This is a genomic window from Parasphingorhabdus sp. (assembly GCF_036964675.1).
Lineage (GTDB): Bacteria > Pseudomonadota > Alphaproteobacteria > Sphingomonadales > Sphingomonadaceae > Parasphingorhabdus.
The window spans coordinates 5,910-56,181 of record NZ_JBALTF010000001.1; the positions used below are offsets into that span (position 1 = coordinate 5,910).

Annotated in this window: 47 protein-coding genes and 1 pseudogene; 20 read left to right on the top strand and 28 right to left on the bottom strand. The window is 56.5% G+C overall.

Annotated features, from left to right (window positions below; genetic code table 11):
- Together rnc and era are read left to right on the top strand one after the other, a co-directional pair.
- Positions 1-594 (top strand): ribonuclease III (rnc, locus tag V7665_RS00030; protein WP_335662490.1); only part of this gene is annotated, 594 nt, incomplete at its 5' end.
- Positions 591-1,484, top strand: a complete 894-nt coding sequence (gene era, locus V7665_RS00035; RefSeq protein ID WP_335662491.1) for a GTPase Era — start codon at positions 591-593, stop codon at positions 1,482-1,484. The genes rnc and era, both read left to right, overlap by 4 nt.
- A 240-nt stretch (positions 1,485-1,724) precedes the next feature.
- Here era and V7665_RS00040 read toward each other — a convergent pair whose 3' ends face one another.
- A complete protein-coding gene (locus V7665_RS00040) occupies positions 1,725-3,605 on the bottom strand; it encodes a potassium transporter Kup (RefSeq protein WP_335662492.1) in 1,881 nt (626 codons plus the stop codon).
- A 443-nt stretch (positions 3,606-4,048) separates the two neighbouring features.
- Here V7665_RS00040 and V7665_RS00045 point away from each other — a divergent pair, with 443 nt between their 5' ends.
- Both V7665_RS00045 and V7665_RS00050 read left to right on the top strand, forming a co-directional pair.
- On the top strand, positions 4,049-4,297 hold the full coding sequence (locus tag V7665_RS00045) for a YdcH family protein (protein WP_335662493.1): 249 nt from the start codon (positions 4,049-4,051) through the stop codon (positions 4,295-4,297).
- A 224-nt stretch (positions 4,298-4,521) separates the two neighbouring features.
- Positions 4,522-5,019 (top strand): DUF3833 family protein, encoded by a 498-nt coding sequence (locus V7665_RS00050; RefSeq protein WP_335662494.1) that lies wholly within the window; start codon positions 4,522-4,524, stop codon positions 5,017-5,019.
- 148 nt (positions 5,020-5,167) lie between these two features.
- Here the strand turns inward: V7665_RS00050 and topA are convergent, their stop codons facing one another.
- The 3 genes and pseudogenes from topA to plsY all read right to left on the bottom strand — a co-directional run bounded on the left by topA (position 5,168) and on the right by plsY (position 9,620).
- Entirely contained in the window at positions 5,168-7,765 is a 2,598-nt protein-coding gene (gene topA, locus V7665_RS00055) for a type I DNA topoisomerase (protein ID WP_335662495.1), read from the bottom strand.
- A 123-nt stretch (positions 7,766-7,888) separates the two neighbouring features.
- Positions 7,889-9,007 (bottom strand): annotated as a pseudogene (dprA, locus tag V7665_RS00060) (DNA-processing protein DprA).
- A gap of 19 nt (positions 9,008-9,026) precedes the next feature.
- Positions 9,027-9,620 carry a glycerol-3-phosphate 1-O-acyltransferase PlsY gene (plsY, locus tag V7665_RS00065; protein ID WP_335662496.1) on the bottom strand — a complete coding sequence of 198 codons (594 nt, stop codon included), beginning with the start codon at positions 9,618-9,620 and terminating at the stop codon, positions 9,027-9,029.
- Between the two features lie 153 nt (positions 9,621-9,773).
- On the opposite strand from plsY, the gene murI reads away from it, so the two are divergent.
- Both murI and hemA read left to right on the top strand, forming a co-directional pair.
- Positions 9,774-10,586, top strand: coding sequence for a glutamate racemase (gene murI / locus V7665_RS00070; RefSeq protein ID WP_335662497.1), 813 nt, complete (start codon positions 9,774-9,776; stop codon positions 10,584-10,586).
- A 116-nt stretch (positions 10,587-10,702) separates the two neighbouring features.
- The gene (gene hemA, locus V7665_RS00075) at positions 10,703-11,923 is read left to right on the top strand and encodes a 5-aminolevulinate synthase (protein ID WP_335662498.1); all 1,221 of its coding nucleotides are present in this window, start codon (positions 10,703-10,705) and stop codon (positions 11,921-11,923) included.
- Here hemA and V7665_RS00080 read toward each other — a convergent pair.
- Entirely contained in the window at positions 11,920-12,903 is a 984-nt protein-coding gene (locus tag V7665_RS00080) for a threonine ammonia-lyase (RefSeq protein WP_335662499.1), read from the bottom strand. The genes hemA and V7665_RS00080 overlap by 4 nt on opposite strands.
- A 53-nt stretch (positions 12,904-12,956) precedes the next feature.
- On the opposite strand from V7665_RS00080, the gene V7665_RS00085 reads away from it, so the two are divergent.
- From V7665_RS00085 to V7665_RS00105, 5 genes are all read left to right on the top strand, one after another.
- Positions 12,957-14,174, top strand: coding sequence for a saccharopine dehydrogenase family protein (locus V7665_RS00085; RefSeq protein WP_335662500.1), 1,218 nt, complete (start codon positions 12,957-12,959; stop codon positions 14,172-14,174).
- 1 nt (position 14,175) lies between these two features.
- Positions 14,176-15,345, top strand: a complete 1,170-nt coding sequence (locus tag V7665_RS00090; protein WP_335662501.1) for a carboxynorspermidine decarboxylase — start codon at positions 14,176-14,178, stop codon at positions 15,343-15,345.
- Between the two features lie 147 nt (positions 15,346-15,492).
- The gene (locus V7665_RS00095) at positions 15,493-16,692 is read left to right on the top strand and encodes a type III PLP-dependent enzyme (RefSeq protein WP_335662502.1); all 1,200 of its coding nucleotides are present in this window, start codon (positions 15,493-15,495) and stop codon (positions 16,690-16,692) included.
- Positions 16,693-16,768: 76 nt separating this feature from the next.
- Entirely contained in the window at positions 16,769-17,200 is a 432-nt protein-coding gene (locus V7665_RS00100; protein WP_335662503.1) for an MAPEG family protein, read from the top strand.
- Between the two features lie 45 nt (positions 17,201-17,245).
- The gene (locus tag V7665_RS00105) at positions 17,246-17,677 is read left to right on the top strand and encodes an MAPEG family protein (RefSeq protein WP_335662504.1); all 432 of its coding nucleotides are present in this window, start codon (positions 17,246-17,248) and stop codon (positions 17,675-17,677) included.
- 44 nt (positions 17,678-17,721) lie between these two features.
- Here V7665_RS00105 and V7665_RS00110 read toward each other — a convergent pair whose 3' ends face one another.
- Genes V7665_RS00110 through V7665_RS00145 form a run of 8 tightly spaced genes read right to left on the bottom strand, consistent with a single transcriptional unit; the run spans position 17,722 to position 27,427 of the window.
- A complete protein-coding gene (locus tag V7665_RS00110) occupies positions 17,722-18,930 on the bottom strand; it encodes a class I SAM-dependent RNA methyltransferase (protein WP_335662505.1) in 1,209 nt (402 codons plus the stop codon).
- A complete protein-coding gene (locus V7665_RS00115) occupies positions 18,927-20,330 on the bottom strand; it encodes an NAD(P)H-hydrate dehydratase (RefSeq protein WP_335662506.1) in 1,404 nt (467 codons plus the stop codon). Before V7665_RS00115 ends, V7665_RS00110 begins: the two co-directional genes overlap by 4 nt.
- Positions 20,331-20,338: 8 nt before the next feature.
- Positions 20,339-20,776 (bottom strand): hypothetical protein, encoded by a 438-nt coding sequence (locus tag V7665_RS00120; RefSeq protein WP_335662507.1) that lies wholly within the window; start codon positions 20,774-20,776, stop codon positions 20,339-20,341.
- On the bottom strand, positions 20,763-22,484 hold the full coding sequence (gene ilvD, locus V7665_RS00125; RefSeq protein ID WP_335662508.1) for a dihydroxy-acid dehydratase: 1,722 nt from the start codon (positions 22,482-22,484) through the stop codon (positions 20,763-20,765). Before ilvD ends, V7665_RS00120 begins: the two co-directional genes overlap by 14 nt.
- A gap of 51 nt (positions 22,485-22,535) precedes the next feature.
- Positions 22,536-23,264, bottom strand: a complete 729-nt coding sequence (locus tag V7665_RS00130) for an N-formylglutamate amidohydrolase (RefSeq protein ID WP_335662509.1) — start codon at positions 23,262-23,264, stop codon at positions 22,536-22,538.
- Positions 23,261-24,115, bottom strand: a complete 855-nt coding sequence (locus tag V7665_RS00135; RefSeq protein ID WP_335662510.1) for a 4-(cytidine 5'-diphospho)-2-C-methyl-D-erythritol kinase — start codon at positions 24,113-24,115, stop codon at positions 23,261-23,263. The genes V7665_RS00130 and V7665_RS00135 overlap by 4 nt, the downstream gene beginning before the upstream one ends.
- Complete coding sequence (locus V7665_RS00140) at positions 24,115-25,803, bottom strand: tetratricopeptide repeat protein (RefSeq protein ID WP_335662511.1); 1,689 nt, start codon at positions 25,801-25,803, stop codon at positions 24,115-24,117. The genes V7665_RS00135 and V7665_RS00140 overlap by 1 nt, the downstream gene beginning before the upstream one ends.
- Positions 25,772-27,427 (bottom strand): electron transfer flavoprotein-ubiquinone oxidoreductase, encoded by a 1,656-nt coding sequence (locus V7665_RS00145; protein WP_335662512.1) that lies wholly within the window; start codon positions 27,425-27,427, stop codon positions 25,772-25,774. Before V7665_RS00145 ends, V7665_RS00140 begins: the two co-directional genes overlap by 32 nt.
- Positions 27,428-27,555: 128 nt before the next feature.
- Here V7665_RS00145 and V7665_RS00150 point away from each other — a divergent pair, with 128 nt between their 5' ends.
- Positions 27,556-28,329, top strand: coding sequence for a uracil-DNA glycosylase family protein (locus tag V7665_RS00150; protein ID WP_335662513.1), 774 nt, complete (start codon positions 27,556-27,558; stop codon positions 28,327-28,329).
- The gene (locus V7665_RS00155; RefSeq protein ID WP_335662514.1) at positions 28,329-30,071 is read left to right on the top strand and encodes a lytic transglycosylase domain-containing protein; all 1,743 of its coding nucleotides are present in this window, start codon (positions 28,329-28,331) and stop codon (positions 30,069-30,071) included. The genes V7665_RS00150 and V7665_RS00155 overlap by 1 nt, the downstream gene beginning before the upstream one ends.
- 80 nt (positions 30,072-30,151) lie before the next feature.
- On the opposite strand, the gene ahcY is transcribed toward V7665_RS00155, so the two are convergent.
- Both ahcY and V7665_RS00165 read right to left on the bottom strand, forming a co-directional pair.
- Positions 30,152-31,564 (bottom strand): adenosylhomocysteinase, encoded by a 1,413-nt coding sequence (gene ahcY, locus V7665_RS00160; RefSeq protein ID WP_335662515.1) that lies wholly within the window; start codon positions 31,562-31,564, stop codon positions 30,152-30,154.
- Positions 31,565-31,721: 157 nt separating this feature from the next.
- Positions 31,722-32,282 (bottom strand): YqgE/AlgH family protein, encoded by a 561-nt coding sequence (locus V7665_RS00165; RefSeq protein WP_335662516.1) that lies wholly within the window; start codon positions 32,280-32,282, stop codon positions 31,722-31,724.
- A 155-nt stretch (positions 32,283-32,437) separates the two neighbouring features.
- On the opposite strand from V7665_RS00165, the gene V7665_RS00170 reads away from it, so the two are divergent.
- The gene (locus V7665_RS00170; protein ID WP_335662517.1) at positions 32,438-32,914 is read left to right on the top strand and encodes a peroxiredoxin; all 477 of its coding nucleotides are present in this window, start codon (positions 32,438-32,440) and stop codon (positions 32,912-32,914) included.
- Between the two features lie 58 nt (positions 32,915-32,972).
- Here the strand turns inward: V7665_RS00170 and V7665_RS00175 are convergent, their stop codons facing one another.
- The 4 genes from V7665_RS00175 to V7665_RS00190 form a co-directional block, all read right to left on the bottom strand.
- Complete coding sequence (locus V7665_RS00175) at positions 32,973-34,775, bottom strand: M2 family metallopeptidase (protein ID WP_442955141.1); 1,803 nt, start codon at positions 34,773-34,775, stop codon at positions 32,973-32,975.
- A gap of 93 nt (positions 34,776-34,868) precedes the next feature.
- A complete protein-coding gene (locus tag V7665_RS00180; protein ID WP_335662519.1) occupies positions 34,869-35,396 on the bottom strand; it encodes a hypothetical protein in 528 nt (175 codons plus the stop codon).
- A gap of 8 nt (positions 35,397-35,404) precedes the next feature.
- Positions 35,405-36,169, bottom strand: coding sequence for an alpha/beta fold hydrolase (locus tag V7665_RS00185; RefSeq protein ID WP_335662520.1), 765 nt, complete (start codon positions 36,167-36,169; stop codon positions 35,405-35,407).
- 173 nt (positions 36,170-36,342) lie between these two features.
- Positions 36,343-36,990 carry a 2-hydroxychromene-2-carboxylate isomerase gene (locus tag V7665_RS00190; RefSeq protein WP_335662521.1) on the bottom strand — a complete coding sequence of 216 codons (648 nt, stop codon included), beginning with the start codon at positions 36,988-36,990 and terminating at the stop codon, positions 36,343-36,345.
- A gap of 81 nt (positions 36,991-37,071) precedes the next feature.
- Between V7665_RS00190 and V7665_RS00195 the strand changes: the two genes are divergently transcribed.
- The 3 genes from V7665_RS00195 to V7665_RS00205 are packed head-to-tail and all read left to right on the top strand — an operon-like array spanning position 37,072 to position 40,192.
- Positions 37,072-37,524 carry a MarR family winged helix-turn-helix transcriptional regulator gene (locus tag V7665_RS00195; RefSeq protein WP_335662522.1) on the top strand — a complete coding sequence of 151 codons (453 nt, stop codon included), beginning with the start codon at positions 37,072-37,074 and terminating at the stop codon, positions 37,522-37,524.
- Positions 37,524-38,639: an HlyD family secretion protein gene (locus V7665_RS00200; RefSeq protein ID WP_335662523.1), complete on the top strand. Its 1,116-nt coding sequence runs from the start codon at positions 37,524-37,526 to the stop codon at positions 38,637-38,639. The genes V7665_RS00195 and V7665_RS00200 overlap by 1 nt, the downstream gene beginning before the upstream one ends.
- Positions 38,639-40,192, top strand: coding sequence for a DHA2 family efflux MFS transporter permease subunit (locus tag V7665_RS00205; RefSeq protein WP_335662524.1), 1,554 nt, complete (start codon positions 38,639-38,641; stop codon positions 40,190-40,192). Before V7665_RS00200 ends, V7665_RS00205 begins: the two co-directional genes overlap by 1 nt.
- Here the strand turns inward: V7665_RS00205 and V7665_RS00210 are convergent, their stop codons facing one another.
- From V7665_RS00210 to ffh, 9 genes are all read right to left on the bottom strand, one after another.
- Entirely contained in the window at positions 40,193-41,218 is a 1,026-nt protein-coding gene (locus V7665_RS00210) for an aspartate-semialdehyde dehydrogenase (RefSeq protein WP_335662525.1), read from the bottom strand. It lies immediately after the preceding gene.
- Between the two features lie 84 nt (positions 41,219-41,302).
- Positions 41,303-41,692 (bottom strand): 50S ribosomal protein L19, encoded by a 390-nt coding sequence (gene rplS / locus V7665_RS00215; protein WP_335662526.1) that lies wholly within the window; start codon positions 41,690-41,692, stop codon positions 41,303-41,305.
- A gap of 3 nt (positions 41,693-41,695) precedes the next feature.
- Positions 41,696-42,661, bottom strand: coding sequence for a tRNA (guanosine(37)-N1)-methyltransferase TrmD (gene trmD / locus V7665_RS00220; RefSeq protein WP_335662527.1), 966 nt, complete (start codon positions 42,659-42,661; stop codon positions 41,696-41,698).
- Positions 42,658-42,972 carry a hypothetical protein gene (locus tag V7665_RS00225; protein ID WP_335662528.1) on the bottom strand — a complete coding sequence of 105 codons (315 nt, stop codon included), beginning with the start codon at positions 42,970-42,972 and terminating at the stop codon, positions 42,658-42,660. Before V7665_RS00225 ends, trmD begins: the two co-directional genes overlap by 4 nt.
- 13 nt (positions 42,973-42,985) lie before the next feature.
- On the bottom strand, positions 42,986-43,366 hold the full coding sequence (locus V7665_RS00230) for a type II toxin-antitoxin system VapC family toxin (protein ID WP_335662529.1): 381 nt from the start codon (positions 43,364-43,366) through the stop codon (positions 42,986-42,988).
- Positions 43,363-43,716, bottom strand: a complete 354-nt coding sequence (locus V7665_RS00235; protein ID WP_335662530.1) for an AbrB/MazE/SpoVT family DNA-binding domain-containing protein — start codon at positions 43,714-43,716, stop codon at positions 43,363-43,365. The genes V7665_RS00230 and V7665_RS00235 overlap by 4 nt, the downstream gene beginning before the upstream one ends.
- 53 nt (positions 43,717-43,769) lie before the next feature.
- Entirely contained in the window at positions 43,770-44,258 is a 489-nt protein-coding gene (gene rimM / locus V7665_RS00240; RefSeq protein WP_335662531.1) for a ribosome maturation factor RimM, read from the bottom strand.
- 124 nt (positions 44,259-44,382) lie between these two features.
- Positions 44,383-44,883 carry a 30S ribosomal protein S16 gene (gene rpsP / locus V7665_RS00245; protein ID WP_335662532.1) on the bottom strand — a complete coding sequence of 167 codons (501 nt, stop codon included), beginning with the start codon at positions 44,881-44,883 and terminating at the stop codon, positions 44,383-44,385.
- A gap of 43 nt (positions 44,884-44,926) precedes the next feature.
- Positions 44,927-46,390: a signal recognition particle protein gene (ffh, locus tag V7665_RS00250; protein WP_335662533.1), complete on the bottom strand. Its 1,464-nt coding sequence runs from the start codon at positions 46,388-46,390 to the stop codon at positions 44,927-44,929.
- A 256-nt stretch (positions 46,391-46,646) separates the two neighbouring features.
- On the opposite strand from ffh, the gene V7665_RS00255 reads away from it, so the two are divergent.
- The 3 genes from V7665_RS00255 to mtaB all read left to right on the top strand — a co-directional run.
- On the top strand, positions 46,647-48,320 hold the full coding sequence (locus V7665_RS00255; protein WP_335662534.1) for a putative bifunctional diguanylate cyclase/phosphodiesterase: 1,674 nt from the start codon (positions 46,647-46,649) through the stop codon (positions 48,318-48,320).
- A 71-nt stretch (positions 48,321-48,391) separates the two neighbouring features.
- The gene (gene dapF, locus V7665_RS00260) at positions 48,392-49,198 is read left to right on the top strand and encodes a diaminopimelate epimerase (RefSeq protein ID WP_335662535.1); all 807 of its coding nucleotides are present in this window, start codon (positions 48,392-48,394) and stop codon (positions 49,196-49,198) included.
- A partial coding sequence (mtaB, locus tag V7665_RS00265) for a tRNA (N(6)-L-threonylcarbamoyladenosine(37)-C(2))-methylthiotransferase MtaB (RefSeq protein ID WP_335662536.1) occupies positions 49,195-50,272 on the top strand: 1,078 nt, incomplete at its 3' end. The genes dapF and mtaB, both read left to right, overlap by 4 nt.

Here is a 50,272-nt window from a genome sequence, read left to right on the forward strand (position 1 = left end):
CGAGCCGCAACCCATGGCAGCCATGGGGAAAAAGACTATCAGCGCCTGGAGTTTCTGGGTGACCGGGTTTTGGGGCTGGTGATCGCCGATCATCTCTATCACCAATTCCCGCTGGAACCCGAGGGACAATTGTCGCAGCGGCTCAACGGACTGGTGTCCGGTTCGGTATGCGGTGAAGTCGCCAAACATATCGGCGTTGGCGATCATATCCTGCTGGGGAAGCAAGCGCGTGACGATGGTGCGCGGCACAGTGTCAAGGTTTTGGGTGACGTCATGGAATCGCTGATCGGTGCGGTCTATCTCGACCATGGCATGGAGGCTGCCCGAAGCTTCATACTCCATCATTGGGAGAGCCGCTTTGCCGCAACCGTTGCCGATATCCGGCATCCGAAATCGGCACTGCAGGAGTGGGCCGCAGCCAATAATCGCAAAATTCCGGCATATGAACTGGTTGATAAAAGCGGCCCCCATCACGATTTGAAGTTCACCGTTCGGGTGCGTGTCAGCAATATTGGTGAGGTCGAGGCTACGGCTTCCGCCATTCAGGCAGCCGAGACCGAAGCCGCAAAGAAATTTTTGGAAAAATTCACATGACTAAAAAATGCGGCGTCGTAGCATTGATCGGCGCGCCCAATGCCGGCAAATCAACCCTGATCAATGCGCTGGTCGGACAAAAAGTCGCGATCACCAGTTCCAAACCGCAAACCACAAGAACGCGGCTATTGGGCATTGCGATTGAAGAAGATACGCAGCTTTTGCTGGTGGATACGCCAGGCATATTCGAACCGCACCGCCGTCTCGACCGGGCAATGGTTTCCGCCGCCTGGGAAGGCGCCGAAGATGCCGATATCATCGTGATGCTGGTCGATTCACGAGCGGGGCTTGGGTCCAAGGTTACCTCGATCGTGGAACGGATCAAGCATCGGTCGGAGAAGACGATTCTGGTGATGAACAAGGTCGATATTGCGGCCAAAGACAAAATGCTCGGCCATGTCGTCAAACTGCATGAACTGGCCGATTTCGACGAGACATTTTTTGTCAGCGCCAAAACCGGTGACGGACTGGAAGAGCTGAGATCCTATCTGGTCAACGCGATGCCCGAAGGCCCCTGGCATTTTCCCGCCGATCAGGTCTCGGATGCCAGCGAGCGCATTCTCGCCGCGGAAATTACCCGCGAGCAGGTTTTCCGGCAATTGCATGCGGAACTGCCTTACGCGACCGCAATAGCGATGGAACAATATAAGGAGCGGCCCGATGGCTCGCTGGAGATTCACCAGCAGATCCTGGTCGAGAAGGCCAGCCAGAAAGCCATTATTCTTGGCAAGGGTGGTCACCAGATCAAGGAAATCGGTGCCAAAGCCCGCGCCGAGCTATCCGGAATCTTGGGCAAACCGGTCCATCTTTATCTCCACGTCAAAGTGAGCGCGAACTGGGATGAAGACAGAAGCCTCTATCAGGACATGGGACTGGACTGGGTTAAATAGACAGCAAGAGCTGGTCTATCGCCGTCTTGTCCTTTTAGCCGATTCCGGCTGATGTAGGATGGTGGCAAAAAAGTCGTCGTCATAGATGTGCATGCCTGAGATGAACCGCTGCCAACGCTGAGCGCCTTTGCCCAGACGAACCTCAAAATAGCGAGCATCGGTAACCGGTACAGTGCGGATTGCCGTTTCCCGCCGCAGCCGATGTCCATGTCATTCTGATCGCGGACTGCGTAAATCCCTCTAGATCTCGATCTGTGATCCCAGCTCCACCACCCGATTGGGGGGAATGCCATAGAATAAAGTGGCTCTGCCGGCGTTGCGATTGAGAAAGGAAAAGATCGAATTGCTGATAGCGCGGATCAGGTTGCCGGATCGCTTGAAGGTGATGGTTTCCCGACCGAGGAAATAGCTGGCTTTGTCAAAATCGAGATCAAGACCCTTTATTTTGCAGCGTTTCAGGCGTTGGGGGACATTGACTCGCTCGTTAAACCCATAGTTGAAGGTCACCCGGTAGAAATCCGGGCCGAGCGTTTCAAGAATGATCTGGTCTTTTCTCGCTATTTTGGCGGTCGGTCGGATTTCCACGTGCAACAAGACCACATGTTGATGCAGCGATCGGTTGTGCTTGATATGATGCAGTAGCGATGTTGGCACACCTTTGGACAAGGAGGTCATGAATATCGCCGTGCCGGGCGCACGAATGATCGAACTGGACGGCAAGCGCTTGACGAATTGAGATGCTTCCATCTCGCCATGCTTGACTTGCTCTCGCAATTTTTTCCTGCCCTGTGTCCATATCGTCATCAAGGTGAAAATGAAGACGGCAACTATGGTGGGGAACCAGCCGCCGTCAAAGAATTTCAATATATTCGCACCAAAATAGGCGAAGTCGAGCGGGATGAATATGATCGCCAGGCCAACAAGCAATGCCTTGTTCCAGCCCCATCTGCCGAGAACGAACAATGTCAGGAAGGTCGTAATAACCATATCCATCGCAATCGCGAGACCATAAGCGGAGGCGAGGTTGCCGGATGAACGGAAGAGCAAAACGAGGCCGATTGTGGCGAACAACAGCATCCAGTTCACGAATGGGATATAGATCTGACCAAATTCCTCACCATCGGTCTGAACCACCGCCATGCGCGGCAATTGGCCCAATTGCATCGCCTGGCGAGTGAGCGAGAAGACGCCTGAAATGACCGCCTGCGAGGCAATGACCGTCGCAATGGTTGCGAGAATGATCAGCGGGATCAACGCCCATTCTGGCGCGAGGTGGAAAAAGGGCTGGGCAATTTCCTGATTGTCGGAAAGCACCAGCGCGCCCTGCCCGAAATAGTTGAGCAACAAGGCGGGGAGAACAAGCGCAAACCAGGCCAGTTTGATCGGCTTTACGCCGAAATGCCCCATATCGGCATATAGGGTCTCGCCGCCGGTCACCACCAGAAAGACAGTTCCCATCACAAGGAAAGCCGTAGTTGGTTCGGACAACATAAACTGGATGGCCCAGCTGGGGCTGAGGGCGACCAGGATTCCGGGCTCCATCCAGATACCCCGCATGCCAAGCAGCGCCAGCACGGTAAACCAGACAACCAAGATGGGGCCAAAAACGCGGCCGATTTTCGCGGTTCCGAAGCGCTGGATCGAGAAGAGCCCAATCAATATCCCGATGGTCATCGGGATGACAAAGGGCGTGAAGGCGGCGGTCACCAGCTCGAGCCCCTCCAGGGCACTGAGCACGGAAATAGCGGGCGTTATAGCACCATCGCCATAGAGCAATGCCGCACCAAACAGACCCGCTACGACCAGAATATGCCGGAAACGCGAGGTTCCTGATACTTTCGTCTGCAACAGCGAAACCAGCGCGATGATACCGCCTTCGCCTTCATTGTCCGCGCGCATCACGACGAGCAGATATTTGATCGAAATGACAATGATCAGCGACCATGTGATCATCGATAATACGCCGAAAATATGGGCTTGCGTTACATCCAGATGCGCCAGGCCGAGAAAGCTCTCGCGGAAGGCGTAAAGAGGGCTGGTGCCAATATCCCCGAACACAATTCCCAGCGCAGCCAATGTCGTCGGCAGCAGCTTTTCAGGCGATTTTGTATCAGTCGTCATTTCGGGATTTCTCTATTTGAATATCGATTATTATTTCGATGGTTTACCGTTATCCGAACTCTTAAGTTTTTGCAGCGATTATATTTGTTCCGGTCGAGACCATTGCCAAAAATGCCAGGAAATCCGGACATGGCACCGCCTGGCACCTGAAGCATTGTCAGAAAGCCTGTCCTGATCACCCTCTGCCAAGGCAGGCCTGGGCCACAGCAGATTGATCAAAAAGCCTATTCCGGCAATCAATGGAGATGGGTGATGGCGGTCATTTTAGCCTGCCATCTCGTGTTTCGGGTGCGGCCGAAACTAGCAGTAAGTAGATTTCCTGATAGGCGGGAGCTGCGTTTACCAATATTTGCTGTGTTAAGGTTTGATTGGGCGGTTCGACAGATCAAGCCTTACTCAGCACATGTTTGCAGCAATAGTTCAATCAGAACGAAGGAATATCAATGAGCCACGTATTACACGACCTTCATGCCGAATTTCCGGATGACGGCGACACTCTCCATGAACTGAAAGTCTCAAACCGGCATTTCCAAACAGTTTCGGATCGCTATCATGACGTAAACAAGGAAATTCACCGCATTGAAGCGGAAGTGGAAGCCGCTTCCGACGAGCGGAGTGAGAGGCTCAAAAAACAGCGCCTGCTTATTCTGGACGAGGTCGCTGCCATGATTTCCAAAGCCAAGGCGGCTTGAATGCAATATGGCGCTGGTCGCATTGGAACATGCTGCCTGCGCCCGTTGAACAATGTCGGTCTGCAAGATTTTCGGACAGGCACGATGCCAATCATTGGCCATCGGCAGCAATGACGGTTGGCTTCGCCTGCAGATTCTGGTTCGTCAATAAACTCATTTTTGCGCCCAAAATCAGGCGCTCATCTGGTGCGGGTGCAGCCGGTCGCCGGCTTCAATTCATTGCCATGTGCCTGCTGATTCAGGCGCTGCCTGGCTGCGTCTCCATGCCTGGTCAGCAACCGGCGATTGTGTCATCGCCGGTTTTTGATCCGCTGATATTTTTTGCCGGCCGGACCGAAGGTCGCGGAAATTTGAAAAAAATCCTGTCCTCTCCGACACCAGTGACCGTTCATGGCCACGGTCTTGTCGACGAAGAGGGCATCCTCACTCTGGATCAGGAGGTGCTGGAAGGTGACAAGCCTCCCCGCAAACGCAGCTGGCGCATTCACCGCATCGGCAGCAATATATATCGCGGATCTTTGACCGATGCCAAGGGTCCGGTATCAATCACGGTGGACGGTAACCGGATGCATATAAGCTTCACCATGGATGGCGGCTTTCCGGTTGATCAATATATTTTTCTAGGCGCGGATGGACAGTCGGCATCGAACATCATGGCGGTCAGGAAACTGGGCATGAGAGTGGCCGTGCTGGAGGAAGAGATTGTGAAAATCTCCGAATAGCCCGGTCAAGCCTTGCTTGCAGAGGCCAAAACAGGCCCGGTCTATCCGCTAAGCAATGGCACAGGAAACCCTTGAGCAACCCAGGCTCTGCTCCGAGTTTCCACCACAATAATCTACTGCGCCCTCGCCACGTGGACCAATCGGCCCCTTATTCGGTTTTGGCCTTTGCCGGTGCTTTCTTGGCCGCAGGTTTCTTTTTCGCCGCTGGCTTTTTCTTTGCAGCAGGCTTTTTCTTGGCGGCAGGTTTTTTCTTTGGCGCCGCTTTCTTGGCCCGTTTCTTGGCGGGGCCTTTGGCAGCGCGGTCATCGATGAGTTGCGCCGCTTCTTCCAAGGTCAGCTGGTCCTTGTCCAGTGTCTTCGGCAAGGATGCATTGGTCGTGCCGTCGGTCACATAAGGACCATAGCGGCCATCCATCAGCTTGATCTCGATCTCGGTGCGCGGATGATTGCCCATGATCTTGAGCGGCTCCATCTTGCCGCGACCCCGACCGCCGCCACCGCTTTTCGCGGCATCCGCCAGTTTGGCAACCGCAGCGTTCATGCCGATTTCGAAAACTTCCTGCGTATTTTCGAGCCGGGCCGAACTACCATTGTGACTCAGATAGGGACCATAGCGGCCAATTTGTGCCATCACGGGTTCGCTGGTCTCCGGGTGGAGGCCAACTTCGCGGGGAAGGGACAATAGCTTCACGGCCCATTCGAGCCCGAAATCTTCCGCCGGAATATCCTTGGGGATAGAAGATCGCTTGGCTTCCTTGCCCTCGCCTTTTTCGACATAGGGTCCGAAACGGCCCACTTTTTTGGTGATTTTTTCATCGCTGTCTGGATCGACACCCAGTTCCTGCGGTCCTTCATCCTCGTCCGCATTAGCACCACCGCCCTGCGCGAAACGCCGGGTGAATTTGCAATCGGGATAGTTGGAGCAGGCGACGAAGGCGCCAAAGCGTCCGCCGCGCAACGCGAGCTTGCCTTCGTTACAGCGAGGGCAAAGCCGGGGATCTGTCCCATCTTCCTTTTCCGGGAACAGGTAATCCCCAAGGAATATGTCGAGCTCTGCCGTCACTTCTGATGGCATTTTTTCCATCACTTCAACGGTCTTCGGTTTGAAATCATGCCAGAAGGCTTCGAGAATGGCCTGCCATTGGGCGCGGCCGCCGCTGACTTCGTCCAGTTCGTCTTCGAGAGCGGACGTATAATCATAGGCAACGTAACGATCAAAGAACCGTTCGAGAAATCCGGTCAGCAGCCGCCCGCTTTCCTCAGCAAAGAAGCGGTTTTTCTCGATCCGGACATAGGCCCGGTCTTTGAGCGTCTTGATGATCGAGGCATAGGTCGATGGGCGTCCGATGCCCAATTCTTCCATTTTCTTGACCAGACTGGCTTCGCTGTAGCGCGGCGGTGGCTGGGTGAAATGCTGTATCGCGTCGACGGCTTTCTTGGCCGGACTGTCGCCTTTGGACATCGCCGGCAGCAACCCGCCGTCCTCATCCTTGTCGTCGTCCCGACCTTCTTCGTAAAGCGCCAGAAATCCGGGGAATTTCACGACCTGTCCATTCGCTCTGAGACCGGTTTTTCCGGTACCGTCAAGCATTTCGACGGTCGTGCGTTCGAGCCGGGCGGAAGCCATCTGGCTGGCCATCGCCCGCTTCAGGACAAGGTCATAGAGTTTTGCATGGTCACCGCTACCGGCGGTTTTCTTGGTGAAACTAGTCGGGCGGATCGCTTCATGCGCTTCCTGCGCATTTTTGGCCTTGGATTTGTAGATCCGTGGGCTGTCCGGAACATAGCTCGCATCGTAGCGATCCGAGATCGCCTTGCGTGCCTCCGAAATAGCGCTGCCGTCCATCTGCACGCCGTCGGTCCGCATATAGGTGATCGCGCCATCTTCATAAAGCTGCTGGGCAATCCGCATGGTGTGACTGGCGGAATAGCCGAGCTTGCGCGCCGCTTCCTGCTGCAGGGTCGATGTCGTAAATGGGGGCGGCGGATTGCGGGTAAGCGGTTTTGTTTCGATCGATTCAATCGTGAACAGGCCGTTTTCGACAGCGGTCTTGGCCAGCATGGCCTGGCTTTCATTGGTCAGATCCATCTTGCCGAGCTTCTTGCCGTCATGGATCGTCAGTCGGGCTTCAAAAGCCTGGCCGCCCTGCTCCATTTGTGCGGTGACCGACCAATATTCCTGCGGCTTGAACGCTTCGATTTCCCGTTCCCGCTCGACGATCAGCCGGAGCGAGACCGATTGCACACGGCCCGCAGATTTCGCGCCCGGAAGCTTGCGCCACAGAACCGGCGACAAGGTAAAGCCTACCAGATAGTCGAGCGCCCGGCGTGCACGATAGGCATCGATCAAATCCTCATCCAGCGCCCGTGGGTGGGCCATGGCTTCGGTCACGGCAGCCTTGGTAATCGCATTGAACGTCACCCGGTCGACCTTGTCCGGCAGCGCTTTTTTATTGCGCAACACTTCCTGAACATGCCAGCTAATCGCTTCCCCTTCGCGGTCAGGGTCGGTCGCGAGGATCAGACGCGTGGCCTTTTTCGATTCGGCGGTAATCTCTTTGAGCTGCTTGGCCTTGTCGGGATAGTTCTGCCAGGTCATGGCAAAGCCATCGTCCGGATCGACCGAACCGTCCTTGGGCGGAAGGTCGCGAATATGGCCGTAGGACGCCAATACCTTGAAATCCGATCCCAGATATTTTTCAATGGTTTTGGCTTTGGCGGGTGACTCGACGATAACTAGCTGCATATGTTCCGATTTTCTTTGTTCTCACGTATACGCGCGAGGCTGTGACAAGGATTGGGTCTAGGTCAAGGCCCTGATTGTAGTTTTTTGTCAATGGTGATCAAAAATTAGCCGGTCGACGAAACCTCAGTTCAACAGGCTCACCCGGGCACCGGCATGGCGGGTCAGCCGTCCGGCAAGTTCCAGCTCGAGCAACGCCAATTGCACCGCAGGCGGAGGTAGGCCCGATTGTCTGACGAGCTCATCGACGGTCACCGGAGTCACGCTGAGCAGGTCTATGACGGGCGCGCGTTCTTAACCGTCGGTATCCGTGTACCCGGTTTCGCAAATGAGCGCGCTTTCCCGATCGGCCCTTAATTAATGAGCACGATTCGCAGATTCTGCACGATCATCGAAATGGCGAATCAATTCCAATATATCGTCAACTGACTGGACCAGGGTTGCCCCATCTCGGATAAGCATGTTGCAGCCCCTCGATCTTGGATCGAGCGGAGAGCCAGGGACAGCCATGACCTGCCTGCCGGCTTCCGCTGCCAATCTTGCCGTGATCAGCGATCCGGAACGCGGTGCAGCCTCGATCACCACTGTGCCTCTGGCCAGTCCGGCGATGATCCGGTTGCGATAGGGAAAATGCCGGGCACGCGGTTCTGTTCCGGGAGGTTGCTCTGCCAGCAGCAATCCGTGCTCGGCTATCGCTCGCTGCATATCTTCGTTTTCCGGGGGATAGAAGACATCCAATCCGCCGGCAATGACGGCAATGGTCGCCGTTCCGAGCGAACCTTGATGGGCCGCGGTATCGATACCTTTCGCCAGCCCCGACACAATGGAGACACCCGCCTCCGCCAGACCGTTGGCCAGATTATGGGCAAAGCGACAGGCTGCTGCAGAGGCGTTTCGGGCGCCGACGATCGCGACCGTCGGCCGTTCCAGCAGCTCCAGCCTGCCTTGCCAGAGCAAAAGCGGGGGTGAATTGCCGAGTTGAGCGAGCAGGGCTGGATAGGCGGGATCGCCCAGAAACAGCAATCCGGCACCGAGATTCCGGATTGCGTTCATTTCGGAGTCGATTTGCTTCAAGTCGGCAATCCGTGGTGATCGTCCGCCACCCCGCGCTGCCAGATCGGGAATAGCCTCCAGCGCGCGCGCTGCAGAACCATATCTCTTGATCAATTGCCGGTAGGTGACAGGGCCGATATTCTCTGATCGGATAAGCCGAAGCCGGTCATACGCTTCCTGGCTTTCTCCCATTCACTTCGAGCCTTTTTGTTCAAGCCTTTTTGGATGCCCCGATCTTCGGCTCTTCGCCTGCGATCAGCCGTTCGATATTGGAGCGGTGTTTCCACAGAACCAGCAGAGCCAGACCGATGAACATGGGCATCATGGCATATTCTCCCAAGGCGAAGGCCGCGATCGGCACTGATATGGCGGCAAGCATCCCTCCTACTGACGAATAGCGCCAAAGCGCAAGCGAACCGAGCCAGGTGACCGCAAATATCAACCCAGCGACGGGAATCAGGGCGGAAACGACCCCCAGCAAAGTCGCAACGCCCTTGCCACCGTTAAATCTGAGCCAGACGGGGTAGAGATGGCCAAGAAAGGCTCCGAGTCCGGCCAGAACAGCCAGTCCGTCGGAAATCTGCAAGGCGATAAAAACCGCAGCATAGCCCTTGCCGATATCGAGCAACAGGGTCAGGGCCGCGATTGGCTTGTTGCCGGTGCGCAAAACATTGGTTGCGCCAATATTGCCAGAACCGGTTTTGCGCAGATCGCCGCCGCCGGAGAGTCGTGTCAGGACAAGTCCAAAAGGGACCGAGCCGAGCAAATAGCCGAGCAACAACGCCAATATTGGTTCTGACCACATAGACTGCACTGAAAATACCCCTTGTTCGATCCGCGCTATATTCACAGTCGATGATGAGCAAGTATCTCGTCCCAAAAAACGGCCAAGGTCAAACGCCTGTCAGACGAACCGAAGCAGTTGCCGTTGCCATGCTATTCTGGCTATGGGAAAAACATGACCGAAGCGCAGATTGACGAATGCCCTCCCTTGTTATTTTTCGATACCGGCGTCGGCGGGCTTTCGGTTTTGGGCGAAGTGATAAAATTGCTACCGCGTGCGCCGATTGTCTATGCCGCAGATTATGCAGGCCTGCCTTATGGCATGAAGTCCGAAGCAGAATTGGCAGCGCGGGTTCCGGCGCTGCTCGGCCGTCTGGTCGAGCGCTACCGGCCTGCTCTGGCAACCATTGCCTGCAACACCGCCTCGACAATTGCGCTCGATCACGTCCGGTCGGCTTTGGATATCCCGGTCGTCGGCACAGTGCCCGCGATCAAGCCGGCCAGCGAGCTTACCAAGAGCGGGGTGATCGGGCTGCTGGGCACGCGGGCAACCATCCGGCAGCCCTATGTCGACCGACTCGCCGCTGATTTTGCCTCCGACAAGCTCTTGCTGCGTCATGCCGCACCCGAACTTGTCTATGCCGCAGAGGCCAAGCTGCGCGGTGAAAAACTGGATCCAAATATTATCCAGGACGCAATGTCCGGGTTGCTCAATCAGGCCGGAGGAGACCGAATAGATACGGTCATTCTCGCCTGCACCCATTTCCCGCTGTTGCGCGACGAACTGGCCGAAGCAGCGCAAAGGCCGATTCAATTTATCGATGGCGCAAAGGGCATTGCCCGCCGGATCGCTTATCTGACCAAGGACATGACCTGGCCCGCCGAAAGCCGGGAAGGGATATTTGTGACAACCGGTGACCTCGCAGATATCGCGCCCTACCGATCCGCCTTCGCAAAATATGGCATAAGCCGGTTTGAGAAACTGTAAGTCTATGGGAACAAATCTTATTGCGAGTGGTTAGCGCTGGAAATTCTGGGAAAAGGCCGCTAAGGGCCATTTCAACAAGACCGCAAGAACAGATTTGACGCAGGATTTGGTGCATAGTGGACTACGATAAAATTTTTTCGCAAGCGATTGACCGGCTTCATGCCGAAGGACGCTATCGGGTATTCATCGACATATTGCGCAACAAGGGTTCGTTTCCCAACGCCCGTTGTTTCGCGCATCATAACGGGCCGCAGCCGGTTACTGTCTGGTGCTCGAACGACTATCTGGCGATGGGGCAGCATCCCGATGTGATCGCCGCGATGGAAGAGGCACTGCACGATGTCGGTGCCGGATCTGGCGGAACGCGCAATATTGGCGGCAACACGCATTATCACATACAATTGGAGCGGGAACTGGCCGACTGGCACGGAAAATCCGGCGCCTTGCTGTTCACATCCGGCTATGTGTCAAACGAAGCAACGCTGTCGACTCTGACCAAGATCCTGCCGGGATGCATTATCTTTTCCGACGAACTGAACCATGCATCGATGATTGCCGGGATCAAGAACAGCGGCTGTGAAAAGCGGGTTTTCCGGCATAATGATCTGGAACATCTGGAAGAATTGCTGGCCGCCGAAGATCCGGAAGTGCCCAAGCTGATCGCCTTTGAAAGCATCTATTCGATGGATGGCGATATCGCACCTCTGCACGCGATCTGCGATCTGGCGGACAAATATAACGCGCTCACCTATTGTGATGAAGTGCACGCTGTCGGCATGTACGGAACACGCGGTGGCGGCATTTCCGAGCGCGATGCGGCCGCACACAGATTGACGATCGTTGAGGGGACATTGGCCAAAGCCGTCGGTGTCATGGGTGGCTATATTGCCGCGGACCAGAAAATCATCGACGTGATCCGGTCTTATGCTCCCGGTTTCATCTTCACCACCAGCCTGTCGCCGGTGCTTGTTGCCGGTGCACTGGCCAGCATTCGTCATCTGAAACAGTCGACCGCCGAGCGTGATGGTCAGCAGGCTGCGGCGCAGACGCTCAAGGACCTGTTTGCAAATGCGGGCCTGCCGGTGATGGACTCATCGACCCATATCGTACCGCTGCTGGTCGGCGATCCGATCAAAGCCAAGAAGGTCAGTGATATATTGCTCGCCGAATATGGCGTCTATGTGCAGCCGATCAACTATCCGACCGTGCCGCGCGGCACCGAACGGCTGCGGTTCACGCCCGGCCCCGCGCATAGCGAAGCGATGATGGTCGACTTGACCAAGGCGCTGGTGGAAATCTGGAGCCGGATGGACATGGAACGGGCGATTGCCGCCTAGTCGCCGGTGATGATTTTCGCATATAGCTGATTGTCGACATTGCCGCCGGACAGGGTGATCGCCGTGTGATCCGTGAGCGGCAGCTTACCTGCCAGAATGGCTGCCAGAGCAACCGCGCCGCCAGGCTCTACAACCAGACGCAATTTTTCGAACGCAACCCGCATGGCATGATGGACCTCGGCGGGTGACACGGACAGGCCCTGTGCGTTGCGACCCTTCAATATATCAAATGTGATCGGAGCAACCCGGAGCGTTTGCAGCGCGTCGCATTCGGTCGCGGGCGGATCCTTTTCCACTGGCACGATCGTGCCACCTTCGAGCGACCGTTTCATGTCGTCCCAGCCTTCCGGCTCGACCACCATGATGCGCGCCTCGGGATTGGCCAGGGCGGAACCGCTGGCCAGACCACCACCACCGCAGCAGACAACAAGCTGGTCGGGTTCCGATCCGGTCAGGGCCAGCATCTGCTCACGAATTTCTAAGCCACAACTGCCCTGCCCTTCGACGATCCACGGGTCATCGAAGCTGGGCACCACTACTGCGCCGGTTTTGCGGGCAATATCATCGGCCAATTGCTCACGAGAACCGCTCATCCGGTCGTAGGTGATGATTTCAGCGCCCAATGCCCTCGTGTTCGCCAGTTTCGCCCTGGGGGCGTCTTCCGGCATGATGATCGTCGCTGGCACGCCCAGACTGCGCGCGGCCCAGGCGACGCCCTGCGCGTGATTGCCGCTGGAAAAGGCGACGACGCCGCGCGTGCGCTGATCGTCGGTCAGATCGGTCAAACGGTGCCAGCCACCGCGAATCTTGAACGCGCCAATCGGTTGCAGGCATTCCGCCTTGCACCAGATGGTTGCGCCGTCGACTTCGAGCGGTAACAGCGGCGTGGCGGGCAGGATCGCCGCGATTTTCTTCGCCGCTCGCTCTACCCCCGCCAGGGTTGGTTGCCGCTCAGGGTTCATCAGGTATTGCTCTGTCATACTCTCTCCCTATATGCGGGGCTATTATTTCTCCAGCATTTAGAGTGGAAATCATGGGCAAAATATTGGTGATCGGCGCCGGCGGCGTCAGTTCGGTGGCAGTGCATAAAATGGCACAGCTGATAGCGGCGGGTAGCGGGCCCTTTACCGAGATCCTGTTGGCTAGTCGCACCTTGCCGAAATGCGAAGCGATTGCCGAATCGGTCAAGCAGCGCACCGGTTTGGACATCAGGACAGCGCAGATTGATGCCGATGATGTTCCGGCATTGACCGCGCTGATCGAGCGGGAAAAGCCCGCTTTGGTGGTCAATCTCGCGCTGCCCTATCAGGACCTGCCGATCATGGATGCCTGCCTAGCGACCAAGACCGACTATCTCGACACCGCCAATTACGAACCGCGCGACGAAGCGAAGTTCGAATATAAGTGGCAGTGGGATTATCAGGACCGGTTCAAGGATGCGGGCATCATGGCGCTGCTGGGTTCCGGCTTTGATCCCGGGGTGACCAGCATATTCACCTGCTGGCTCAAGAAGCATCATTTTGACCGGATCGACACGCTCGATATTCTTGATTGCAATGGCGGCGACCACGGCCAGCATTTCGCCACCAATTTCAATCCCGAGATCAATATTCGCGAAGTGACGGCCACTTCGCGGCATTGGGAAAATGGCGACTGGGTCGAAGGACCGCCGCTGACGCATAAACAGGAATTTGATTTCGAGGCGGTCGGCCCGAAGAACATGTATCTGATGTATCATGAGGAAATTGAGTCGCTGAAGACGCATCTGCCGGAAATCCAGCGGATTCGTTTCTGGATGACCTTTGGCGACGCCTATCTGACCCATCTCGAAGTGCTGCAGAATGTCGGCATGACCCGGATTGATCCGGTGATGTATGAAGGGCGCGAGATCATTCCGCTGCAATTCCTGAAAGCTGTATTGCCGGAACCGGCCAGCCTCGGCGAGACGACCAAGGGCAATACCAATATTGGCGTGATCGCGACGGGTGTGAAGGACGGTGTGCAGAAGACGCTCTACGTCAAGAATATCTGCAGCCATGAAGCCGCCTATGAAGAGACCGGCAACCAGGGTGTCAGCTATACCACTGGCGTGCCGGCGATGATTGGCGCGGCGATGATGCTGTCCGGCAAATGGCAGGGCAAGGGCGTGTTCAACATGGAGCAATTCGATCCCGATCCGTTCATGGAGATGCTGAACCAGCATGGATTGCCATGGACAGTGGAAGAATTGGAAGCACCTTTGGCGTTCTGAGATGGAGACCAAGGCAGGTGATCCCGGCGCTTTTGCGCATTTTGATTTGGCGCGCGTGCCCTCGCCTGCCTTTGTCGTCGATGAGGTTGCAGTGCGCCGGAATCTGGCGATTCTGGCGGATATCAAGCAACGCTCCGGGGCCAGGATATTGCTGGCCTTGAAGGCCTTTTCGATGTGGTCGCTCGCGCCATTGATCGACGAATATCTCGACGGCTATTGTGCATCGGGCCTGTGGGAGGCGCGGCTGGCAAAGGAGCATTATAGCGGGCCGATCAGCACCTATTCTCCGGCTTACAAGGCGGACGATCTGGTCGAGCTATCCCGGATATCCAGGCATATAACCTTCAATAATCCAACACAGATTGATCGATGGAAAAGCGATTCTAATCAAAAACTTGAACTCGATAGTTGCGAACTTGGCTTAAGAATTAATCCGGAAATCGCGCTGGGCGAGACGGAGAAATATGATCCGAGCCAACCGCACAGCCGGCTGGGCTTTCCGATCAGCCAGCTCGCACCGGAACATTTCCAGCATCTGTCCGGCATCCACTTCCACAATCTCTGCGAACAGGGTTTTGATGCGCTGCAGCGGACCTGGGAGAAAGTAGAACCAATCATTGCACCACATTTTGGCTCGCTCAACTGGATCAATCTTGGCGGCGGTCATCATATTACCCGCGATGATTATGATCGCGAGGCGCTGGTTGATTTTCTGAAAGCGCTGAAAGCTAGGTCCGGATGCGAGATTTATCTGGAACCCGGAGAAGCGGTAGCGCTGGATGCCGGCATATTGGTGGGTGAGATTCTGGATGTGTTCGACAATGGCATGGCGGTCGGTATCACCGATATTTCGGCCACCTGCCATATGCCCGACGTTATTGAAGCGCCCTATCGCCCGGCGATGCTGGGGGAAGGTGATGAAGGTCCGGCGATCCGACTCGGCGGCCCCAGCTGCCTCGCTGGCGATATTATCGGCGATTATCGGCTTCCCGAAGCCCCTTTCATTGGCCAGCGGATCGCCTTTCTCGATCAGGCGCATTATTCGATGGTCAAGACCAACACATTCAACGGCGTTGCTTTGCCCTCCATCTGGCTCTGGAACAGCGAAAATGATGACCTAAAATGTGTCAAAAGCTTCGATTGGACGACATTTCGGGACCGATTGAGCTAGAAAATTGACCGATTGCTACATTTTCTCTAACTGCAGGTCTTTACAGAATAGAAACGCGGCCATATAGCCGCGCCTTGCTGCCCCATGGCCGCTTGCGTATCCGCAAGGCAGCTCAATCGATCTTAGCCTATAAGGGGGTCCCTTGAGTTGCACATTTACCATGATGCTGAGGAGCTGACGAAGGCTCTAAGCCCAGAAATTCCAGTTTTGTTGAATCGGCCACACGCAGCCCGTCGCGCGGCGCGTTATTTCGTCGATCAATTTCCCGGCAAATCGCTTTATGCGGTGAAGGCGAATCCATCGCCCGCATTGCTGCAGCTATTATGGGAAGAAGGCGTTACCCATTTCGACGTGGCTTCGATTGACGAGGTTCGCCAGGTTCGCGCGGCATTGCCAGACGCGACGCTCTGCTACATGAATCCGGTCAAGCAGCTGTCTTCGATCCGCGAAGCCTATCACGATCATGGCGTGCGGATTTTTTCCCTCGACAGTCTCGAGGAACTGGAAAAAATCGAACGGGGAACGGAACAGGCGGAAGATCTGACGCTTTGCGTGCGGATCCGGGTCGCATCGGAATTTGCGGAAATCAGCCTCGCTTCCAAATTCGGCATTGAGGTCGATGATTCGGTAGAATTGCTGCAACGCACCCGGCAAACCGCTGAAAATCTGGGTATTTGTTTCCATGTCGGCAGCCAGGCGATGACACCGCTGGCCTTCGTCCATGCGCTGGAACGCGTTCGCACAGCCATTGTCGGCGCGTCGGTGACCGTTGACATCGTCAATGTCGGCGGCGGTTTTCCGTCGATCTACCCGGATCTTGAGCCGGTTTCGCTCAATCATTATTTTACCGCCATTGACCGCACGTTCGAAGATCTGCCGATCAGCTATTCCGCTGAACTCTGGTGTGAGCCGGGCCGCGCCTTGTCGGCCGAATATAGCTCGCTGGTGGTCAAGGTGGAGCGCCGTCGCGGCACCGAATTGTTCATCAACGACGGCGCCTATGGCACCCTGTTTGATGCCGCCCATATCGGTTGGCGTTTTCCGGTTCGCCAGATTGGCGCGGATAGCGAAAGCGGAAGCACCACTGGATATAGCTTCTACGGTCCAACCTGCGATGACATGGATTTCATGGCCGGTCCGTTTAACCTGCCCGACAGCATCAAGGCCGACGATTATATCGAAATCGGCATGATTGGCGCTTATGGCTCGGCGATGCGGACGAAGTTCAACGGCTATGGCAGCAGCCACGAATATGATGTCACCGACGAACCGATGGCCAGCCTGTATGTTGGCGACAATCTGGATCGGTCCGATCGCGACAATGTGGTGTCTTTTCCCCGCGTTTGAGCCGGAAACTAGGTTGCAATTGACAATCGTTTACAGTTGACGCAGTTTCCCAACGAGTTTTGGGAGAAACACGATCATGGATACTGCAATATTGGCACCGGCATCTTTGCTGGTCCTGTGGTCGCTCATCATGCTGTTCTGGATGGCGGGCACAAGATTTCCGGCTATGGCAAAAACCGGAGCGGACCTTGGCAAGGCCCCGCCCGGCGGTCGGGGGAGCGACCTGGAAGGCGTGATCCCCGACAAGGTGAACTGGAAATCCCATAATTACACCCATTTGATGGAACAGCCGACGCTGTTTTATGCCACAGTCGTGATCCTCGCGCTTGCCGATGCGGGCCATGGCCTGAACCTCTATCTCGCCTGGGGCTATGTGATCATCCGGATCATTCACAGTATCTGGCAGGCAACCGTCAACATGGTCAATGTCCGCTTTCTGCTGTTCATCGCCTCGACCATCTGCCTGTTGATCATGGCGATAAACGCCCTGTGGGCCACGCTTTTCTAGCAGCATAATTTACCAAGTTTACAATAATATAGGGGGAGAAATCACATGGAAAATAGTCCAATGCTGCAGCCGATGGTTGCGCTGATCTTGTGGACGATGCTGATCTGGCTGTGGATGTATGTCACGCGGATTCCGGCGATGAACAAGGCCAAAATCGACACTGCCAATCTGGTCGGCGGCACAGGCGGCAATCTCGATGAATTGCTGCCGCCGGAAGTGCAGTGGAAGGCGCATAATTATAACCATTTATTGACCGAACCGACGCTTTTTTACGCGATTTGTGTCGTTTTGATCTTTTCCGGGCAAGATTTTGGTCTGAACGTGACCATCGCCTGGATCTATGTTGGCTTGCGAGTCCTGCACAGCCTGATCCAGGTCACGGTCAACCGCGTGCTCTTCCGGTTTGCGGTTTTCGCCCTGTCGAGCCTGTGCATTATCGCCTTGGCGATCCACGCGGCGCTGGCGGTATTCCATTAGTCACGGGGCGCCTGACGCTGAATATATTCGGCGTCGGCCCCTGACTAACGGGTGAAGCTGGAAACAAGCTCGACGTGGGTAGACCATAGAAACTGCCCAACCGGCCAGACTTGCCGGAGCTTGTATCCGGCGTCACAAAGCTGCTTTGCATCCCGTGCAAAACTGGCCGGATTGCAGCTGATATAGCAGATTTTTGCGACATCGGATTGCGCCAGCTGCAGGATCTGTTCGCGTGCGCCGGCCCGGGGTGGATCGAGAATCACGGCATCAAAACGGTTGAGTTCCTCGACGCTCAGTGGCCGCCGGAAAAGATCGCGATGCTCGCAGAATATCTGCCGGGTGGAATGATTGGCTGCCATTTTTAGCGCGCCCATGGTGTCGCGGGCGCCTTCCGCAGCATAGACTTTCTGATCCTCGCCAAGCGCCAGGGTGAATGTTCCTAGACCGGCAAACAGATCCGCGACAAGCCGCGCGTCGCCAACCGCTTTCAGCATCGCCGCAACCAGCACCTGCTGGCCATCGCGTGTCGGTTGCAAAAAGGCGCTATGCGGGAAAGCGACGGTAGTGCCGCTGAAAGTGACCGTCAGCGGTTCGGGTTCCCACTGGGTTTCCGGGCCATAGCCGCCATCGACGGACAGGCGCGCCAGGCCATTGGCCTTGGCAAAGGTGGACAAGGCCTCGCGCTGCTCCAGCCCCTCTGGCTCATAATTGCTGATCAGCAGGTCAATCCCCTGATCGACCAGCGTCATTTCGATATTCATGTCATGCTTGCGACGAGACGTCTTTTTCAGAAATGCCCGCAAGGGTGCCAGAAGATCGAACAGTTCGGGTGCCATGATCTCGCATTGCTGGAGATCGACGATCCGGTGGCTGCCGGCGCTGCTGAATCCGAGCCGGAATTGATCGCCGAGCTTGGCCGCGCTCAGACTGGCGCGGATTCGGGTTTTTGGCTGGGAGACCTGAGGCGGGTGCAGCAATTCTGCCGCCAGCCCCTGACCTTCCAGTGCATAGGCGACCCGGTCGGTGAGGAACTGGGTATAGCTCTCTGCGTCGAGATGCTGCAGGCTGCAGCCGCCGCAAGACTGGAAATGCTGGCAAGGGGCCTCAACATGATGCGGCCCGTTGATCAGGCCGCCGTCTTCATTGAGCCGGTCCAGCGGAGCGGAAAAGGCGACATGGCGACCATCCGAGGTCACACCATCGCCCTTCGCAGCCACGCGAATGATCAGGTCGGGATCGGGAGTCGCGGTCATAAACATTCCTGCAATGTGGCGGGGAGCTGGTCGATAAGCATTTCCGGCGTGAAAGCTGGGCCAGCCAGATGTGCGGCCCGGCTGTGCAGCCATTGGCCCTCGCACGCCGCCTTATAACCACTGATGCCCGTTGCCAAGCGACTTGCGATGATCCCTGCCAATATGTCACCGGTCCCTGCTGTCGACAGCCATAGACAGGATAGCGCCGATATCGATGCCTTGCCGTCGGGGCGGACGATGATGGTATCTGAGCCTTTCAGCAAAATATTGCATTGCGATTGCTCGGCCAGTTGGCGGCCGTCATCGAGTCTATATTGCAGGGAGTCCGCCATCAGGCCGGCAAATTCTCCGGCATGTGGCGTTGCAATCGTCTCTGCCGAGCGCGTTTTCACAAGATCGGTAAATTGCGGTCCCGCAACCGTGAGCGCATCAGCATCCAGTAGCAGCGGCGCATTGGCGGCAAGCGTGGCGTTCAACAAGTCTTTCGCCCGGTCATCGCGGCCCAGACCGGGACCGATGACAATGGCCGAAATGCGGCTGTCTGCCAGTTTTTGCTGGAGCTCGGCATCGTCGTGCACCGTCTCCACTACGATACTGGGATGCGGCGCTGCAAAGCCCGGGGAGGCAAAAATCTTGACATAGCCTGCGCCCGATTTCTGGGCCGCCATCGCCGTGAGTTGCGCCGCGCCATGCATCGCGCCAGCCACGACGGCAACCAGACCCCGGCTATATTTATGATCTTGCGATGTCGGGCCGGAAAGCCGGGGCTTCGGGAGAATCCCCAGATTGCTTGCTGCTGTGATGCCGATATCGATCCCGACCAGATGCCCCATTTTCGATCGCGCCGGTTCCAGAAAATGGGATGGTTTGAAAGCCCCCAGAGCGATGGTCATGTCAAATCCGGGAATATCGTTGAGACAGGTACCGTGATCGGATTCGACGCCGCTTGGCAGATCGATAGCCACGCGCCGCTTTGCACCTGCTGCCAGACGGGAAAAATGACCGAACCATTCATCGCCAACAGCGCGGGCCAATCCGGTGCCAAAGAGACAATCGACAAATTGCGCAGCGGGCTGCGCCTCTGCCAGAGCGATCGTTTTTCCGCGCCACAGTGATTTTGCATGTTGCGCCGCATCGGTCTTCGGTTCGAGCGGCGCCGCGACACAGACATCGACGCCCTTTTCGAGCAGCCACTGGGCGATGACATAGCCGTCCCCGCCATTATTGCCCGGACCGCACAGCACCAGTGTCGGCAAATCGCAAGCAATCCGCCAGATCATTTGCGCAGCGCCCTGCCCGGCCAGACGCATCAATTCCTGAACCGACACGCCCTTGTCGATCAAAGCCTGTTCCGCCTGCTGCATTTCAGCGGCGGTCAATATATGGCCCTGGTTGAGCAAGCGCGCCTCTAGTTTCCGGCTTGCGCCGGGTCTTTGCTGGCTGCGGGAGCAATGTCGGCTTTCGCGTCGGGTTTGATCTGCGCTGGCAGCAGATATCTGTCGGGACCAACGCTGACCAAAATCTGGCCATCCTCGACGATCGATATTTTCGCCTGATCAAAACCATCGGCAGCTTCCAGGCCGCGGCCGTCGGTCAGCACGTTGAACCGGCGAAATCCGCCATCGGGGTGACGAATGATCATCGTCTCCCTGCCCTCGCCGCTCAACCGTTCGGTGAAACAGTCCCGGGTGAAGTCGCTATCGCCATTGATCGCACATTTTATTTTCCCGTCATCGCCCGCCTGATCCGCTGCCCGCTGTTCCGCTTCCGCAAGCACGGCATTGTCTGGCCGGTTCTCGCAGGCGGTCAGCAACAGGGTCAGGCCGACGATTTTAGATATCCGCATAGACATGTTTTTCTGCCTTGGCTCCGGGATGGGTGACCGCCCCCTGATAGGCCGGTCCGACATTTTGCGCATAGCGCCACAACGCCCCGGAACCATAATCGGTTTCGCGCTGCACGAATTTTTTCCGGCGCTCTGCCAGCACGGTTTCATCGACTTCCAGATCGATGATGCCCGCTTCGGCATCGATATTGATCATGTCGCCTTCTTCGATCAGACCGATCGGTCCGCCATCGGCGGCTTCCGGACCAACATGACCGATACAGAATCCCCGGGTTGCACCGGAGAAACGGCCGTCGGTGATCAGCGCGACCTTTTCCCCCATGCCCTGACCGTAGAGCGCAGCGGTGGTTGCCAGCATTTCGCGCATGCCGGGACCGCCCTTTGGTCCTTCGTTGCGAATGACGACGACCGCGCCTTCCTTGATCTGGCGCTTTTCGACGGCAGCAAAGGCATCTTCCTCGCATTCAAACACCTGCGCCGGGCCGCGAAATTGCAGGCGCGCCATGCCGGCCACCTTGACGATCGCACCCTCTGGCGCCAGCGAGCCGCGCAGACCGACAACGCCGCCGGTAGGGGTAATCGCATGCTGGACATCATAGATGACCTTCTGATCCGGGTTCCAGACGACTTCGTCGATATTCTCGCCCAGGGTTTTGCCGGTCACGGTGATACAGTCACCCTTGATCAGGCCGTTATCCATCATCGTCTTCATCAGCATATAGACACCGCCGGCGTCGTGCATGTCCTTGGCGACATATTTGCCGCCCGGTTTGAGATCGGCCAGATAGGGTGTGGTCTTGAAAATTTCGGCGACATCAAACAGATCGAATTCGATCCCGGCTTCGCTGGCCATCGCTGGCAGATGCAGGGCGGCGTTGGTCGATCCGCCGGTGGCCGCGACCACCCGTGCGGCGTTGATGAACGCGTCTCTGGTGCAGATATCGCGGGGGCGCAAATTGAGCTCGATCAGATTCATGATCTGACGGCCGGCTGCCCGGGCCATATCGTCACGGGTTTCATAAGGTGCTGGTGCCATGTTGCTGTTCGGCAGCGACAGGCCGATCGCTTCGGCGACACAGGCCATGGTGTTGGCGGTAAATTGACCACCACAGGCACCGTGGCCCGGACAGGCGACTTTTTCCAGTTCGATCAGTTCCTGCAACGGGCAATTGCCGGCGCTATGCTGCCCGACCGCCTCGAACACGTCGACAACGGTTACGTCCTTGCCGTGGAACCGTCCCGGAAGAATCGAGCCGCCATAAACGAAGATCGACGGCACATTGAGTCGCAGCATCGCCATCATCATGCCGGGCAGGCTCTTGTCGCAGCCAGCATAGCCGATGACCGCGTCATAACAGTGGCCACGGACGCTCAGCTCGACGCTGTCGGCGATGACTTCGCGCGAAACCAGCGAGGCTTTCATGCCCTGATGGCCCATGGCAATGCCATCGGTGACCGTGATAGTATTGAACCGCCGCGGCGTGCCGCCGGCCTCGATCACACCTTCGCGCGCCATATCGGCCTGGCCATCAAGCAAGGTATTGCAGGGCGCGCTGTCATTACCCGCCGAGGCGATGCCGACGAAGGGTTTTGCGATATCCTCTTCGGTCATTCCCATCGCATAATAATAGCTGCGCTGGGGGGCGCGCTCCGGTCCGACACTGACGTGGCGGCTCGGCAAACGGGACTTGTCAAATCTATCACTCATTCTGGGTTCCAATATCGCAATTTCCGGATCGTCCTTCCAAAACTCTGGCGGTTAAGCAAGAGCCGTTCTTATTTTATCGCAACTACGCAATAAAATATCAGCAAAATGCCGTTGTCCTGCCTCTGTCCGGATCAGATCCTGCCGGACCTCGACACCGATATAGGGCTGGCCGATCGCTTCGCACTGGCGGTTCATCGTCGCGTTCAGATCCTTGCCCGAATAGGGCTGCTGATCGCCGACACGCAATTCCGCCTCTTCGCCCAGAAACTGGAGCGCCATGCGGGAGGCCGTCTGATATTCATTATACATGATGCCCATATCCCACGGTCGTTCCAGCTGCGGGTTGGAACGGAGCGTCGGTGAAAAGCTGTGCAGCGAAGCAACCAGGGCTGGCTTCAAGTCCGCAATCAATGCCGCGACCCGGTCGTGATAGGGGGTAAAGAAACGATCCAGTCTCGCTTGCCGGTCCTCGGCGGACAGATGATTGCCCGGAATTTCGACGCCGTCGCTGCGTTCGACGATAACCGCTGCTTCATCGGGATAGCGGTTGAGATCAACAATCAGCCGGGAATTGGTGCTGAGAACCGCCAGATAGCCGCTTTTCTCCGTCATCAACCGGGCAATTGGCGCAATGCCCGGATCAAAGGCGATATGATCCTCCCGATATTGCGGCGAAATGCCCAGATCGATATCGTCAGGCACATGGCTGGAGGCATGATCGACCACGATCAGCACGCCGCCTGCCGAGGGAATACCGGATATTTCAAAAGCTTCGGTCATCGAATTTTTCCTATCAACGTCCATATCCCGTCCATCGCCTGCAGACAGTGCTGCTCGGCATTTTTGGCCGCCGCCAGACTGTCAAACAAGGCAAAACAGGTCGCGCCAGACCCGGACATCCGGGCGATGATCGGCTGGCGATCTTCCAGCAATTGCAGCACATCGGTCAATATCGGCACCAGCGCGACGGCCGGTTTCTGCAGATCGTTTCTGCCATTTTGCGCCGCCGGGATGACTGGCCCGCTTGCCAGAGCGCCGCGATCGACACCATCCCAGGCGGCGAATATGTCCGCCGTTGACACCGGAACCCGCGGATTGATCAGCAGTGCGGTGCAGCCGCGCAAATCATCATCGGGAATGCGGGTCAGGTCATGACCAATGCCGGTGCCGCGACAGGTCTGGCTGACCACACAGGCGGGAAGATCGGCACCCAGCGGCCCCGCGACATCCGCCAGTTCGGCAATCGAAAGATCCAGCCCCCAGAACCGGTTAAGCAAGCGCAGCGTTGCTGCAGCATCGGCCGAGCCTCCGCCAATGCCCGATGCGACCGGCAGTCGCTTGTCCAGATGGAGGCGGGCACCAAGCTTCACATTGGATATGTCGGCAAGCCGTTTGGCCGCTTGCAGCACAAGATTGTCGGTGTTGCTGAGTCCCTCCGCGAAGGGACCGCTTATTGCCATAGTCACGTCATCACCCGGCTGAACCGCAATCAGATCGCCAGAATCGACAAAGGCGAATATCGTTTCAATATCATGATAGCCATTTGGCAGTCGCTTGCGGACATGGAGCGCCAGATTCAATTTTGCATAGGCGATTTCGCTGTTGGTCGCGCCCAAAACTGGATCGGACATCAGGGCGATATAAGGTCGGGCCGGAGACCCAGGTCTATTTTACTGGCGAGACGCTGCATATCCTCACCTTCTGCGAATAATTTTGCCGATTTCCAAGCATAGCGCGCTTCATAGAGACGGCCAACAGTCCAATAGGCATCACCGAGATGTTCATTGATCGTCGGATCCTGCGGCTGGCCTTCAAGCGCGCTTTCCAAATAGGTCACGGCACGTTGATGGTCGCCGGTGATGAAATAGGCCCAGCCAAGGGAATCGGTGATAGCCGGCGAATCAGAACGCAAATCATATGCTTGCTTGATCGCGGCGACGGCTGCTTCCTCATTTTCCCGGCGTTCGAGTTGGGCGTAACCAAGATAGTTCAGAATGGTCGGCGAATTGGGCAGCAATGCATTGGCTTTTTGCAGCGATTGCAGGCCTGCAGGCCATATCCCGGCCTGTTCCTGGGCACCGCCCAGCGCGAGCCAGTAATTGGCCATCAGTGCGTCTGGTCGTTCCAGCTTCTCGGCCAGTTTGACGGCCGATTCAAAAGCGCTGGCCGCCGCTCCGTTTTCGCCCTGCGCTTGCAGGGACTGGCCCTTCAATATGTATAGTTCGGGAGCATCCGGATTATATTCCAAGGCCGTGTCCAGCCGCGCAATCGCCTGATCATAGTGACTATTGGCGACAAGACTGGCGATCTCCGAACTCAGCCCGATCAGATAATATGGGCTTTCACGACCGATCTGAGCATATTCTGCCACCGCCAGATCATGGCTGTCGGCGGTTGCATAGGCTCGTCCAAGCGTCAGATGCGCATAATCTGATTTGTCGGCGATCCGCGTGCTGGCCTGTGCCAGGACCTGGGACAGAAATTCGGCCCGCTGCACCGCGACATCGCTCGACAATCTTTGAAACAGAAATGCCAGCCCAATGGATGGTGTGACCTTTTGCCCAACGCCCTGTTGCTGATCAGCGTCAATCTGCTGATGCAATCTTTGCTCTGCTCCCGACGACTGAAACTTCAAGATTTGCCTTGCCGTTTCCGCGTCATTCTTCGCCCAGAAATGCTGAGCCGCCAATATGCGTAACGGCGCCATGCGGGGTTCGTTGCGCTCGACAAGCCCGGTCAGCAGAACGAGCGCTTCACTTTCCTGCCGGTTCGCCAGCAGGTTCAATATCAGATGCTCTTCCAGATAATATTTGGCGGTCGCACTGGTCTGTGCCTGCGAAAGGGCGGCGGTGGCATCCCGACCTCTTGCGGTTGCCAGCCAAGCCTCCAGAAACGGTTGCAGGAAGGCAAAATTCTTGAGCGCTTCCAGTTCGACAATCGCCAGATCGGCGCCGTTCCAGTCGCGCTGCGCGAAGGCCGAGGCATAGAGCAACAGCGGCATTTCCGGATCGGCCTTGCCGCGCAGCAGCATGATCCGGGCGGCTTTCACCGCCAGATCAAAATCACCAACCTCAATGGCGCTGACATAAGCTTTCCCCGCCAGCATCTCATTGTCCGGCTGCTCTTTCAGGCTCTCGCCATAGATCGTGGCAGCGGCATGCGGTTCATCAGATGATTCAGCAAGCCGGGCCTCGACAAAACGGTTCAGGGCCGCTGCACTGTCGCCGCGGTTGGCCTGCGCCGGTGAAGCGGCCAGTCCGGCGACAAGCAGCGCGCTTAAACCAATGTTACATATTCGGATAATTTGGACCTCCGCCACCTTCCGGTACGACCCAATTGATATTCTGGGACGGGTCCTTGATATCACAGGTTTTACAATGAACGCAATTTTGTGCGTTGATCTGGAATTTCGGCTTGCCGGCTTCGTCTTCGATAAATTCGTAAACACCGGCCGGGCAATAGCGTGCCGAAGGTCCGGCAAAGACCGGAAGATTGACATCAACCGGAATATTCGGATCTTTCAGTTGCAGATGCACCGGCTGGTCTTCTTCGTGATTGGTGTTCGACAGGAATACCGAAGACAGGCGATCAAAAGTAATTTTCCCATCGGGCTTGGGATATACGATCTTCTCGCAATGTTCCGCCCGTTTCAGCCGCGACCAGTCGGGGTGCAATTTCATCGTGAACGGCATTTTGATCTTGAGATGCTCTGCCCACATATTCATTCCGGAGAGAATGGTGCCGAGGAAATCACCATATTTCTCGACCGCTGGCAGGACATTGCGAACCACGCGCAATTCTTCACGCACCCAGCTATTCTCATAGGCGGTTCCGTAAGCGCTCAGTTCGTCGCTTGTGCGTTCAGCCACTATCGCTTCAAACGCGGCTTCTGCGGCCATCATACCGGTCTTCATTGCGGTATGTGTGCCCTTGATCCGCGGAACATTCACGAAACCGGCAGAACAGCCGATCAGCGCGCCGCCGGGGAAGAACAGTTTCGGTACGGCCTGAAAACCGCCGTCATTGATCGCTCGCGCACCATAAGAAACGCGCTTGCCGCCTTCCAATATCTTGCGAATTTCGGGATGTTGTTTCCACCGCTGCATTTCTTCGAACGGCGAGAGATAGGGGTTTTCATAGTTCAGCCAGGTGACAAAACCGAGCGCAACCTGATTATCGGCCTGGTGATAAATGAAGCCACCGCCGTTGGCGCCCTCGCTGAGCGGCCAGCCTTGCGAGTGGATGACGCGGCCCGGCTTGTGCTTGGCAGGGTCAATGTCCCAAAGCTCCTTGATGCCGAGACCGTAGATTTGTGGCTGACTGTCTGCGGTCAGCGCAAACTGCCTTTTCAATATCTTGGTGAGATGGCCATGGGCGCCCTCGGCGAAGAACGTGTATTTCGCATGCAGTTCGAGACCCGGCTCGTAATCCGGCTTGTGGCTGCCATCACGGGCAACGCCCATATCGCCGGTGGCGACGCCCTTTACCGATCCGTCATCATTGTATAAAATTTCCGCAGCGGCAAAGCCGGGGAAAATCTCGATCCCCATATTCTCGGCCCGTTCGCCCAGCCAGCGACACAGATTGCCAAGCGAGCCGGTATAGGTTCCCTTGTTGTGCATGAACGAAGGCGTCACGAAATGTGGTATCGAGAATTTCTTGTTTTTCGTGAGAATCCAGTGATGATTTTCGGTCACCGGCGTTTTTGCCAGCGGACAGTCCTCATCCCGCCATGCCGGAAGCAATTCGTCCAGAGCCTTGGGATCGATGACCGCACCGGATAGAATATGCGCGCCGATTTCGGAGCCTTTTTCCAATATGCATACGGAGAGGTCCTTGCCTGCTTCGTCAGCCAGTTGCTTGAACCTTATCGCTGCGCTGAGACCGGCGGGACCACCCCCGACTATCACCAGATCATACGGCATTGACTCTCGTTCGCTCATCTCGTTTTTCCTACAATTCTTGCTTTTATTCTCTTGTACATTCGGTCTGTCGTAAACCGCAACCCGCTGGGCAGAAACCTGCTTTCCCGCCAATTGACCTATTCGTCAACTCATGACTCTATGCAGGAATGAATTTAATTTCCTCTCCGACGACAAAAGCATCCGCAGAGTCGATGATCCACAGCCTGCAAGACTGGTGGTCGCTGGCTGGTGTCGAACTGGATTATGCCGATCAACCCGCGGCGCTTTTGGCTATTGAAACTGTTGCTCCGGCGAAAGCAGCGTCGCCGACGGTAGTCGTTACGGAACGCGTGCTGGAGCAGGCCAAATTTCCGACACAGGATGAACCGCTACCTGCCGCTTATCCGGATTTTCTCGATTGGCTGGCAAAGGACAATGGTCTGATCGAAGCCAGCTGGTCGAAGCATAGAGTATCGCCACAGGGTGATCTGGAACCGGAGGTCATGGTTGTTTCCGCGCTCCCCGAAAAAAACCGGAATGGCGGTGTCCAGCTGTTCAATACGGACAATCAGAAGCTGCTGGAAAAGATGTTGGCCGCGATCGGATGTGATTCGCAGCAATCCTATCTGGCGAACATCACCGTATCGGTTCCCGTGGATGGCCGGATTGACGAGCAACATTGGCCGACGCTCAAAAAACGGCTTTTGCATCACATCGGGCTGGTTCGTCCGAAACGCGTAATCTGCTTCGGCGACATGGCTGCAAAAATCATATTTGGGCAGGATCTGCTTACAGCGCGCAAAAATAAGCAATTTATTAACGATAGTGCATCAAAAACAGAGGCGATCGTAACATTTCATCCGCGGATTCTGATCGAACGGCCGTTTTTCAAGGCCGAATCTTGGAAAGATCTGCAAATGCTGACAAGGATTTCTACCTAGTGAAACTGAAATTTGCACTCACCGCATCGCTTCTCGCTCTTGTTGCAACGCCGGCGCTCGCCGATGATGGGGCGGTTCTCTACAACAGCGCCTCGATCGCCCAATATGTGCCGTCACAGCTGAAGCAGCAGCAATCGGACCATTATCGCGCCCTGTTCTCGGCAATGAGCACCAATCATTGGGATGTTGCGAAAAACCTGATGGACACGGCACCGACCGGGCCGCTCAAATCGATCGCGCAGGCGGAATATTTTCTGGCGGCGAATAGCCCAAGGGCCGAACTCGGGCCATTGCTGACTTTGGTGAATGAGGCACCGCAAATACCGCAAGCCGCCCAATTGGGCCGATTGGCCCAGAAACGCGGCGCTCAGTTGCTGCCCAATCTGCCGCAACGACGCAACCTGTCCTGGGTGCCCGGCTCGCCGATTCGGTCAAAGCCAAAAGATGTGGATTCCGACAGCACGGCAAATGGCGTGCGCGGCCAGATTATTGAATTTATCAAGACGGACAATCCGCAAGGCGCAGAAGGATTGCTCAGCGCGAGCGTCATGGACATGACGTCTGAAGGACGTACGGAACTGGAGCAAAGGATTGCCTGGTCTTATTATATCGAGAATGACGACGCTTCCGCCTTGCGCCTGGCACGGCTAGCCCAAAAGGGTGCAGGCGAATGGGTTGGTCATGCCAATTGGGTCGCTGGACTGGCCGCATGGCGCCTGAACGATTGCCAGTCTGCCAGCACCGCTTTTGAGACAGTCGGCCGGTCGGCCGCCAATGTCGACCTGCAAGCCGCCGGTCTCTACTGGAGCGCGCGTTCTGATCTCAAATGTGGCCAGCCGGAAAAAGTACAAGGCAAATTACAGGCGGCCGCGCGTCTCAATGACAGCTTTTACGGCATGCTTGCCGCGCAAACGCTGGGCATGGAGCCGGACAAATCGGATACCGCCGAATCATTCGAAAAATCGGATTGGCACGCGCTCCAACGTCATGAAAATGTCCGCGCTGCCATCGCCCTGGTTGAAATTGGCGAAGAACAGCTGGCGGATGAAGTGCTTAGGCATCAGGCGACGATCGGAGAAAGCAGCGATCACCCTGCCCTGATCAAACTCGCCCGCGAACTGGATTTGCCGCGAACCCAGCTGTGGCTCGCCCATAATGCGCCGCGCGGCATGGCGCCGGATGTGCAAGCCCGTTTTCCTGCGCCAAAATGGAAGCCTGACGGCGGTTGGCGAGTCGATCCGGCGCTCATATATGCGCATACGTTGCAGGAATCCGCCTTTCGTAGCCAGGTCGTGAGCCCGGCCAACGCGATCGGATTGATGCAGGTGCGTCCGGGAACAGCCGGAGATATCGCCAGGGCCAATGGCGTGAATTTCACCGAAGCCGATCTGCTCCGGCCTTCGACCAATCTGGAATATGGTCAGTCCTATCTCGAATATCTCGACAAATCATCGATTACCGGCGGCAAGCTGCCAAAGATCGCAGCAGCCTATAATGCCGGACCGGGCGCCGTGCAGCGCTGGAACACGGAAATAAAGGACAATGACGATCCGCTATTGTTCATGGAAAGCATCCCCTATGTCGAGACCCGCGGATATGTCTCGATCATCCTGCGCAACTACTGGATGTATGAAAAACAGGCCGGTATCCAGTCGGTCAGCGCGCGCGCATTGTCGCAAAATCAATGGCCAAAATTTCCAGGGCATCCGGACAAAAGAAAAACGCAGTTCACGTCGCGCTGACGCTAGCCACCGCTGACGTGAAAAAGCCGGGCGGTGCTTTGTGCACCGCCCGGCTTTTTTATTCATAAATATTTATCAGCCTAGTAGCGATAATGGTCCGGTTTGAACGGGCCTTCAGTCGGCACGCCGATATAGTCAGCCTGTTCCTGGCTCAGCTTGTCCAGTTTTACGCCGAGCTTGGCCAGATGCAGTTCAGCGACTTTCTCGTCGAGATGCTTGGGCAGAACATAGACATCATTTTCATATTGCTCGGGACGCAACCACAATTCGATCTGCGCCAGCACCTGATTGGTGAAGCTTGCCGACATCACGAAGCTTGGGTGACCGGTTGCACAGCCCAGGTTCACCAGACGGCCCTGTGCCAGAATGATCAGCTTCTTGCCGTCCGGGAATTTCACTTCATCAACCTGCGGCTTGATCTCGGTCCATTGCATGTTCTTGAGGGCGCTGATCTGAATCTCGCTGTCAAAGTGACCGATGTTACAGACAATCGCCCGATCCTTCATGGCGCGCATGTGATCAACGGTGATCACATCCTTGTTGCCGGTGGTGGTGACGAAAATGTCGCCCCGTTTGGTGCCCTCGTCCATGGTCACGACTTCGAAGCCTTCCATGGCTGCCTGAAGCGCGCAAATCGGGTCGATTTCGGTTACCAGCACGCGGGCGCCGCCGTTGCGGAGCGACTGGGCCGAGCCCTTGCCGACATCGCCGAAGCCGGCGACAACCGCGACCTTGCCGGCCAGCATGACGTCGGTGGCGCGACGGATCGCGTCGACCAGTGACTCTTTACAACCGTAGAGATTGTCAAATTTGGACTTGGTCACACTGTCGTTGACGTTGATCGCCGGGAAAGGAAGCTTGCCGATTTTGGCCAGTTCGTAAAGACGGTGAACGCCAGTGGTGGTTTCTTCCGAAACGCCCTTGATGCTGGCAACAGTTTTGGTCAGGTAACCAGGCCGTTCTGCCAGAAAGCGGGTCAGGGTAGCGACGAAGACTTCTTCTTCTTCATTGTCTGGTGTGAACAATTCTTCACCGGCTTCAACCCGAGCACCCCAAAGTGCGAACATGGTGGCATCGCCGCCATCGTCCAGAATCAGGTTGCAGGTCTCATCGGTGCCCCAGTCAAAAATACGCTCAACATAAGACCAATATTCTTCAAGCGTTTCGCCCTTGATTGCGAAAACCGGGGTTCCGCCAGCTGCGATAGCCGCTGCGGCATGGTCCTGGGTCGAGAAAATATTGCAGGATGCCCAACGCACTTCCGCGCCAAGGTCGAGCAGGGTTTCAATCAACACAGCCGTTTGAATGGTCATGTGCAGCGAACCAGTGATCCGGGCACCTTTCAAAGGCTTGTCTGCGCCAAATTCTTCACGCAAAGCCATCAGGCCCGGCATTTCAGTTTCAGCTATTTCAATTTCTTTCCGACCGAAATCGGCGAGTGAAATGTCCTTGATAACATAATCCTGGGTTGCGGTATCCGCTGCGGTGGCCACTTCATGTCTCCTTGAAAAACGAAATGCCGCACGGGCGATCCGATGCGACAACATGACCTTATAATAGCGGCTTGTCGGCTTGGAAGCAAATATAAAGATGTCTTTATATTTGAAATTTTGTGAGTCTGGTGCGCCGCAGGTCGTAATAATCAGAAGGTCAGGCGCTGCCAAATCCGCTGGACAGCTTCTTCGGATCGATACCCAGAGCTTCCCAGGCCATCAGCCATTTGTCGCCAGAATCGGTTTCGTACAGCCAATCTGGAGACCCTTTGGCGATGGTCCAGCCATTCTGGGTCAATTCGCTTTCCAGCTGTCCGCCACCCCATCCGGAATAGCCGAGTGCAATGATCCATTTTTCCGGACCACGACCCTGGGCTATTGCGTTCAGCATATCGATCGAGCTGCTGAGCCCCCAGCAGTCGCCGACCTGCAGCGTATCCGACATGTTGATGTCGAGACTGTGGATGATGAAACCGCGCTGCGTTTCCATCGGGCCGCCCAGAAATACCTCGCAGTCGGGCGCGTCGGTCGTGTCGATGTCGAACTGTTTGAGAATATCGTGAAAACTGACTCCCTCGACCGTTTTACCGATGTTGATGCCCAAAGCCCCATTTTCGTCATGGGAACAGATTGCCACCACCGATCGCGCAAAACGGGAGTCCGCCATTCCTGGGGTGGCGAGGAGGAATTGTCCGGAGAAGAAAACGGGATCATGCATAGACGCCTGCATAGCGATGCAAATATCAACTGCCCATGGCAAATTTCACTAGTCTTGTGTCTGGCAGCTTTGCCAGCTTGCAATTTCATCTGCCCGTCACCACTATCAGCTACAGAGGCAGGCTTTCTCAGCCCAATCAAAACCAGGAGCAAGATATGATTAAAAAAGGCGACAAGATTCCCGAAGTGAAACTGGTCAAGGCGACCGCAGCAGGCCCAGAGCAAGTCAGCTCCAGCGAATATTTCGCCGGCAAGAAAGTGGCGCTCTTTTCCGTTCCCGGCGCTTTCACACCGACCTGCTCGGCGAAGCATCTTCCCGGCTATGTCGAAAAAGCCGCCGAACTCAAGGCCAAGGGCGTTGATGAAATTGCCTGCACCGCCGTGAATGACGCGTTCGTAATGGGTGCATGGAACGATGCATCCGGTTCGGAAGATGTCACCATGCTGGCTGACGGCAATGGCGAATTTGCCCAGGCAGTTGGCCTGACCATGGATGGTTCCGGCTTTGGCCTAGGAACACGTGGCCAGCGTTTCTCGATGATCGTCAATGACGGCGTTGTCGAAGAATTGAACGTCGAAGCACCGGGCGACTTCAAGGTCAGTGCTGCGGAATATATGCTCGACCAGCTTTAATCCAAATCCAAAGAATAAAGGCCGGCGGAAACCCAGTGTTCCGCCGGCTTTTTAGTGGCTACCATCCGCAGGACTTGCCCTTATTTTCTTCCTTCAGCCAGTCCATCAGTGGCGCAAAATAGCTGATCATGGCTGAGCCATCCATTTCGCGGGTTCCGGTAAAGGCTTCGAGCGCGTCGGGCCAGGGTTTGGAAGCGCCCATTTCCAGCATCGCGTTCAGCTTCGCGCCGACCTGCTTGTTGCCGTAGAAGGAACAGCGGTGCAGCGGTCCTTTCCAGCCGGCGGCATCGCAGGCGGCCTTGTAGAACTGGAATTGCAGTATCCGGGCGAGGAAATAGCGCGAATAAGGCGTGTTGCCCGGGATGTGATATTTTGCGCCGGGGTCAAAAGCATCGGCGGGCCGCTCAACCGGCGGCGTGATGCCCTGATATTGCAGCTTCAGGTCATGCCACGCGGTCGTATAGTCCGCCGGCTTGATATCGCCCTGGAACACACCCCAGCGCCATTTGTCGACCAGCAGGCTGAAGGGCAGGAACGCGACCTTGTCCATCGCCTGACGGAGTAACAGGCCGACATCCTTGTCCGCGCTCGGTACCTTGTCGGCGTCGAGCAAGCCGACCTGCACCAGATATTCCGGCGTGATCGACAAGGCGATGGCATCACCAATCGCTTCATGGAAACCGTCATTGGCGCCATCCAGATGCAGATAGCTCTGCTTGTTATAGGCGCGCTGATAATAATTGTGGCCTAGCTCGTGATGGATGGTGGTGAAATCGTCACCATTGACCTTGATGCACATCTTGATCCGGACATCATCCTTGTTGTCGATATCCCAGGCGCTGGCGTGGCAGACCACTTCGCGGTCGGCAGGCTTGGTGAACAGGGATCTTTGCCAGAAGGTTTCGGGAAGCGGGGCGAAGCCGAGCGAGGAGAAGAAGCCTTCGCCGGCCTTGACCATCTTCATCGCGTCATAATCTTTCGCCGTCAGCAGTTCGGTCGTATCGAAGCCGATGTCGCCGGCCCCTGCCGGTGCGACGATATCATAGATATTGCCCCATTCCTGCGCCCACATATTGCCGAGCAGGTCGGCGCGGATTGGTCCCGTCGCAGGCTGCACTTCGTCGCCATATTTTTCGTTGAGCTTTTCGCGGGTGTAACAATGGAGCTGGTCATAAAGCGGCTTGACCTGCGCCCATAATTTGTCGGTCAGTTTGGCGAAATCGTCGGCCGGCATATCATAGCCGGAGCGCCACATCGCGCCGACATCGGCAAAGCCGAGCTCCTTGGCGCCTTCATTGGCGATTTCGACCATGCGGGCATAATCGTCCTTCATCGGCGCGCCGACATTATCGTGCCAGCTTTCCCACATTTCGGACAGTTCGTCGGGATTGCGATTGGTGCCCATCGCCGCCTCAATGTCGGAGCCGTTTATTTCCTCGCCGTTCAGCGTGCCCTTGCCCTTGCCGTAAGCCGAGTTCAGCTTGGTCGCGATCTCGTTCAGTTCGGTCGAAGCACCCGCTGTGGTTGGTGCCGGGAGCACGATTCCGCCGCGCAATTTGTCCAGCTTGCGCCTGGTGACGGCATCGAGTCCGGCAACATCGTTGAACCGGGCCGCGTCAATAGCTGCCTGGACCGACATCGTTGTTCCCTCGGCGCCGACCTTGGCGGCCAAGGCATCGGTATCATCGGTGATGAAGTTGGAATTGATCCAGTAGATCCGTCCGGCGTCGATCGAGAAGTCGAACAGCTGCTGCTCGGTTTCATCGACAAATTGCTTTGCATCTGCCGCTGTCGGGGCAACGGTTGCTTCCATCGCATCATTTTCATGATGTTTGGCCGATGCCGGTGTTGTCAGAGCCATGGTGGCGATTGCGACGATCGAAGCGGCGGTTTTCATATGGTGATCCTCAACTGTTTTGACTTTGGTTGAAATTGAAACTTTATTGCCTGCCGGTCAAGCCCGCGTTTCGCTCCATCTCCAGACAAGCGCGGCGATCATGGCAACGGTACCGACGATCCAGCTGATGGTTTTGACCGGTTTCGCCAGTGCTGCTGTTGCCGCGAATATATCACTACCCTGTTCGCGGACGAGCTGGACCAGCTGGCAGAGGGTTTCGACATAATCGGACAAGCCAAAGAGGAAATATGACAGCACGCATAGCAGGCCGAGTTTCTTGAGCGCGGGCGATTTTCCTCGCTGCCAGATCAGCCGTCCGCCGATGATGCCGCCCGACATATAGAGGGTGATGAACACAAGGTCTGCGATCATGCCCCAACGGGCGATGTCCAGCACACCTGCAGCAGTCCAGCTTTGCTGAATGGCATTTACCCTTTCCGCCGTTGCAGCGCCCTGATGATCGAGTATGCCATTGGGAGCGACGATGGTCTCCAGCGCCCCGCCCGAAATGATCAGATAGACAAACAGCGCCATCCCGCCGCCCCAGAATATCCAGAAATTGCGCCAGCTATAGAGTTTCGGCATCGTTCCTCCTATCCGACCAGAAAGCGCAGCATTTCCTGACCCAGTTCCGCGTTGGTGACACTGCTCATATGGGTTCCCGGGATCGCGACATGCCGCCCTCCGGACAATAGTCCAGCCAGTTTCACCGGATCCCCGTTATCACGATCTTCCGATCCGCAGAGCACCAATGTCGGCGTGTCTATAACCGCCAATGCCTCCGGTTCCAAATCAGAGAATGTCCTGAGCAGACAGGATGCGGCAACCGGATCGACCTTCTGGCTCTTCATGAACTGGATCGCCAGCCAGTGCGGGTCGCCCCGCCTGGCGCTATCCTTGAGCCGGATCGCCTCCTGGAAAAATTCCTGCCGCCGTTGCCATCCGGCCAGGCCTTCCAGCCCCATGCCGGCGAGTATCGCCTTGCCCGGCTTGGCGCCGGTCACCAGCAGCCGCGCCGTCGTCCGGGCGCCGAGCGAGAAGCCGCCCAGATCATAGTCGGACAATTGCAGATGCGCGATCAGCGCCTCAATGTCCTTAACCAGCACATCATCGGGATAGGCGGCAGGATCATGTGGAGCCGCGCTGTCACCATGGGCGCGCAGGTCGGGCATGATCACCCAGAACCCTGCGTCGGCCAGCAGCTGGGCATGGCCGAATTTGATCCAGTTGGTGTGGGCATTGGAGAATAGACCGTGGAGCAGGATCACCGGATGTTGCCCGTCTTTGCCCTCACCCATTTCATGAATTTTGAGCTTCACCCCGTCAAAGGATGAAAAGTCCCAGTTTTTTAAAGTCATCAATCCGCTCTCATGATCCAAAGTTAGTCAAAGTCAGGGCCAAGGATGGCATTTCGGAGAAGACCATATCCATCCGTTTCTGGCGCTTCGAAAGGCTGGTTTCGATCAAGCAATAATGCGGACCATCAAGTCCAGCCTAACGTGTCTCGCTGGTGCAGGAAAGCCTCAAAAATCTAGCGCTCGACAAGACCCTTTTGCTGCATCCGCCAGACCGCCAGTTCGATCCGGTCCTGGCCGAAAAACGGTTCGCCTTCGAACACCAGAGTCGGCACGCCCCAGTGGCCAGCGGCTTCGAGAGCCTTCTGATTGTCGGCAATTTCCGCGTCCAGCTCTTCGGCTTGAGATTTGGCCTCGGCGCGCAACTCCTTCAGGTTCAATCCTGCCCGGACCGCGGCACTGGCAAGATGATCACCCTCATGCCAGCCTGCGGTGCCACCCCAGATCAGTTGCGACACTTCATTGGCAAATTCCAGCCCCTTGCCGCGGCGCGAAGCCGCCTGTCCCATCCGGGTCAGCTCAAAAATATAGGGCTGCTCATCGGCAATCTTGCGGGTCTTCATATCCTGCACGATCGGATCGGGATTGGGCGGTGCCATCGGGATGCCCATATGCTGCGCCACGCGAAACATGTCGCGGAACGTATAGCCGAGCCAATTGGGATGGTTTTTTTCGAAAAAGTCCGGTTCCCGGATCGCCAGCGGATAAACGAAGCGCTGATTGATCCGCAGATCATATTTCTGCGTCAGCGCGACATAGCGACGAGTCGCCAGATAGCTGTAGGGAGAACGGAAGGACCAATAGACGTCTGCTTGTAATGTCATTTCTATATCGTAACTCCGATTGCAATCTTCGCAAGCACATAGTGATTGTGATTAGTAAGCATTGCTATTATATATCCACTTATGAGCGAAGCTATCGGATTTCTGATTCACGACACCGCGCGGCTGTTCCGGCGAGAACTGAACGAGCGTATGCGGCACAGCGGCGTGACGGCGCTGCAATGGCGGCTGCTGGCCTATCTGGCCCGCAACGAGGGAACCAACCAGATCAAACTGGCGGAATTTCTCGAGGTCGAACCAATCACCCTCTCACGAATGATCGACCGGCTTGCCGATGCAGGAATGCTCAGTCGTCGCCGCGATCCGGACGACCGGCGGGCCTGGTGCCTCTATCTCGAAGCGAAATCATGGCCATTGATTGATGAAATGAGAGCCGCTTCGGCGCTACTCGCCGATTCTGCCCAGGAAGGCCTGAACGCCGATGAACGAGAGCAGCTAGCAAATCTCGTCGAACGCATGCGCCAGAATTTGTCGCGCAAGGCATCTGATGCAAAACAACCGGAACAGGCGGCCTGATGGACATGCTAAAATCCAAAGATATATCCGACCAATATGATTCGTCGGATAGCCTGGCCGAAGATGATCAGGATATAAAAAATGCCGACAACAGCGCATCCGCCAAGCCCAAGCGTCGCTGGGGTCGCTGGATCGTCATGGCGATTGTACCACTGGCCCTGATTGCGGTCGGGGGATATCTCTGGCTGACCAGCGGGCAAAGCGTGTCGACCGACAATGCCTATGTCCAGCAGGACCGGGTTTCGGTTGCCGCCGAAGTCGGTGGCCGGATCATTGAGGTCAATGTCGGCGCAAATGACCTGGTAAAGGAAGGCGACATCCTGTTCAGGATAGATCCCGCCCCGTTTGAAATCGCGCTGGCACAGGCCAATGCCGCGATTGCGGGCGCGGAAGTGCAGGTCCAGGCCTTGCGCACCACCGCTGCGGGGACCAGCGTGGATATATCTGCCGCCCGCGAAGATATCGCCTTTGCCCAGGCCACGTTCGAGCGGCAACAGGCACTGATGCAACGCGGTTTCACCACCAAGGCCGACTTTGACGCCGCCCAGCATGCGGTCGAACAGGCGCGCGAGAAGCTGCGCCAGGCGCAGGCTGACGCTGCCGAAGCGCACAGTTTCGCCGCCAATGCCCGTTCAATGCCGGGCGAAAATCCGGCGATCGCCGCAGCGAAAGTACAGCGGGAGCAGGCGCAGCTGAACCTGTCCCGCACGATCGTGCGGGCGCCATCCTCCGGACGGGTTGCCCAGGCAGACCGTTTGCAGATCGGGCAGATGATGGTCAGCGGCCTCCCTGCCCTGACCATTGTTTCGGACAAGAAAACCTGGGTGGAAGCCAATTTCAAGGAAACCGCTCTGGCAAAAATGCAAGTCGGTCAGCGCGCCAAGATCACCTTTGACGCCTATCCAGACATAAAGCTGAAGGGCCATGTCGAGAGCATCGGTGCCGGTACCGGCAGCGAATTTTCGGTATTGCCGGCGCAAAATGCAACCGGCAACTGGGTCAAAGTCACGCAGCGCGTGCCGGTAAGAATTGCCATTGACGACGCATCGCCGCGCCCGTTGATCGCCGGCCTGTCATCCGAAGTGACCGTCGACATCCGCACCAAGGGCAAATAATGGCGACCGCCGCAGCTGTCGCGGGTTCCACGCCAGAAATCGACATTACCCCATTAAAACGCGCGCTTTTGACTGTGGCGGTCATGGGCGCCTCGATCATCCAGATACTCGACTCTACCATTGCCAATGTGGCGCTGCCGCACATGCAGACCAGTCTTGGCGCATCGCTGGACACAGTGACCTGGGTGCTGACCAGCTATATCATCGCCTCTGCAATCGCGATGCCGATCACCGGCTGGCTGGCCGACCGGATCGGCGCGCGCCAATTATTCCTGATTTCGGTTACCGGATTTGTGCTGGCTTCCATGCTCTGCGGGCTGGCCACAAGCCTTGAGGAAATGGTTGCCTTTCGAGTGTTGCAAGGGATCAGCGGCGCCTTTATTGCGCCACTGGCCCAGACAGTGATGCTGGATATCAACCCGCCCGAGCGCCACGCCCGTGCCATGGCGATATGGGGTATGGGGATCATGATCGGACCGATCATGGGGCCTATCATTGGCGGCTGGCTAACGGAAAATTATAGCTGGCGCTGGTGCTTTTACGTCAATGTCCCGATCGGCATAGCAACCATTGCCGCGCTGTGGGTGCTGCTGCCGGGGAAACCGGTGTTCCGACGAAAATTCGATCATCTCGGCTTCTGGGCGTTGGCCGTCGGACTGGGAAGTTTGCAGCTGCTGCTCGATCGCGGCACCCAGCTGGACTGGTTTGACAGCTGGGAAATCCGCATTGAAGCGGCGATCGCTATCGCTGCATTCTGGATTTTCGTGGTGCAAATGGCGACCGCTAAAAATGCATTATTCGCAAGAGAAATGCTGGCCAACCGGAGTTTTGCCACGAGCTTGTTCTTCATGATCGTCATCGGCATCGTGATGTTCGCCAACATGGCATTGCTGCCGCCAATGATGCAGAATCTGTACGGCTATCCGGTGATCGATACCGGCCTGCTGCTGGCGCCGCGCGGCGTCGGCATTTTGCTCAGCATGGCTGTGGCAGGCCGGCTGGTGGGGAAAGTCGATGCCCGGCTGCTGGTCGGCACCGGATTTTCGATTGCCGCCTTTTCCATGTGGCAAATGACCCAATGGTCGATGGAGATGGACTGGCGGCCCTTTGTGGTCAGCGGCCTGGTTCAGGGGATAGGCATGGGACTGGTGTTCATTCCGCTCAACACGCTGGCATTCGCTTCCCTGTCGCCACAATTGCGCACCGATGGCTCGAGCCTGCTCAACCTGTTCCGCAGTATCGGCGCGTCTGTCGGTATCTCGATTGCATCCTCGCTGCTAGGCAAGAATATCCAGACCAGTCACAATGACCTGGCGTCCCACGTCACCGGCTCGACGTTCAACAATATCGATGCCAGCACCGCAGACCGGTTTCAGGGCCTTGGCGATCAGGCGATGGTGATGGCCAACGCGCTGATCAACAAACAGGCCGCGATGATCGCCTATCTCGATGATTTCTGGGCGATGATGTGGGTCACGCTGGCCGTCATCCCGCTGGTATTGCTGTTGCAGAAACCCAAGCCGGGAGCAAAAGCCGGACCATTGATGGAGTGACTAGCCTTTTTTCAAATGCTTCCGACCCAGCAATTCGGCGATCTGCACGGCATTGAGCGCTGCGCCCTTGCGGAGATTGTCGCTGACGCACCAGATATTCAGGCCATTTTCGACCGTAGGGTCTTCGCGCACGCGGCTGATGAAGGTGGCGCCATCGCCGACGCATTCGACCGGGGTGACATAGCCTTCGTCTTCGCGCTTATCGATCAGCATGATGCCGGGCGCATCGCGCAGGATTTTCTGGGCATCCGATGCGGACAGCTCATTTTCGAATTCGATATTGATCGACTCGCTGTGACCGACAAAGACCGGCACGCGGACGCAGGTTGCGGTGACCTTGATCTTGGGATCGAGAATCTTCTTGGTCTCGACGACCATTTTCCATTCTTCCTTGGTCGAACCATCGTCGAGAAACACGTCGATATGCGGAATCACGTTGAACGCGATCTGCTTGGTGAAGACGTGGTTTTCCTTGGGGTCGCCGACGAAAATCGCACGGGATTGCTCGAACAGTTCGTCCATGCCGCCCTTGCCAGCGCCGGAGACCGACTGGTAGGTGGACACAACCACGCGCTTGATCTTCGCCGCATCGTGCAGCGGTTTCAGCGCCACGACCATCTGCGCGGTCGAGCAATTGGGGTTGGCGATGATATTGCGTTTGGTATAGCCGCTGATCGCCTCGGGGTTCACTTCGGGCACGATCAACGGCACGTCCGGATCCATCCGGTAGAGCGAGCTGTTGTCGATCACCACACAGCCAGCGGCTGCGGCCTTGGGTGCATATATCTTGGTCGCGGCGGAACCGGCAGCAAATAAAGCCATGTCCCAGCCAGCAAAATCGAAATGCTCGATATTCTGCACCTTGAGCATCTTGCCGGTGTCGCCAATCTCGATCTCGCTGCCGTGCGAACGCGAAGACGCGACCGCTGCGATCTCGTCATAAGGAAATTCGCGTTCGGCCAGAACGTTGAGCATTTCGCGCCCGACATTGCCCGTGGCACCGACAACTACAATTTTGTAACCCATGAAACTTTTCCTGTGGCTGATAGTAAAACAGCCGGTTTTCCTGATTTGGAGAACCGGCTGTTTGAAACTTTTATGAAGCGATGATTATTTTGCTTCTGTGCCTTTCGTAGGCTGGTTCAAACGGCGTTCCGCAATACGGGCCCGCTTACCAGTACGGCCGCGCAGATAGTAAAGTTTCGCACGACGCACGATACCGCGGCGAACCACGGTGATGCTGTCAATATTCGGGGAGTAGAGCGGGAACACGCGCTCAACGCCTTCGCCGAACGACATTTTGCGTACGGTGAAGTTGGAGCCCATGCCGCGATTGGTCCGTGCGATGCACACACCTTCGAAATTCTGGGTACGGACGCGTTCGCCTTCGACGACGCGAACACCGACGCGCAGTGTATCACCAGCGCGAAATTCGGGGATTTCCTTGGACGCGATAAATGCGTCTACGGCTTCTTTTTCCAATGTTTGAATCAGGTTCATGACCTATTCCTTATCTTTATCTTTTTCTTGCGCACCAGAGGGCGACTGATCCGGAGCATCCCTGTGACGCTCCCATAAATCCGGCCGCCTTAGCCGTGTATCTTCCTCTGCCCTTTGTTTCCGCCAAGCAGCTATTTTCGCATGATCCCCCGATCGCAAGACTTCAGGGATTATGCGCCCTTCCCATATTTGAGGTCGGGTATATTGCGGATATTCCAGAATAACGTTCTCGAAACTCTCGTCATCTCCGCTAGAAGTCGCGCCCATTACCCCGGGAAGCAGCCGAATGCAAGCGTCTAAAAGCACCAGAGCGCCCATTTCTCCGCCGGACAGGATATAGTCGCCGATCGAGACTTGTTCAATATCGCGGGCATCGAACAGGCGTTCGTCGAACCCCTCGAAACGGCCGCAGATTATGGTGACGCCGGGACCGGACGCGATTTCGCGGACCCGCGCCTGGGTCAGCGGTTTGCCGCGCGGGGTCATGGCCAGGATGGGGGCGGTTGGCGGGGTATCCGTTTGTGGTGAGCCTGTCGAAGGGCGCTTCTCTGACGAGAGGCGCCGTTCACCTGCGGTGGCCTTCGGCTCGACAAGCTCAGGGCTAACGGAATTAGGCTCACCACTAACGGTTGCCAACGGCCCCTCCCCGTTCGTGTCGAGCGAAGTCGAGACATCGTCGCCCGCCAACCCGTCTCTCGACTGCGCTCGAGACGAACGGATTTGCTCGGCCATCCGCTCCACCGCATGGTCGACCGCTGCTGCCATGATATCCGCCCGCAGCACCATGCCGGCACCACCGCCCGCCGGCGTATCATCAACGCTGCGATGCTTGTCGGTGGTGAAATCACGCGGGTTGATGGTGTCGCAAGCCCACTTCCCCTCGGCCAGCGCCCTGCCCGCCAGCGATGTGCCGAGTGGACCGGGAAACATGTCCGGGTAGAGCGTGAGGATTTGGGCGGTGAAGGTCATTTGTCTTTGCGCCAATTTATCCAGAGAATGGCGGTGGTCATGCCGACAAAGAAACTGCCGAACAAGCCGACAGCGGCGCCGATCGACATCGCTACTATCCCGCCATCGCCACAAGTCTGAACAGCCATGCAATGGTCAGATTGCATCCACCAGAGACTGAACAGCCAGTAGATTACAAATAATCCGGGTGTCGGAAGGCTGGCCAGAAACGGCAGCCAAGCGAGACTGATATTAGGCTTGACCCGTTTCGCAATCTCGATGAACGCTATGGTCAGGCCCGCGATGATAATGATAGTGATGATGAGCATCATGGCGCGAGATTGGTCATGCAGCAACCGTCCAATTTTCGATTTTCAGTCCCGGCATATCGGCGAAATGCTTTTCATTATGGGTAACCATGATCAAATCATGCGATAAGGCATGCGCCGCAATCAAGCGGTCGAAACTTCCGCGTTTGAAGGGCAGAGAGGCATAAGCCAGAGCAGCCTTGTAATCGAAATTCAGCACTGGCACTTCTTCAACAAACGCTCTCAACTGTTCGATGACGGGCGGCTGTTCGTTCAATGATCCGAACGCAACCTCGGCATAGGCTATTGCAGATGTCACGAGATCTCCCTCGTCGCACTCGGCGGCTCGCCGCACCACGTATTCGTTCGCATTCATGGTCAAACAGACGATGATGTTGCTATCGAGCATATATTTCATGCCGGGCGATCCGGCCAGTCGAGCGAACGCTCCTCGAACTGTCGGGCGTCATCGCCAATCAGCTTCAAACTCGATGCCGATCCGGCGACCTTGGCAATGTTGAACTTGCGCTTTGGCCTGTCGACTGGCTCCAGTGACAGGAATTCACCATCTTCCACGGTCAAGTCCATCTCCATACCCGCTTCCAACTTGGTACCCGCCGGGATGCGCACGGCGATCGAATTGCCTGATTGAAAGACCTTGGTGCGAAAATGCTCCTTTTTGCGCACCTCCATCCAGGGGACGGAACCTAAGATACGCTTGAACCGGGGATTGTCACCCAATTTGGGTTTACCTATCTCACTGGCCATGTGATCCTCCGTATATACATGATGTATATACGCCAAAGCGAATGTGCGGTCAATCAGACCGGCTCGACAAAATCGGCCTGTACGATTGCCGGATCATTCCGCATATCGATCGCGATTACTGGCACCATGAATTTCTTGCCGCTGGCGCGTTCGATCTCGATCACGTCGCCGGCACCAAATTCGTAGATGGCGAAGATCTTGCCCAGTTCCTCGCCCGCATCGGAGACGCAGCGCAGGCCGATGATGTCGATATGATAAAATTCATCCTCGTCGAGCTCCGGCAAGGCGGAGCGCGGGACGGTGAGTTCGGTGCCGCGCGCGGCTTCGGCGCCGTTGCGATCGGTGATTTCCGCGATACGGGCAATCGCGCCCATTTTATGGGGCTTGACCGATTTCAGGGTCAATTTGCCGTCGTTGAAATTTTTATGGACGGTCAGGCTGTCGAGACTGTCGCAGAACAGCTTGAGCCGGACTTCGCCGGTGATCCCGTGCGCGCCGATGATCACGGCGAGCGGGACGGGTTTGTCGGGGGCGGGAGTCATAAGCCCCTCGCTTTCAAGAGAGAGATTGAGGTGGCATGCGGCGAAACCAATATTTCGCTACGCGAGCGATGCTGACGCATCGCCACCACCCCAACCCCTCCTCTGAAGAGGAGGGGCTTAGACATTAGCCTTCGGCCTTTTCGGCGTCAGCAGCAGGCGCTTCTTCGGCTGGAGCCGCTTCGGCAGCAGGTGTTTCTTCCGCTGGTGTTTCGGCAGCAGCTTCTTCAGCCGGTGCTTCTTCTACCGGCGCAGGAGCCGCAGCGGCTTCCTTGGCGGCTTCTTCAGCAGCAGCAGCTTTTTCAGCTTTCTCTTCCACGCGCTCGGTAGCCTTTTCACCGGGCTTGCCCTTGTTCGGGTTGTTGCGCGCTTCGCGTTTCAGCAAACCGGCAGCATCAAGGAAGCGGGCGACACGATCCGAAGGCTTGGCGCCCTGGTCGAGCCAATGTTTCGCACGCTCGGCGTCGAGAACTACGCGCTTTTCGTCATCCTTTGCGAGCAGCGGGTTGTAGCTGCCGACGCGTTCGATGAATTTGCCGTCGCGTGGTGCACGGACGTCAGCGACGACGATTTTATAATAAGGGCGTTTCTTGGAACCGCCGCGGGACATTCTGATTGCTACTGCCATAATAATAAACCTTTCTAAAAATACGAAAATTCAAATTGTTGCTTCATTTCTTCTTGTTCAATAAATTTGCCAGATCCGGTGGAAGGCCGCCGGGAGACATGTCGGGAAGCCCGGGCATGCCGGACATGCCGCCGCCCTGACCGCCCATTCCGGCGCCAGCGGCTCCGCCACCACCGCCAAACATCGACATCAGCCCCTTGATTCCACCCATCTTCTTGATGCGCTTCATCGCCTTGGCCATTTCCTGGTGCATTTTGAGCAGCTTGTTGACGTCCTGCACGGTTGTGCCGGAACCGATCGCAACCCGCCGCTTGCGCTTGGCGTTCAAAAGACCGGGCCGTACCCGTTCTTCCCTGGTCATCGAGCCAATGATGGCATCCATGCGGACCAGAACCTTGTCATCCATCGCGCCGCCGGCCATCGCCGCCTTGGCTTTCTTCATCCCCGGCATCATCGAAGCGAGCGCACCGAGGCCGCCCATTTGGGTCATTTGCCGCAATTGAGACCGCAGATCGTTGAGATCGAACTGCCCCTTGAGCATTTTCTCGGCCAGCGCTTCGGATTCTTCCTTGTCGACGACCTGAGCGGCTTTTTCGACCAGGCTGACGACATCGCCCATGCCCAATATCCGGCCCGCAACGCGTTCCGGGTGGAATTCTTCCAGGGCATCGATTTTTTCGCCGACGCCGACAAATTTGATCGGCTTGCCGGTCACCGCGCGCATCGAAAGCGCTGCGCCACCGCGTGCATCACCATCCATCCGGGTGAGGACGATACCGGTCAGATCGACCTGATCGGAGAAGTTCTGCGCGACATTGACGGCGTCCTGACCGGTCAGCGCATCGGCAACCAGCAGGATTTCCTGTGGTTTGGAGATATCGGCAACCGCCTTCATCTCGTCCATCAACTGCTGATCGACATGCAGCCGACCGGCGGTATCCAGCATCAGGACATCGAAGCCCTGCAATTTTGCCGCCTGTAGCGCGCGCCTGGCGATCTCGACCGGCTGCTGTCCTGCGACGATCGGCAAGGTGGCGGCACCGATCTGCTCGCCCAATACCGCCAATTGTTCCTGTGCTGCCGGACGATTGACGTCAAGCGATGCCATCATGACCTTTTTATTGTCTCTGTCTTTCAGCCGCTTGGCTATTTTCGCCGTCGTGGTCGTTTTACCCGACCCCTGCAGGCCGACCATCATGATGATGGCGGGCGGCGTGACCGACAGTTCAAGCGCGCTGACCTCGGAACCGAGCATTTCGGTGAGGCCGTCATTGACGATCTTGACCACTTGCTGGCCCGGAGTCACCGATTTGAGGACTGACTGACCGACAGCCTTTTCGGTGACTTTCTCGACGAAATCCTTGACGACCGGAAGTGCGACATCGGCTTCGAGCAGGGCAATCCGCACTTCGCGCATCGCGCCGCGAACATCTTCTTCCCTGAGCGCACCGCGCCCGCGCAGCTTGTCGAATACTCCGCCAAGGCGGTCGCTTAACTTATCAAACATGTTTCCGCCTTTCCTTCCAAACAGCCCATTTTCCGGCCAACGCAAAAAGCGCCGGTGGGCGAAACCTCGCTGACCGACGTGTGAGTTTTTCGAACTCTAAACTGAAGTGGCAATGAAATTATCGCCTCTGATGGCGTTCTATTAGGTGAGTTCGTTGGATATCGCAAGTCGAGATTTTCACGAATGTGAACGGGTGTTAACGAGAAATTGAGAACTAAGAGTGCAAAGGACTTTTTGAAAAAGTGGGAAAACAGCTATGGCTCGACCAGCAGCCGACCAACATCTCAAGTCGATGAAGCACGGATACAATTTATCCGTCGGCCGCGATGTGGTAACCGGCGTCATTGTCATTTTGGCGATACTCTTGTTTGCCGGCACCGGCGGCACTGTGCTGAGCGATGCCATCAACGCCCTCTCCGGTAATGCCAAAGCCGGCGACAATCTGCTGGTATCTGCATTCTTGCTCAATATTGCCCTGATTCTCTTTGGTTGGCGCCGCTACAAGGATCTAGCCAAGGAAGTCGAAGAACGAGCCGCTGCTGAACAGCGGGCCCGTTCCCTTGCCGTTACCGATCCGCTCACCGGTTTGCTCAATCGTCGCACAATTGGCGAAAGAACAGCAGAGATGATCAGCATCGCACAGCGGAAACACAAGAGCATCACATTCATGATGCTCGATCTCGACAATTTCAAAAATATCAACGATATGCACGGTCACAGCGCTGGCGACGCCGTGCTAAAACAAGTGGCAGCCCGCATCTCAAAAATCGTGCCGCCCCATAATCTATTGGCACGTCTGGGTGGCGACGAATTTGCCTGCGCCTTTATTTTTGATCCCGAACAGCCGAAAATGGTCGAACGGATTGCGGACGACCTGATAGACGCTATCTCGGCGCCGATCGTCGAAAATGGCACTCAGCTTGTTGTGACCACTTCCATCGGCATGTCACGCTATGATTCAGAATCGGAAGGCGTCGATCTGCTCATGCGCCGCGCCGACATTGCCATGTACTGCTCTAAAAAGCAGGGACGAAACCGCCATTGCTGGTTTGATGCGAACATGGAACAGGAACTGCAAACGCGCAGTTTGCTGGAAACGGGCATGCGCATGGGTATCCCCAATGGCGAATTTGTGCCCTATTTTGAACAACAGATAGATCTCATGACCGGTAAATTGACCGGCTTTGAGGTGCTTGCTCGCTGGGAATCCCCCACCCAGGGGCTAATCTCTCCAGAAATCTTCATCCCGATCGCCGAAGAAACCGGCATGATCGGCGAACTCTCGCTCAGCATTATGCGACAGGCGTTTAACAATGCCAAAGACTGGGATGCCGGTCTGGTGATTTCGGTCAATATTTCACCGATCCAGCTGCTTGATCCATGGCTGGCCCAGAAAATTGTCAAATTGCTTGTCGAAAGCGGGTTTCCGCCAAACCGCCTGGAAATCGAAATTACCGAAAGCGCGCTGTTTGAAAATCTGAGCCTGGCGCAATCGATCGTCGGCAGTTTGAAAAATCAGGGCATCAAAATCGCGCTGGACGATTTTGGTACCGGCTATAGTTCGCTCGCTCATCTGCGCGCACTGCCTTTTGACCGGATAAAGATCGACCGCAGCTTTGTATCCTCGATTCTGTGGAATCCGGAAAGCAAGGCCATAGTGAAGGCTATCAATGGTCTGGGCGAGAGCCTCGGCATGCCGATTACGGCAGAAGGCATCGAGGACAAGGAAACCGAAAACGAGCTGCGCCAAATCGGCTGTGCCCAAGGTCAAGGCTGGCATTACGGGCGCCCTCTGACAGCGGCGGAGACCCGGAAGATTTTGGCCGAACGCAATTTGGTAACCGTCGAGGAGCTGGCCGACGTCCCGGCTCTGCAAGCGGACAGGGGCCATTCCACGATCGAAAAAAATGATCTGCTAAAAGCAGGCTAGGCCAGCTTGCCAACAGGGACCGCTAGCCGAATTGCTGGACTCCCGGGAACGGCATCCCTAAATCGCCAGTCATGACGACAGGACATTTTCACAAAATGCATGGATTGGGCAATGATTTTGTCATTATCGATGCGCGCGAGCAAGAAACAGCACTGTCTGGCGCGCAGGCTGCAGCCATTGCAGACCGGCACAGCGGGATTGGTTGCGATCAGCTGATCATCTTGCGCCCGTCCAGCAAAGCCGATGTCAGAATGCAGATTTTCAACGCCGACGGCAGCGAGGTCGAATCCTGCGGCAATGCCAGCAGATGCGTGGCCAAACTGATCGGGGATGAAACCCGGATTGAAACCGATGGTGGCATCATCATTGGCAATGCCACCGCCGATGGCGCGATTGTCGACATGGGCAAGCCCCGCTTCGAGTGGCAGTCCATCCCCCTCGCCTATGCCATGGATACGCTCAACATGCCGGTTGGCTGGGAGAATTTGCAAAATCCGGTCGCCGTCAATGTCGGCAATCCGCATGTAATTTTTTTCGTTGACGATAGTGCTGTCGTCGAGCTGGATCGGCTGGGTCCAATGATTGAGGTTGATCCGCTTTTTCCGGAAAAAGTGAACGTCAATATAGCGCATATCAAGGACGGCATCGTCCATTTGCGGGTCTGGGAGCGCGGTGTCGGCTTGACCCGGGCCTGCGGAACCGGAGCCTGCGCCACCGCCGTCGCCGCGATCAAGCGCGGCCTGGCGAGTAGTCCCGTGCAAGTGGATTTGCCCGGAGGGTCGCTGGTGATCAGCTGGCAACAGGGCGAAAATATCCAGATGCAGGGTCCGACAACCTATGTCTTTGCCGGCGAAGCAGACTGGGCCCAGTTCGGATGAGCGCGCCGGAAATGATCAGCATGGGCTGTCGGCTCAATATCGCCGAAAGCGAGACATTGCGGCAGAATCTGGTCGCCAATAATATAGATGGCGACAATCTGATCATCGTCAACAGCTGTGCCGTGACCAATGAAGCGGTTCGGCAGACCCGGCAGGCGATCCGCCGGGCCAAGAAAGCCAATCCGGACAAGAATATCATTGTCACGGGCTGTGCAGCGCAAGTCGATCCGGCGATGTTTGCGGATATGCCGGAAACCAGCGCGGTGGTCGGCAATTTCGACAAATATGACGCCGCCAATTTCAAGCTCGGCCTGCACAGCAATCGACCGGATATCCGGGTTTCCGATATCATGCGAGTCACCGAGACCGCTCCGCATATGGTCAGCGCCTTTGCCGACCGGTCACGCGCCTTTGTCGAGATCCAGAATGGCTGCGACCATCGCTGCACTTTCTGTATCATTCCTTTCGGCCGGGGCAATAGCCGGTCGGTGCCTGCCGGGCTGGTTGTTGAACAGGTGCAGGCTCTGGTCGACAAGGGCTTCCAGGAAGTCGTGCTGACCGGCGTGGATGTTACCAGCTATGGACCGGACCTGCCGGGAGAGCCGACATTGGGCATGCTGGTCGAACGCATAGTCAATCATGTCCCCGATTTGCCGCGACTGAGGCTTTCCTCGCTCGATGGCGTTGAGATTGACGACCGGCTGTTTGACCTGCTGACGGGAGAGGCGCGGCTCATGCCGCATGTCCATTTGTCGCTCCAGTCGGGCGACAATATGATCCTGAAACGGATGAAGCGGCGGCACAGCCGCGAGCAGGCAATTGATCTGGTCGAGCGGCTGAAGGCAAAGCGTCCGGAAATCGCGGTCGGAGCTGACATCATCGCCGGCTTTCCAACCGAAGACGATGCCATGTTTGCCAACAGCCTGACCATCATCGAGCAATGTGATGTTGTTCATGGTCATATTTTTCCCTATTCGCCGAAACAGGGCACGCCGGCGGCGAAAATGCCGCAGGTTGACGGGCATGTGATCAAGGAAAGAGCAAAAATATTGCGAGAGGCAGTCACGCGACGCA

What these genes read in the sequence shown, in the direction of transcription:
- V7665_RS00120 (WP_335662507.1), bottom strand. Translation starts at nt 20,776, where the DNA reads ATGCGGATATCTAAAATCGTCGGCCTGACCCTGTTGCTGACCGCCTGC.
- rplS (WP_335662526.1), bottom strand. Translation starts at nt 41,692, where the DNA reads ATGAACCTGATTCAAACATTGGAAAAAGAAGCCGTAGACGCATTTATC.
- era (WP_335662491.1), top strand. Translation starts at nt 591, where the DNA reads ATGACTAAAAAATGCGGCGTCGTAGCATTGATCGGCGCGCCCAATGCC.
- rimM (WP_335662531.1), bottom strand. Translation starts at nt 44,258, where the DNA reads ATGACTCCCGCCCCCGACAAACCCGTCCCGCTCGCCGTGATCATCGGC.
- V7665_RS00150 (WP_335662513.1), top strand. Translation starts at nt 27,556, where the DNA reads ATGAATTTAATTTCCTCTCCGACGACAAAAGCATCCGCAGAGTCGATG.
- V7665_RS00170 (WP_335662517.1), top strand. Translation starts at nt 32,438, where the DNA reads ATGATTAAAAAAGGCGACAAGATTCCCGAAGTGAAACTGGTCAAGGCG.
- dapF (WP_335662535.1), top strand. Translation starts at nt 48,392, where the DNA reads ATGACGACAGGACATTTTCACAAAATGCATGGATTGGGCAATGATTTT.
- V7665_RS00135 (WP_335662510.1), bottom strand. Translation starts at nt 24,115, where the DNA reads ATGTCCGATCCAGTTTTGGGCGCGACCAACAGCGAAATCGCCTATGCA.
- ffh (WP_335662533.1), bottom strand. Translation starts at nt 46,390, where the DNA reads ATGTTTGATAAGTTAAGCGACCGCCTTGGCGGAGTATTCGACAAGCTG.
- V7665_RS00225 (WP_335662528.1), bottom strand. Translation starts at nt 42,972, where the DNA reads ATGATGCTCATCATCACTATCATTATCATCGCGGGCCTGACCATAGCG.
- V7665_RS00130 (WP_335662509.1), bottom strand. Translation starts at nt 23,264, where the DNA reads ATGACCGAAGCTTTTGAAATATCCGGTATTCCCTCGGCAGGCGGCGTG.
- V7665_RS00105 (WP_335662504.1), top strand. Translation starts at nt 17,246, where the DNA reads ATGGAAAATAGTCCAATGCTGCAGCCGATGGTTGCGCTGATCTTGTGG.
- topA (WP_335662495.1), bottom strand. Translation starts at nt 7,765, where the DNA reads ATGCAGCTAGTTATCGTCGAGTCACCCGCCAAAGCCAAAACCATTGAA.
- V7665_RS00175 (WP_442955141.1), bottom strand. Translation starts at nt 34,775, where the DNA reads ATGGCTCTGACAACACCGGCATCGGCCAAACATCATGAAAATGATGCG.
- trmD (WP_335662527.1), bottom strand. Translation starts at nt 42,661, where the DNA reads ATGACCTTCACCGCCCAAATCCTCACGCTCTACCCGGACATGTTTCCC.
- V7665_RS00100 (WP_335662503.1), top strand. Translation starts at nt 16,769, where the DNA reads ATGGATACTGCAATATTGGCACCGGCATCTTTGCTGGTCCTGTGGTCG.
- V7665_RS00145 (WP_335662512.1), bottom strand. Translation starts at nt 27,427, where the DNA reads ATGAGCGAACGAGAGTCAATGCCGTATGATCTGGTGATAGTCGGGGGT.
- V7665_RS00050 (WP_335662494.1), top strand. Translation starts at nt 4,522, where the DNA reads ATGTGCCTGCTGATTCAGGCGCTGCCTGGCTGCGTCTCCATGCCTGGT.
- V7665_RS00205 (WP_335662524.1), top strand. Translation starts at nt 38,639, where the DNA reads ATGGCGACCGCCGCAGCTGTCGCGGGTTCCACGCCAGAAATCGACATT.
- V7665_RS00190 (WP_335662521.1), bottom strand. Translation starts at nt 36,990, where the DNA reads ATGACATTACAAGCAGACGTCTATTGGTCCTTCCGTTCTCCCTACAGC.
- V7665_RS00045 (WP_335662493.1), top strand. Translation starts at nt 4,049, where the DNA reads ATGAGCCACGTATTACACGACCTTCATGCCGAATTTCCGGATGACGGC.
- V7665_RS00085 (WP_335662500.1), top strand. Translation starts at nt 12,957, where the DNA reads ATGGGCAAAATATTGGTGATCGGCGCCGGCGGCGTCAGTTCGGTGGCA.
- V7665_RS00255 (WP_335662534.1), top strand. Translation starts at nt 46,647, where the DNA reads ATGGCTCGACCAGCAGCCGACCAACATCTCAAGTCGATGAAGCACGGA.
- rpsP (WP_335662532.1), bottom strand. Translation starts at nt 44,883, where the DNA reads ATGGCAGTAGCAATCAGAATGTCCCGCGGCGGTTCCAAGAAACGCCCT.
- V7665_RS00235 (WP_335662530.1), bottom strand. Translation starts at nt 43,716, where the DNA reads ATGGCCAGTGAGATAGGTAAACCCAAATTGGGTGACAATCCCCGGTTC.
- V7665_RS00230 (WP_335662529.1), bottom strand. Translation starts at nt 43,366, where the DNA reads ATGAAATATATGCTCGATAGCAACATCATCGTCTGTTTGACCATGAAT.
- V7665_RS00080 (WP_335662499.1), bottom strand. Translation starts at nt 12,903, where the DNA reads ATGACAGAGCAATACCTGATGAACCCTGAGCGGCAACCAACCCTGGCG.
- V7665_RS00210 (WP_335662525.1), bottom strand. Translation starts at nt 41,218, where the DNA reads ATGGGTTACAAAATTGTAGTTGTCGGTGCCACGGGCAATGTCGGGCGC.
- V7665_RS00040 (WP_335662492.1), bottom strand. Translation starts at nt 3,605, where the DNA reads ATGACGACTGATACAAAATCGCCTGAAAAGCTGCTGCCGACGACATTG.
- V7665_RS00200 (WP_335662523.1), top strand. Translation starts at nt 37,524, where the DNA reads ATGGACATGCTAAAATCCAAAGATATATCCGACCAATATGATTCGTCG.
- V7665_RS00180 (WP_335662519.1), bottom strand. Translation starts at nt 35,396, where the DNA reads ATGCCGAAACTCTATAGCTGGCGCAATTTCTGGATATTCTGGGGCGGC.
- murI (WP_335662497.1), top strand. Translation starts at nt 9,774, where the DNA reads ATGACCGAAGCGCAGATTGACGAATGCCCTCCCTTGTTATTTTTCGAT.
- V7665_RS00110 (WP_335662505.1), bottom strand. Translation starts at nt 18,930, where the DNA reads ATGACCGCGACTCCCGATCCCGACCTGATCATTCGCGTGGCTGCGAAG.
- ilvD (WP_335662508.1), bottom strand. Translation starts at nt 22,484, where the DNA reads ATGAGTGATAGATTTGACAAGTCCCGTTTGCCGAGCCGCCACGTCAGT.
- V7665_RS00195 (WP_335662522.1), top strand. Translation starts at nt 37,072, where the DNA reads ATGAGCGAAGCTATCGGATTTCTGATTCACGACACCGCGCGGCTGTTC.
- plsY (WP_335662496.1), bottom strand. Translation starts at nt 9,620, where the DNA reads ATGTGGTCAGAACCAATATTGGCGTTGTTGCTCGGCTATTTGCTCGGC.
- V7665_RS00165 (WP_335662516.1), bottom strand. Translation starts at nt 32,282, where the DNA reads ATGCATGATCCCGTTTTCTTCTCCGGACAATTCCTCCTCGCCACCCCA.
- V7665_RS00185 (WP_335662520.1), bottom strand. Translation starts at nt 36,169, where the DNA reads ATGACTTTAAAAAACTGGGACTTTTCATCCTTTGACGGGGTGAAGCTC.
- V7665_RS00090 (WP_335662501.1), top strand. Translation starts at nt 14,176, where the DNA reads ATGGAGACCAAGGCAGGTGATCCCGGCGCTTTTGCGCATTTTGATTTG.